We start from the raw sequence: 45454 nt of genomic DNA on the forward strand, positions 1-45454 counted from the left end.
TGACCAGGTCTACCACCACTACGCATTGCTACGGCCCAAGGCCGCGATCAGTGGCCCGGCGTTTGCCGAGTTGCTCAAGGGCCTGCGCGACAGTGGCGAGTTGCTGAAGATCTTCGAACCGTACCGCATTGATGTGCTGCCGGTAGCGGATGCGCCCTGATCCCGGTAACGGCGCTTAAATTTTTGCTGTTGGCTCACGTCACTTCGTCTAACTGTCGACGATTACCGTGAGCCCCTTCCATGCCTAATCCCAATGATTTGTCAGTCCTGCCACTTCCGGCAGGGCCCACCCTGAACGCAGACGAAAGCGATAGCCGCCTGACCCTGACCCTTGCAGGCCAGCCGTTGGTGCGCCTGCGCCTGGAGCGCGGCGATGCACTGGACGTGTATCTGCAAAACCCCGCTGAGGTTCCTTCGGTGCAAGCCTTGTGGGCGGCGTGTTACTGGCTGTTTGCCCGGGAACCCGAGCGCCAGCAACTGACCTGGCACCTGGAGCACACCCCTGACGAGGCCCTGCGCAGCGGCCTGCTGCTGGCCACCGACGTGGTGGGGCAGTTGCGTTGCGAGCGCACCCTGTTCTGGCAATTGCCGCAGCCGTGGTTGGGCCAGCCGTTGAATGATGCCTATCCGCAACAGATGATTATCAGCAACGGCAAGCGCCATCCGGTGCGTGCGCCCAAGCCGCGCGGTGAAGTCTATCGACGTTTCGATGCACGCCTGGGTGCGTGGATCTCACTGCGCACGCTGGAGATCGATGTCGACCTGGCTCGCTTCAATCGCTGGCAGAACAGCGCGCGTGTCGCCAACTTCTGGCAGGAAAGCGGCAGCCTGGAGCAGCATCGCGACTACTTGACGAAGCTGGACGCCGACCCGCATACCCTGACGCTGATCGGCTGTCTCGACGATGAGCCCTTTGCCTATTTTGAGGCGTATTGGGCCAAGGAAGACCGCATCGCGCCGTTCTATGATGCGGACGATTACGACCGGGGTATCCATATGCTGGTGGGGGAGGAGCATCATCGTGGGCCGCACAAGGTTGCCAGCTGGCTGTCGGCGCTGGTGCACTACCTGTTCCTCGACGACCCGCGCACCCAGCGCGTGGTGGCGGAACCGCGAGCCGACAATGCGAAGATGATCGGGCATATGCAGAACCAGTGTTTCCACTGCGAGAAGGAATTCGATTTCCCCCACAAGCGTGCGGCGCTGATGATCCTGGGGCGGGAGCGGTTTTTTGAGCGGTGTGGGTTGGTCTGAGCGCTACAGGGCAACGAATATCAAATGTGAGAGCGGGCTTGCTCGCGAAGGCGGTTTGTCAGTCAATTGATTCGTTGGCTGATACACCGCCTTCGCGAGCAAGCCCGCTCCCACACGCGTGGTGTTCAGACGCGTCGGGCAAAGGTATCGCTATGCGTCCCCGAAACCTTACGGCAGTGCACCAACGCATCGCGGATCATGAAGTTGACCAGGGTCGGCGACACGCCCAGTTCCTTGGCAATGTCCTTCTGCGGCACGCCATGCAGGCGGTACATCTCGAACGCGTAGCGCGTGCGCTGGGGCAACTCGGTCAGGGCGTCGGCGATGTTTTCCAGGGTGGAAAAATTGATATGCGAGGTTTCGGGTGAAGCGCCATGAATAACCACATTCAAGCCTTCCTCTTCCGTCCCGGAGTATTTCAGTTCCAGGGCCTGTTTACGGTAGTGGTCGATAGCCAGGTTGCGCACGATCTGGAACAGATAGCTCAGTTGCGCCTTGAACGATGAGGTGATCTGCGGTGCCGATTGCAGTCTGAAGTAGGCGTCCTGCACCACGTCTTCGGCGCGGGAACGGCAGCCGGTAATGCGCGCCGCGATCTTGACCAGGATCAGTCGATTATCGACAAACGCCTGGAGTAACGGTGAATCGCACCTGCTTGTGGATACTTGTTCCGTCATGGAAATCACCTTGCTGCAATAAGGTTTTAGTGGAGGGCATCCCTGCTGAGGCCTCCTACATATCGGGCAACAAATTATTCTTAATGATAATGATTGTCAAATGAGAAGTAGGATTAATCTTATTCCGAAATATAAATTGTGAGGTGCTTCTCTTTGTGTGTGGGCCTGGGCCTGCTGACTAATTATTTTGTCGGGCCATCCGTTCTCATTGGTGACAGGCCAGCCAGCACGCCGGCCAAGGATTTGCACCCGGAGGAGGACGACATGCGTTTGTATCGCGAGAACCCAGCGTTCCAGGCAAGGGTGGTCTGAGATGAGCACATCGACCCGCAGGCACCATGGTGCTGCGCGACGAGCGGCCCTGGCGACCGGCTGAACACGTCGCCACGCGCCCACGCCCTCTATCCCCGATTTCCCCGTAAGCCGATTTCAGGCAGGAACCCCTCATGATGGACGCCTTCGAACTTCCCCGCACTCTGGTCCAGTCCCTCCAGCGCCGTGCCGCGCAGACCCCGGACCAAGTGGCCCTGCGCTTTCTGGCCGAGTCTGCCGACGACACCGTAGTGCTCAGCTACCGTGACCTGGACCTGCGCGCCCGCACCATCGCCGCCGCCCTGCAGGCCTCGGCCGGGCTGGGCGAGCGTGCGGTGCTGCTGTTCCCCAGCGGCCCGGATTATGTCGCGGCGTTTTTTGGCTGCCTGTACGCCGGGGTCATCGCGGTACCGGCCTATCCGCCGGAGTCGACCCGTCGCCATCACCAGGAGCGGTTGCTGTCGATCATTGCCGATGCCGAGCCAAGGCTGTTGCTGACCAGTAGCGGTTTGCGCGACTCGCTGGGGCAGATCCAGGAGGCGCCACCCTTGCTCTGCGTGGATGAGTTGCACAGTGACATTGCCGCAGGCTGGGTCGCACCAAACCTGCAAGATGACGACATCGCCTTCCTGCAATACACCTCCGGTTCCACCGCCTTACCAAAGGGCGTGCAAGTCACCCACGGCAACCTGGTGGCCAACGAACTGCTGATCCGCCGTGGCTTTGGCATCGACCTCAACCCCGATGACGTGATTGTCAGCTGGCTGCCGCTGTACCACGACATGGGCCTGATTGGCGGCCTGCTGCAACCGATCTTCAGTGGCGTGCCGTGCGTGCTGATGTCGCCGGGGTACTTCCTCGGCCGGCCCTTGCGCTGGCTGGAAGCGATCAGCCAATACCGCGGGACCATCAGCGGTGGCCCGGACTTCGCCTACCGCCTGTGCAGTGAGCGGGTCAGCGACTCGGCCCTTGCGCGCCTCGACCTGAGTCATTGGCGCGTGGCTTATTCCGGCTCCGAGCCGATCCGCCTGGACACCCTGGAGCGTTTCGCCGAGAAATTCGCCGGCTGTGGCTTTACCCCGAACAACTTCTTTGCCTCCTACGGGCTGGCCGAGGCGACTTTGTTTGTCGCCGGCGGCACCCGTGGCCAGGGCATACCGGCCTTGCGTGTGGACGAACAGGCGCTGGCCGCCAACCGGGCGGAGCCGGGGCAGGGCAGTGCGATCATGAGCTGCGGCACCCGCCAGCCCGAGCATGGGGTGCTGATCGTCGAGCCCCATACCCTGGCTGAACTGGCCGACAACTGCGTCGGCGAAATCTGGGCCACCGGCCCGAGCATTGCCCACGGCTACTGGCGCAACCCCGAAGCCACGGCCAAGACCTTCGTGCAGCATGCCGGTCGCACCTGGCTGCGCACTGGAGACCTGGGCTTTATGCGCGACGGCGAGGTGTTTATCACCGGGCGCCTCAAGGACCTGCTGATCGTGCGTGGCCATAACCTGTACCCGCAGGACATCGAGCAAACCGTCGAGCGCGAAGTGGAAGTGGTGCGCAAGGGCCGTGTCGCGGCGTTTGCGGTGAATGACCAGGGCCTGGAAGGGATTGGCATTGCCGCAGAGATCAGCCGCAGCGTGCAGAAGATCCTGCCGCCCGAAGCCCTGATCAAGGCCATCCGCCAGGCGGTGGCCGAGGCCTATCAAGAGGCGCCGTGCGTGGTGGTGCTGCTTAACCCCGGCGCGCTGCCGAAAACCTCCAGTGGCAAGGTCCAGCGTTCGGCCTGCCGCACTCGCCTGGCCGATGGCAGCCTCGACAGCTACGCGCAGTTCCCCGACCTGCAGGTGCAGGCGGGTGATGAGGCCTTGGTGTCAGGGCTGCAACAGCAGATCGCCGCGATCTGGTGTGAGCAGTTGCAGGTGGAACAGGTGGCTGGTGATGATCACTTCTTCTTGCTCGGCGGCAACTCCATCAGTGCCACCCAGGTGGTTGCCCGCCTGCGCGAGGTCCTGGGTCTGGAGCTCAATCTGCGCCTGTTGTTCGAGGCCCCGGTGCTGGCTGATTTTGCCGCCAGCGTCGGGCAATTGCAGCAGGACGGTGGTGTGGCCCAGGGCGCAATCAGCACCTTGTCACGCCAGCAGGATATGCCGCAATCCCTGGCGCAGAACCGCCTGTGGATCACCTGGCAGTTGGACCGACAGAGCAGCGCCTACACCATCCCCGGTGCATTGCGCCTGCGCGGCGAGCTGGATGAAGACGCGCTGCATGCAAGCTTCGCGCAACTGATCCAGCGCCACGAAGCGCTGCGTACGCGTTTTTATGAGCGCGACGGCCAGGGCATGCAGTGTGTCGATGCCCAGCGCGAGTTTGCCGTGCAAGTCATCGACCTGCGCGACTTGCCCGTGGCCGAGCGCGAAGCCCGCGCCGCACAGGTCCGCGAGGACGAGGCACGCACCCAGTTCGACCTGGAGCAGGGCCCGCTGCTGTGGGTCACGCTAGTTCGCCTGGACGATGAGGATCACCAGTTGCTGGTGACGATGCACCACATCATCGCTGACGGCTGGTCGCTGAATGTATTGATCGATGAATTCTCGCGCCTCTACGCCGCCGCGTCCCAAGGCCAGGCCATCGAGTTACCAGCCCTGGCCGTGCAGTACGCCGACTACGGCAGTTGGCAGCGCCAATGGCTGGCCGAAGGCGAAGGCCAGCGCCAATTGGCCTACTGGCAGCAGCAACTGGGTGACGAACATCCCACCCTGAGCCTGGCCACCGATCACCCGCGTTCGACCCAGCAACGGCACAGCGCTTCGCGCTACAGCGTGCGTCTGGATGCGGATCTCGGCGCAGCCATCCGCCAGACTGCCCAGGCCCACCAGGCCACGCCATTCGTACTGTTACTGGCGGCATTCCAGAGCCTGTTGCACCGCTACAGCGGCCAGCGCGATATCCGCATCGGCGTGCCCAACGCCAACCGTGGGCGTCACGAAACCCAGGGCCTGATCGGCTTCTTTATCAACACCTTGGTGCTGCGCGCCGAGGTGGATGCGCGCCTGCCGTTCAGCGAGCTGCTGGCGGCGACCCGCCTGACGGCCACCGAGGCCCAGGCCCATCAGGACTTGCCGTTCGAGCAACTGCTGGAAGCTTTCCCGCAGGCGCGCGAACAGGGCCTGTTCCAGGTCATGTTCAACCACCAGCAGCGCGACCTTAGCGCCTTGCGCCGCCTGCCGGGCCTGCTCGCTGAGGAGTTGCCATGGCATAGCCGCGAAGCCAAGTTCGACCTGCAACTGCACAGCGAAGAAGACCGCAATGGGCGCCTGAACCTGTCATTCGACTACGCCGACGAACTGTTCGACGCCAGTACTATCCAGCGTCTGGCCGCGCATTTGGTCAGCCTGTTGCAGGCCGTCTGCGCGCAACCACAGCAGGCTCTGGGCGATATCCCGCTGCTGAGCGCCAACGAGCATGCCCAGCAACGCACCTGGAGCGAGGCACCGTGCGCACCGGCGCAGCGCCTGGTGCCGGAGCAGCTCAACCAGCATAACGACGAGCGCACCGCCCTGGTCTGGCAGGACGCCAGCCTGACCTTTGCCCAACTGCACACCCAGGCCAACCGCCTGGCCCATTACCTGCGTGACAAAGGTGTCGGCCCGGACGTGTGCGTGGCGATTGCTGCCGAGCGTTCGCCACAACTGCTGGTCGGCTTGCTGGCAATTCTCAAGGCCGGTGGCGCCTACGTGCCGCTGGACCCGGACTACCCGGCCGACCGCCTGGCCTACATGCTGGCCGACAGCGGCGTGCAATTGCTGCTGACCCAGACCTCTCTGTTGGCGCAGTTGCCAGCGCCTGAGGGCGTGTCGGTAATCGCCATGGACAGCCTCAAGCTCGACAGCTGGCCGACCCAGGCGCCGGGCCTGCACCTCAATGGCGACAACCTCGCCTATGTGATCTACACCTCGGGTTCCACCGGCCAGCCCAAGGGCGTGGGCAACACCCATGGCGCCCTGGCGGAGCGTTTGCAATGGATGCAGGCCACCTACTCGTTGGATGAAAGCGATGTGCTGATGCAAAAGGCACCGATCAGTTTCGACGTGTCGGTGTGGGAATGCTTCTGGCCGCTGATCACCGGTTGCCGCCTGGTACTGGCCGGCCCCGGCGAGCATCGTGACCCTCATCGCATTGCGCAGTTGGTGCAGGAACATGGGGTCACCACCCTGCATTTTGTGCCGCCACTGTTGCAGCTGTTTGTCGATGAGCCGCTGGCGGCCGAGTGCAGCAGCCTGCGCCGGGTGTTCTCCGGTGGCGAAGCGTTGCCCGCCGAGTTGCGCAATCGGGTCCTGGCGCAACTGCCAGCGGTGCAATTGCACAACCGCTATGGCCCGACCGAAACTGCGATCAACGTCACTCATTGGCACTGTCAGCGCGCAGATGGAGAGCGCTCACCGATTGGCCGGCCGCTGGGCAACGTGATTTGCAGGGTGCTGGACGAGCAACTCAACCTGTTGCCGGCAGGTGTGCCGGGCGAGCTGTGCATCGGCGGGATTGGCCTGGCGCGTGGTTATCTGGGGCGTGCAGGGCTGACGGCCGAGCGCTTTGTCGCCGACCCACTGGGCGCGGCGGGCGCACGCCTGTACCGCACCGGCGACCGCGTGCGCTGGGCTGCCGATGGCGTGCTGGAGTACCTCGGGCGCCTGGACCAGCAGGTCAAGCTGCGCGGCTTTCGCGTCGAGCCGGAAGAAATCGAGGCGCGGCTGTTGGCCCAAGACGGCATTGCCCAGGCGGTGGTGCTGATCCGCGACACCGCTGGCGGTGCGCAGTTGATCGGTTACTACACCGCCAGCGGCGAGCAGGCTGAGCAGGACGTGAAAGCCGCCCTGGCCGCCGAGTTGCCGGAGTACATGGTGCCGGCGCAACTGATACAACTCGATGTCATGCCGCTGAGCCCCAGCGGCAAGGTGGATCGTCGTGCCTTGCCGGAACCGGTGTGGCAGGTGCGTGAGCATGTGGAGCCGCACACCGCGCTGGAACAGCAAATCGCCGGGATCTGGCGCACGGTGTTGGGTGTGCCGCGTATCGGTCTGCGCGACGATTTCTTCGCCCTTGGCGGCCACTCGCTGCTGGCCACGCAAATCATCTCCCGCACACGCCAGGCCTGTGATGTGGAGCTACCGCTGCGCACCTTGTTCGAAGCCAGCGAGTTGGGGGATTTTGCCGAGCAGGTCCGCGAGATCCAGGCCAGCGGCCGGCGTAACCAGCAGACCGCGATTGGCAAGGTCGATCGCCGCCAGCCGGTGCCACTGTCCTATTCCCAGCAGCGCATGTGGTTCCTCTGGCAAATGGAGCCGGACAGCCCGGCCTATAACGTGGGTGGCATGGCACGCTTGCGCGGGGTGCTGGATGTGGGGCGTTTCGAGGCGGCGTTGCAAGCCTTGATCATGCGTCATGAAACCTTGCGGACCACGTTCCCGAGTATCGATGGCGTGGCCCAGCAGAAAGTCGCCGCGCAAAGCAGCGTGCGCATGAGCTGGCAGGATTTTTCGGCCCTGAACGAGGCCGAGCGCCAACTGCGTCTGCAGCAACTGGCCGACCAGGAAGCCCACAGCCCGTTCAACCTGGAAACCGGGCCGTTGCTGCGCGCCTGCCTGGTCAAGGCTGGTGACCAGGAGCATTACCTGGTGCTGACCCTGCACCATATCGTCACCGAAGGCTGGGCCATGGACATCTTTGCCCGTGAACTCAGCGCGCTGTATGAAGCCTTTATCGATGAGCGTGAGTCGCCGCTCGAACCCCTGCCGGTGCAGTACCTGGACTACAGCGTGTGGCAACGCCAATGGCTGGAGGCCGGCGAGCGCCAGCGCCAGCTCGACTACTGGACCGCGCAACTGGGCAATGAGCATCCACTGCTGGAATTGCCCAGCGATCGGCCACGCCCGGCGGTGCAAAGTCACCAGGGCGAGCTGTACCGTTTTGACCTCAGTGACGACCTTGCCGCGAGGGTTCGCGCGTTCAATGCCGAGCATGGCCTGACCCTGTTCATGACCATGACCGCGACCCTGGCGACGCTGCTCTACCGCTACAGCGGCCAGACCGACCTGCGTATCGGCGCGCCAGTGGCCAACCGTATTCGCCCGGAAAGCGAAGGGTTGATCGGTGCCTTCCTCAACACCCAGGTATTGCGTTGCCAGCTCGATGGGCAGATGCGTGTCGGCGAGCTGTTTGAGCACGTGCGCCACACCGTGATCGAGGGTCAGTCCCATCAGGACCTGCCGTTCGATCATCTGGTGGAAGCCCTGCAACCACCGCGCAGTGCCGCGTATAACCCGCTGTTCCAGGTGATGTGCAACGTGCAGCGCTGGGAGTTCCAGCAAAGCCGACAGCTGGCCGCAATGACCGTCGAATACCTGGCCAACGATGCGCGTGCTACCAAGTTCGACCTCAACCTGGAAGTCACCGACCTCGACCATCGCCTGGGTTGCTGCCTGACCTACAGCACTGACCTGTTCGACGAGCCGCGCATTGCACGCATGGCGGCCCATTGGTGCAACCTGCTGGAGGCGCTGATCGCCGATCCGCAGCAGCGTTTGAGCGAGCTGGCGCTGCTGCAGATCGATGAGCAGCGTGCCCAGCAAGACAGCCTCGGGATCGAGGCCGGCGAGCACCGTCTCGACCAGTGCATCCATCATCTGTTCAGCCAGCAGGTCCAGGCCCGTGGCGATGCCCCGGCGCTGACCTTTGCCGGCCAGACCCTGAGCTACCGCGAGCTGGACAGCCGCGCCAATCGCCTGGCCTGGATGCTGCGTGAGCGTGGGGTTGGCCCGCAGGTGCGGGTCGGCCTGGCGCTGCCGCGCTCCCTGGAAATGGTCATCGGCCTGCTGGCGATTCTCAAGGCCGGTGGCGCCTATGTGCCGCTGGACCCGGAATATCCGCTGGACCGCCTGCACTACATGATTGAAGACAGTGGTATCGGCCTGTTGCTCAGCGATGCGGCGATGTTCGATGCCTTGGGCGAACTGCCTGCCAGCGTCAGTGGCTGGTGCCTGGAAGATGACCTGCCGGTGCTCGCCAATTACCCGGCCAGCGACCTGCCGGCGATCAGCCTGGCGCAACATCAGGCGTACCTGATCTACACCTCCGGTTCTACCGGCAAGCCCAAGGGCGTGGTGGTGTCCCACGGTGAGATCGCCATGCATTGCCAGGCGGTGATCGGGCGGTTTGGCATGCGCCCTGACGATTGCGAACTGCATTTCTACTCGATCAACTTCGACGCCGCCACCGAGCGCCTGCTGGTGCCGCTGCTCAGCGGCGCGCAGGTGGTATTGCGCGCCCAGGGCCAATGGGATGCCGAAGAAATCTGCGGGCTGATCCGTGAGCACCGGATCACTATCCTCGGCTTTACCCCAAGCTATGGCAGCCAGTTGGCGCAATGGCTCGCCACGCAAAACCAGACCTTGCCGGTGCGCATGTGCATCACCGGCGGCGAAGCCCTGACCGGCGAGCATTTGGCGCGGATTCGCGCAGCATTCCAGCCGGCGCTGTTTTTCAACGCCTACGGGCCGACCGAAACCGTGGTCATGCCCCTGGCCAGCCTGGCCCCCGAAGTGCTGGAGGAGGGCGCTGGCAGCGTGCCGATCGGCAGCATCATCGGTGCGCGGGTTGCCTATATTCTGGATGCCGACCTGGCACTGGTACCCCAAGGTGCCACTGGCGAGTTGTACGTCGGCGGTGCGGGCCTGGCCCAGGGTTATCACCAGCGTCCGGGCATGACCGCCGAACGTTTTGTGGCTGACCCGTATGCCGATGGCGGGCGGCTCTATCGCACGGGCGATCTGGTGCGCCAGCGTGCCGATGGCTTGGTGGAGTACTTGGGGCGGATCGACCATCAGGTGAAAATCCGGGGTTTCCGCATCGAACTGGGCGAGATCGAAACCCGCCTGCTTGAGCATGAGGCGGTCCGTGAGGCCGTAGTCCTGGCCCTGGACGCGCCGAGTGGCAAGCAACTGGCGGCGTATCTGGTCAGCGATGCCAGCGATCACACAGCCTTGCGCGAGGCGCTCAAGACGCACCTGAAGGCGCAATTGCCAGACTACATGGTGCCCACGCACCTGATGGTGCTGGACAGCATGCCGCTGACCGCCAACGGCAAGCTCGACCGCCGTGCCCTGCCGCAACCGGACCCTGAAGCCAACCGCCAGCAGTACGTGGCGCCGAGCAATGAGCTGGAACTGAGCCTCGCCGCGATCTGGTGTGCGGTGCTCAACGTGCAGCAGGTCGGATTGCACGATAATTTCTTCGAGCTGGGCGGCGATTCGATCCTGTCGATCCAGGTGGTCAGCCGGGCGCGGCAGGCGGGGATTCACTTCAGCCCGCGCGACCTGTTCCAGCACCAGACCGTGCAGGCTCTGGCAGCGGTGGCCACGCGCAGTGAGCTGATCACTGCCGAGCAGGGTGTATTGACGGGGCCCTCGGGGATGACGCCGATCCAGCACTGGTTCTTCGACAGCGACATCCCGGCGCGCCAGCACTGGAACCAGGCCTTGTTGCTGGCGCCGGTGCAGGCTCTGGACCCGCATCGCCTTGAACAGGCGCTGTTGGCCGTGCTGGAGCACCACGACGCCTTGCGCCTGAGCTTCACCCAGCGCGACGCGCAATGGCATGCCGAGCATCTGGCGGTGCCGGAAGGCGGGGTGTTGTGGCTGGCCCAGGTGACGGATATGCAGCAGTGCGAGGCGCTGTTCGCCGATGCCCAGCGCAGCCTTGACCTGGAACACGGCCCGCTGCTGCGCGCCTTGCTGGTGGACGGGCCGATTGGCCAGCAACGCTTGCTGATCGCGATCCATCACCTGGTAGTGGACGGCGTGTCCTGGCGTGTATTGCTCGAAGACCTGCAAAACGTCTATCGCCAATTGAGCGACGGCCAGGCCGTCAGCCTGCCGGCCAAGACCAGTGCGTTACGCGACTGGGCCGCGCGTTTGCAGGCCTATGCCAGCAGCGAATCCCTGCGTGAAGAACTGAGCCTATGGCAGCAACAGTTGGCCGGCCCGGCGGTTGAACTGCCGGTGGACCGCGCGCATGGCAGCCTGCGCAATCGCGACGCCGAGACCGTCAGCGTGCGCCTGGATGCCGAGCACACCCGCCAATTGCTGCAGCAGGCGCCGAGTGCCTACCGCACCCAGGTCAACGACCTGTTGCTGACCGCACTGGCCCGCGTGCTGTGCCGCTGGAGCGGGCACGAGTCGACGCTGATCCAATTGGAAGGCCACGGCCGCGAAACCCTGTTCGATGAAATCGACCTGACCCGCAGTGTCGGTTGGTTCACCAGCGCGTACCCGCTGCGCCTGACCCCGCTGCAGATCGAAGACGCCAGTGGCCAGGGCGCGTCGATCAAGGCGATCAAGGAGCAACTGCGGGCGGTGCCCCACAAGGGCCTGGGTTATGGCGTGCTGCGCTACCTGGCTGACAGCACCTGTCGCCAGGCCATGGCCGCGTTGCCGAGCGCTTCGATTACCTTCAATTACCTGGGGCAGTTCGACCAGAGTTTTGATAGCCAGGCGCTGTTCCATCCATTGGAAGCGTCTGCCGGGCCGGCCCATGATCCGGATGCGCCGCTGCCCAACGCCTTGAGTGTGGACAGCCAGGTGTACGGCGGCGAGTTGGTACTGCGCTGGACCTTCAGCCGTGAGCGCCATGACCACCAGACCATCAGCGAACTGGCCGAGGCCTATCTGGGCGAGTTGCAGAGCCTGATCGCCCACTGCCTGAGCGATGATGCCGGCGGCCTGACGCCGTCCGATTTCCCGCTGGCGCACCTGACCCAGCCACAACTGGACGCGTTGCCAGTGCCGGCCAGCGCCATCGAAGACGTGTACCCGCTGACGCCGATGCAGGAGGGTTTGCTGTTGCATACCCTGCTGGAGCCGGGCACCGGTCTGTACTACATGCAGGACCGCTACCGCATCAACAGCGAGCTCAACCCCGAGCGCTTTGCCCTGGCCTGGAAAGCCGTGATTGCCCGGCATGAAGCCTTGCGGGCGTCGTTCTGCTGGAACGTGGGCGAAGACATGTTGCAGGTGATCCATAAGCCCGGCAGCACGCCCATCGAGTATCTGGACTGGAGTACTGTCCCTGAAACCGAGCAGGAGCCACGCCTGCAAGCGTTGCTGAAAAATGAGCGCGAAGCCGGTTTTGATCTGCTCAACCAGGCGCCGTTCCACCTGCGCCTGATCCGCGTCGGCGAAGCCCGCTACTGGTTCATGATGAGCAACCACCACATTCTGATCGATGCCTGGTGCCGCTCGTTGTTGATGAATGACTTCTTCGATATCTACATGGCATTGGGTGAAGGCCGCGAGGCGCAGTTGGCAGCGCCGCCACGTTATCGCGACTACATTGCCTGGCTGCAACGCCAGAACCTGGCCGAGGCGCGGCAGTGGTGGCAGCAGAACCTGCAAGGCTTTGAGCGCACCACGCCCATTCCGAGCGACCGGCCATTGATGCGCGAACACGCCGGCCATAGTGGCGGCATGGTGGTGGGTGATTGCTACACCCGTCTGGATGTACGCGACGGCGCGCAATTGCGCGAGCTGGCCCAGGCTCATCAGTTGACCGTGAATACCTTCGCCCAGGCGGCATGGGCCTTGGTGCTGCGGCGCTTGAGCGGTGAGCGTGACGTGCTGTTCGGCGTCACCGTGGCCGGGCGCCCGGTGGACATGCCGCAGATGCAGCGCACGGTCGGCCTGTTTATCAACAGCATCGCCCTGCGGGTCAAGTTGCCCGAGGACGATCAGCCGTGCAGCGTGCGCCAGTGGCTGAGCGCGTTGCTCGACAGCAATATGCAACTGCGCGAATACGAGTACCTGCCGCTGGTGACGATCCAGGAACACAGCGAACTGCCCAAGGGCCAGCCGCTGTTCGACAGCCTGTTTGTATTTGAAAACGCCCCGGTGGAAGTCTCGGTGCTGGACCGTGCGCAAAGCCTGAATGCCACCTCGGACTCGGGCCGCACCCACACCAACTTCCCGCTGACAGCCGTGTGCTACCCGGGCGATGACCTGGGGCTGCACCTGTCCTACGACCAGCGTTATTTCGATGAAACCACCGTGCAAGGCATGCTCGCTGAGTTCAAGCGCTTGCTGCTGGCGCTGGTGCAGGGCTTCCATGGCGATATGGCCGACCTGCCGCTGATTGGCGAGCAGGAGCGTGAATTCCTGGTGGACGGCTGTAACCAGAGCGCCCATGACTACCCGCTGGAGCGCAGCTACGTCGCACTGTTCGAGGAGCAAGTGGCACAGCATCCGCAGCGCATTGCCGCCAGTTGCCTGGACCAGCAATGGACTTATGCCGAGCTGAACCAGCACAGCAATCGCCTGGGCCATGCGCTGGTCGCGGCGGGTGTCGGCCTGGATCAGCCGGTGGCGCTGCTGGCCGAGCGTGGCCTGGATCTGCTGGGCATGATCATCGGCAGCTTCAAGGCTGGTGCCGGTTACCTGCCACTCGACCCGGGTCTGCCGACCCAGCGCCTGAGCCGTATCATCGACTTGAGCCGCACACCGTTGCTGGTGTGTACCGAGGCCTGCCGTGAACAGGCGCAGGCATTGCTCGAAGACTTTGCCTGCGGCGCGCGGCCGAAGTTGCTGGTGTGGGAAGAGCTGGCAGGTGAGCACACCAACCTGGGGATCTACAGTGCCCCGGACAACCTCGCCTATGTGATCTACACCTCCGGCTCCACCGGGCTACCCAAGGGCGTGATGGTCGAACAGCGCGGCATGCTCAACAACCAACTGAGCAAGGTGCCGTACCTGCAACTGAGCGAGCAGGATGTGATCGCCCAGACCGCGTCCCAGAGTTTCGATATTTCCGTGTGGCAGTTCCTCGCCGCACCGCTGTTCGGCGCGCGGGTGGACATCGTGCCCAATACCATCGCCCATGACCCGCAGGGTTTGCTGGCCCATGTCCAGGCCCAGGGCATCACGGTGCTGGAAAGCGTGCCGTCGCTGATCCAGGGCGTGCTCGCCCAGGACCGTATCAGCCTGGATGGCCTGCGCTGGATGCTGCCGACCGGCGAGGCAATGCCGCCGGAGTTGGCACACCAGTGGTTGTTACGTTACCCGGATATCGGCCTGGTCAATGCCTACGGCCCGGCGGAATGCTCGGATGACGTGGCGTTCTTCCGTGTCGACCTGGCCTCGACCCGTGGCACCTACTTGCCGATTGGTACCCCGACGGATAACAACCGCTTGTACCTGCTCGATGGTGCGCTGGAGCTGGTGCCGCAAGGTGCGGTCGGTGAGCTGTGCGTGGCCGGCACCGGAGTGGGGCGCGGTTATGTCAGCGATCCGCTGCGTACCGCCCAGGTGTTTGTGCCGGATCCGTTTGGTGCACCGGGGGAGCGCTTGTATCGCACCGGCGACCTGGCGCGTCGGCGCAGTGACGGCGTGCTGGAGTATGTCGGGCGTATCGATCATCAGGTGAAGATTCGCGGCTACCGCATCGAACTGGGTGAAATCGAGGCCCGCCTGCATGAGCAGCCCGAGGTGCGTGATGCTGCCGTCGGCGTGCAGGAAGGTGTCAACGGTAAGCACTTGGTCGGCTATCTGGTTGCCAGTGATGCCAGCCTCAACCCTGGCGAACGCCTAGACCGCATCAAGCAACGCCTGCGTGCCGAACTGCCGGAATATATGGTGCCACTGCACTGGCTGTGGCTCGACCGCCTGCCGTTGAACGCCAACGGCAAACTCGACCGCAAGGCCCTACCGGCCTTGGAGATCGGCCAGTTGCACAGCCAGGACTACCTGGCACCGCGCAACGAACTGGAGCAGACCCTGGCCACGATCTGGGCCGAGGTGCTGAAGGTTGACAAGGTTGGGGTGCTGGACAACTTCTTCGAACTGGGTGGGCATTCGTTGCTGGCCACGCAAATCGCCTCACGGGTGCAGAAAACCCTGCAGCGCGATGTGCCGCTGCGGGCGATGTTCGAATGCAGCACGGTAGAGGAATTGGCGGCGTACATCGACGGATTGGCGGCCAATGAAATCAGTGCGGGGACAGTGGATCGGCTGAGTGATCTGATGGCGGAACTGGAGGGGCTTTAAGCCGGAGAAAGGGCCGCCCGTGGCTGACACGGGCGGCACGCCGTTGGTCTGTTGTGCGCTTTTGCAGTGCCTGAACTGTCAACTCTGACAGTAGGCAAACTTCCCGTTTCAGGGGCTAGATACCAGCAGATTCAGGGCCTGTCACTCAGGCCCGCGGGTTATCTTTCCCAGGACAGGAGGTCTTCTCATGGTTAAAAAAACTACCGCCAATAGTTCGCAATCGGTGACTACCCAGCCACTTGCCGAAATCGCTGTCGAGTTACCCTATCCGCAGATCCAGTACGCCACCAATAACAGCATTTTGTACCCTATCGATGCCATTGACGGTACTGCCGCGACCATCGCTTTTTCGGGCATGGGCGCGACACCCATCACCCTGTATTGGGCCATCAAGGACCAGGACAAGCCTGTGTTTAAGCCCATTGTGCAGCCGGGCAGTACTAGCGGCAGTATCGACATCCACATTCCGTGGCAGTGGGTCAGTACCTGTATTGGGCATACCGTTTTGATCTGGTATACCGCGATGGTGGGGGGGCAGCTCAAGCAGTCGCTGGTGCTGGAGCTGGAGATCCAGGACATCCGCGAAACGGACCTTCGGGAGTCGCTGCCGGTATTTGCTCATGCGCGGCTGGAATGGAACACCCTGTGGCTGAACATGTACGAGTTTGAGGGTGATGAGATCATCCGCATCAAGGCCTGGCCGATGATCCAGGCTGGGCAGCGGTTGTTTGTGACCGTGGCCGGTGACCAGCATCAGGTGCCATATGCGTTCACCTGGGTGGCGTTTGACCATGTTGTGCAGGCCGAAGAGGCCAATCCGGAACATGTGTTCGAGTTCAGGCTCGCCCGCGGCTGGCTGGCGCGCCGCCAGGATTACTCGGCCCTGACCACCCACATGGGCGTGATTTGGGACGGTTCAGCACCGGTACTGCCAAACCCGGATGACCTGGTGCATGAAAACCCTTTGCCACTCAACGCCCAGGACTTTCACCTGCGGACCACCACGTTGTTGCGGGTGGATCCAGCACTGGAACTGCCGCCGCCCCATCTCAAGGAGTCGGTGGATTGCGGCACGGATGGCTGGCTGGTCAACCCGCTGAATACGGTGGACGGGGCGCATATTGTGATTGCCTACGAGGGCATGCACGCCGGGGATATTGTGTGTCCCTCCTTCACCGGTACGGCTGGCGCAGGATCGCCGGCGCTGGAATGCCGCACTGTGCAAGAAGGTGAAAGCAGCCTTGTGTTCCTGGTGCCACCTTCGCCTATCAGTGCCAACTTTGGGTTGCCGATTACCCTGGAATATCAGGTGTACTACAACGGCACCGGGCCCTGGCCATCGCCGGCACGGGTGGTGAAGGTACTTGACCTCAGTGGCCTGCCCACGCCTGCGGTGGAACAGGCCACGGGCAGCACGCTGGACCTCAATACCTTTGCCGGTGATGCCACCGCGACGGAGAGTGCGTGGCCTTATATTGCTTTGGATCAAGCCTGCTGGCTGTGGGTGACGGGAGTCTTGGAGAGTGGCAGCGCCTACAGTTTTGAAGTGCTGGAAGGTGAGCCGGTAACCGAGGAGTGGCTGGCCAGTGGCGTCAACACGCCACTACCGCGTGATGAGTTGCAGAAACTGGCGGATTGCCGTGACGTTGAAGTGCATTTCGCGGTGAATTTCAACGGCCAGTCCGATAAAGCCAGTGCCAAGGCGTTTCCACCGTTGGTACTGCATGTCGTGCAGGAGGATCTGGACCTTGATGCCCCGACAGTGCGTGAAGCTGTGGGCGAGCAACTGACGATCTGGAACGGCCGGGATGGTGTAACCGTACGGGTTGAGTACGAGCGCATCAGCCCCGATCACACGATCAATGTGCAGTGGCTCCGCCAGGATGGCGCGAGCCTGCCGCTGGAGCCCAAGACGGGTAACAGCGATCCAGGCTATGTCGATTTCGCCATACCTCGTGAAGCAGTGATTTATGGCGCGGGCAAAACGGTGCTGATTCATTACACCGTTACCAGCGCTTGCAAGCTGGCGTCTTCCAGGACCTTGCCTTTGCAAATCAGTGTGCCGGTACGTTTGCCAACGCCTGTGGTGCCACAGGCTACCAACAATATTCTGGATTTGAGCACCTTTGCAGGGAACGCGAGTATCACCGTAGAGCCTTGGTGGTTCATCTTGCCAGGTCAGAAGGTATGGTTGCGGGGTGTCGGGACAGGGGCAAATGGAGGCCCACGTATCCTCAGTGTCTATGTAGGGAAAGCGGTGGTGGCAGGGGAGGTGAGTGTAGGGTTGAAGGGCACCTTGCAGCGAGCTGAACTCGATATGTTGATGGACGGAAGTACTTTGACCTTTACCTGCAAGGTGACGACGGATGGCAGTGATCAGGAGAGGGACGCCGTTGTGTTACCGACTTTGGCTCTGGTGGTTCGTCTGTCGACAATAAATGATTCGGATAACTTTGACTCTTATCCTAATCAGGAGTTTTTACCTCCAGGAAGCCGCGTTGATACATGGCTAGTCGTGCTTGACTTGCCAAGTACCTCGACCTCGACGATCAGTATTCATGATGTTAGAACTGCTGGGGAGAATGTGCCAGGTATGGTCGGCGGTAGATCATTGGCTGTATTTTGTGGCGGTGGAAGTGGTCCGCAACTGGCTTATATGCGTTTTAAATGGAAGTGCACAAGAGTCAGGTTTGGTTATTCAAATATCGGCACGCATAGCGTTACATTTATTGCCTATGATCAGCAGAATAAGCCGTTGGGGCAGCGTGTTGTGCATTCAGGAACATGGGTTGAGTTTGAAGCACCCGTTGGAGGAACTATCACTCATGTTAGCGTGTTGAGCACCCAGCATGGCTCTATTGATTCATTAACTATATGGCATAGGGGGGAACGTGCTAATACGTAGTCTCAAGCAAATAAGTTGGCGTATGCGCAAATAAAATTTTAAAGGTTTGCGTAAGTAATAAAGTGCGCCGGCTGCGGCGGGCGCACTTGCTGTCTGTATCAGTGATGTGCTGATTTTTATTTGGGACCGAGGATTTTCCCCAACTTATCCGGCGATGGCGCCCCTTGCTGTTGCTGCAATTGCCCCTTGTCATCCAGATAGAAAATCGCCGGCGTGGCCGACAACTCCAACTCTTCCATCAACTTCATATTGGCATCGAGCTTGGCCTGGATCTCGGCAGGGATCTTGGCCAGCGCCTTGAGCTTGCTGGCTTTACCCGCCGACTCATGTTCTTGCAGGGCCTTGGCTGTGTCTTGGCTTGCCAGCAGCGCCGCCGATTTGCCCGGGCTGTCCTCGCGAATGATCCCGACCATGATGTGCCGCAACTGCACCTTGCCCGCTTTTACCCAAGGCCGCGCCTGTTCCCAGAACATGTTGCAGTACGGGCAATTGGGGTCGCTGAACAGGTACACGGTACGTGGCGCATTTTTATCGCCATCCTGGATCCAACTGCTCTGTTCCATCTTGGCCCAGATTTCCTTGGCCATCGGCGCGTAGACCAGTTTTTCCAGGGGCGCGGTGCTCAGGTCATTGCCTTTGGCGTCGTACAGATTGCCGGCGAGCACGTGCTGGCCGTCGGCGGTCAGGTACAGGGCCATGCCACGGTTCTGGTACTGCGCGGCATAGCCCTTGAGCCCACCCGGTGCGTCGAAGCTGCCGATGATCTTGGCGCCCTTGGCTTCGATCTGTTTGATCGGCGCCGGCCATTCTTCGGCATGGGCGAGGGTCGCTGCCAGGGTCAGGGGCAGCAGGGTTAGCAGGTGGCGGAGGCGGGGCATAGGGTTTTCCTTGTTGTGGCCGGCTGGGCGGCGGTCGAGTCCGTGGGGTCGAAAGATTCCATGGCGCGGGCCAGGCTGGCCTGGGACAGTTCGCCGAGGTGGCTGTTGATCAGGCGACCGTCGGCTTGGTAGAACAGCGTGGTGGGCAAGGCCATGGAGCCCACGGCCTGGCCGAGGCGGCCGCTGGCGTCGAACAGGACGTTGTCCAGGTTCAGGCCCTGGGTCGCCAGGTAGGTGCTGACGCTTTGCATGCTTTCGGCCTGGTTGACGAACAGGAAGGTCACATCAGGCCGTTGTTTCTGGGCGTTTTCCAGCACCGGCATTTCTCGTCGGCACGGCGGGCACCAGGTGGCCCACAGGTTGATCACCAACGGGCCGCCCTGGTAGTCGGCCAGTTGCACGGTTTCGCCATCGGCATTGCGCAAGGCGATGTCCGGCAGGCGCGTGCCTCGCTCGAAGATGTTCAGGGACAAACTGGCCAGTGCCCAGAAAGCCAGGCCGGTGATCACGCCTGCACTCAACGGCTTGCGCAGGGCCGGGCGACGCCAGCCCCACAGGACGGCGCCAAGCAGCAGGGCAATGACGCCAGGCCAGGCGAGAAAACCGCCGTCGCGCAGGTCGACGATTTGCAGTGGATCGTCACGGTAATAGGCCCAATACATCAGCACAAAGCTGATCCGCGCACTGAGCATGCCCAGCAGGAACAGGCTGAACAGCACTGACTCCGGGTTCTCGCCGCCGCGCTTGGCCACGCGCCAACCCACCAGTGTGGCGAGGATCAGCGCACTGATCAGCAGCAGGTGGTTCAAGGCGATGGCGAAGGTGCCGATGGTCAAGGTCAGCATCAGAGTGCATCCCGGGTCTGGGTCCAGCGTTGCAGGAAGGCTTGCGCATTCACTTCGCCGGTGATGCGTTGGGCGCGGCGCTCTTCACCGTCGGGGCCAATCCATACGAAGCTCGGTGGGCCGGGGACTTTGTAGCGGCCCAGCAGTTCACGGCTGGCGGCGTTGTCGGCAGTGACGTCCAGGCGCAACAGGCGCACGTTCTTCAGTGCATCCATCACTTCGGGTTTGCCGAATACCTGTTTTTCCATGATCTTGCACGACACACACCAGTCGGCGTAGTAGTCCAGCAGCACCCATTGGCCCTGGGCCTTGGCGCTGTCGAGCTGGGCTTGCAGGGCCAACGGGTCGTTGATCGTGGTGAAGGCATCATGGGCCGTCGGTGCGTTGGCGACTTGCGAGCCGCCGAAGACCTTGAGCGGCTGCCACAGATCATCGCTGCCACCGGCGGCACCGATGACCAGAATGGCACCCCACAGCCCCAGGACCAGGGAACCTGCGCCCAGTACCTTGGCGACCAGCCCGTATTCGCGGGCCAGGCTCCAGCCGCAGTAAGCCATGACCAGGGCCAGCACGCCCCACAGGCCAAGCCACAGGCTTTCGTCGACCACCGGGCGAATCATCAACACGGCGGTCGCAAGGAACAGGAAGCCGAAGACGCCCTTGAGCACATTCATCCAGTTGCCAGGCTTGGGCAGGAAGCGATTGCCCACGGTCACCAACAGCAGCAATGGCACACCGATACCGATGCCCATGGCAAACAGGATCAGGCCGCCGTGCAGGGCATTACCGCTTTGCGCGATGTACAGCAGGGCGCCGGCCAGGGGCGCGGTCATGCACGGGCCCACCAACAGGCCGGACAAGGCCCCGAGCACACCGGCGCCGAGCAGGCTGCCACCGCTTTGCTGGCGAGTGGCGTTGTCTAGGCGGTCGCGCAGGAAGGCCGGCAATTGCAGCTCGAAGAAACCGAACATCGGCAGGGCCAGGATCACAAACAGCGCGGCGAAGCTGCCGAGGATCCACGGCGTTTGCAGCAGTGCAGCCAGGTTGCTGCCCGCCAGCGCGGCCAGCACGCCGAGCGCGGCATACACCAGCGCCATGCACACCACATAGCTGGTGGCCATGGCAAAACCACGGCGTGGGCTGGCACCGCTGCCTACCACCAGGCCGGCGAGGATCGGCAGCATCGGCAGCGAACAAGGGGCAAATGCCAGCAACAGGCCGAGGCCGAAAAACACCAGCAGGCTCCAGCCCAGGCTGCGTTGTTGCAGGCCGCTGGCCAGGCTCTCATCCTGGGCCTCGGCGGTGGCGGCAACCGCCGGGTTGCCGCCCAGGTCAACGGTGAGCGATTGCGGTGGGTAGCACAGGCCGGCATCGGCGCAGCCCTGCCAGCCCAGCTTGACCTGGCCGGTGGCGCCGGCTGGCAGCTTCACTTCCAGGCCCTGGCGGTACACTTGTTGCTCGCCAAAGAACTCGTCGCTATGGGCTTCGCCCTGCGGCAGCACCGGCTGCTGGGCCAGGCCGTCGAACTTCATGCGTTGCTGGTACAGGTAATAACCATCGGCAATCTGCCAATACAGTTGGGTTTCACCCGAAGCCAGGCGCTCAGAGGTAAAGGTGAAGGCTTTGCCCACCGGAAGGAATTGGGCTTTGGTCTCGAAAGGATTGCTGCCAGGCGTGGCCTGGGCCAATCCGGTGAACACTATCAGCAGGAAGATAAACAGATGCCGCATGGTCAAGCCTTAGTTCGATGCAAGTGGGGCACACAATGTGTGGTGCTGATTAACCGATGATTAACCGGGCTATTCTAGAGTGTAGGGATTATCGGGGCGCGCATCTTTTCACGGCATAATGCGTACTTAATCCGTCCTCCTTTAAATCAACCTTTTTGCACAGGGTTCACCATGCACGTACTGGTCTGTGAAGACGATGACCTGATTGCCAGTGGCATTGTTGCCGGCCTCGGCGCCCAGGGCTTTACGGTCGAGCGCGTGGGCACGGCCGCAGCCGCCCGGGCGATGCTCAAGGCGGCGCAGTTCGACATCATGGTGCTGGACCTCGGCCTGCCGGATGAAGACGGCCTCAAACTGCTGCAGCAGCAGCGCAGTGCGGGCCTGGAAATCCCGGTGTTGATCCTCACTGCCCGGGATTCGGTGACCAACCGGGTCGACGGCCTGCAAGCCGGCGCCGACGATTACTTGCTCAAGCCCTTTGACCTGCGCGAGTTGGCCGCCCGCCTGCAAACCCTGTTGCGCCGGGTGGCCGGACGCAGCGTCGACCTGATCGAGCATGGCCGCTTGACCTACAGCCCCAGCAGCCGCGAAACCTTGTTGGGCGGCAAACCGGTAGACCTGTCCCGTCGCGAGCAAGCCCTGTTGCAGGCACTGCTGCACAACCGTGGCCGGGTGCTGTCCAGTGAGCAACTCAAGGACAGCGTCTATGGTTTCAACGATGAGCTGGAAAGCAATGCCCTGAACGTGCACATCCACCACCTGCGTCGCAAGTTGGGCAATGGCATCGTCGAAACGGTGCGCGGCCTGGGTTACCGCCTGGGCCCGGCGGACGCCGGAGAGGACGCCTCGTGACGAGCCTGCGCCTGCGCCTGACCTTCAAGCTGGGCGCCGCTTTTGTGCTGATCTGGGTGCTGGCGGCGGCCTGGATGCTCAACGACCTGCGTAACCAGATGATGTTTTCCCTGGACCAGCGGCTGGTGGCGTCGGCGCGCATGGTGGCCGGGCTGATGGAACAGATGCCGGGCCTGGCGAGCGTGGGCGAGGGCAAGCGCTTTGGCGCCGAACAACTGAATGTACCGGGCGGCATGGCGTGCCAGGTCAGTTCGTTGCGCGGTGAAATCCTCGCCCGCAGTCACACCACCCCGGACCAGGGGCTGGAGTCCCGGCAAAGCGGCTTTCGCGACCAGATCATTGACGGTGCTGCCTGGCGCAGTTTTACCCTGGCGCGGGGCGATTTGTTCATCACCACGGCAGACCGCCAGGTGGAGCGCGAGGCGCTGAACATGTCGATCCTGCTGGCGGCTTCGGTGCCGGTGGGCGTGGCCCTGCTGGGCTGCCTGTGCCTGTTGTGGCTGGGGATCGGCCAGAGCCTGGTGCCGCTCAATCGCATGCGCGATGCCTTGATGCGCCGCAGTGCTGATTCCCTTGAACCGTTGCAGATTCATCCGTTGCCCAGCGAACTCAAACCGCTGCTCGACACCCAGAACCAGCTGCTGCAACGCATCGCCAAGACCATCGAGCGTGAGCGTCGCCTGACCGGTGATGCGGCCCACGAATTGCGTAGCCCGCTCACGGCGATCAAGACCCATCTGCAAGTGGCGCGCATGACCGACGGTGCTGCCCGCGATCAATCCCTGGCCCATGCCGAGGAGGGCGCCGACCGCCTGCATCGCACCCTTGAGCAACTGCTGCTGCTGGCGCGGGTCGAAGGTAGCCTGTCGTTTGATGACGGCTTGCAGTCCAGTGCCGAACAAGTGGCACGCCTGGCGATCCAGGACGCCAACGCTGGGGATAATCGGCGGATCGACCTGATCCTGCCGGACAACCTGCCCCAGGACCCGGTGGAAATGCCCGTGGGCCTGGCGGTTGCCGCCTTGCGCAATCTGCTGGATAACGCCCTGCGCCACACCCCGCACGATACGCGGGTGGAATTGAGCGTGTTCACCCTGGGCAATCAAGTGGTGTTCCGCGTGCGTGACCACGGTGCGCCGATCTCCAGTGAAGACCTGCAACACCTGACCCAGCGTTTCTGGCGCAATGGCAACAGCGGCGGGTGTGGCCTGGGCCTGGCCATCGTGCAGGCGATTGTCCAGCGTTGTTCCTGTTCTTTGACTTTCGACAGCCAGGCTGATGGCCTGCGGGTCGACCTGGGCATGCCGTTACGGCGTTGATCCTTCCTGCATACACATAACTACCGCCATCCTCAGGCCCGACGCTTCAGGATGGCGTTAATTTTTGTGTTTGCAGGTTTGCCGGCTGAATGACTCAGCCTGTATTGAAAAGGACAGCACCTATGTTGGTCATCGACTCCACTTACCCCGCCAAAGACTTTAATCAGCGCAATGGCGAAGCCGTGCGCCAGTTGGTGGTGCATTACACCGCCGCGCCCTTTGCCTCCTCCCTGCGCACCCTGACCCAGCAGGGTGTCAGTGCCCATTACCTGTTGCCCGACCCCCGTGAGGCGGGTTATCGGGACGCCGGCTACGACGAGTTGAGGGTGTTCCAGTTGGTGGATGAACGCCAGCGTGCCTGGCATGCGGGAGCCAGTCATTGGGCGGGGCGCGATAACGTCAACAGCCATTCCATCGGCATCGAGATCGTCAACCTGGCCCGTGAGGATGCTGGTGTCTTTACCTTCCCGCCCTATGATCCGGAGCAAGTCGAGGTGTTGATCGCGCTGCTTCACGACATTTGCACCCGTCATCCGCAGATAGGCGCTACTGATATCGTCGGCCATTCGGATGTTGCGTTCTGGCGCAAAAGTGACCCTGGGCCACAGTTGCCCTGGCCCGCCTTGTTCGCGGCGGGTCTCGGCGCCTGGTTCGATGAGGCCGCCAAGAATGCCTTTGTGCGGCGTTTTCGCATGGGCTTGCCGCAGGAGGTGGAGGTCGAGCGGGCCTTCCAGCGCTACGGTTATGCTCCGGCGAAAAACCGCCAGGCGTTCCAGCAGCGGGTGCGTGCCTTCCAGATGCACTTTCGGCCCACCGATTATCGTGGGCAACTGGATATCGAGACCTGCGCGATTCTTTATGCGCTGAATGAAAAGTACACCAGTGCCGGCGAGTGACCGGTCATTTGCCGGTTTTTCATCGAGCCGGGTGTAAATCCTCGCGCCGCTGAAGCGTTTCCAGAACAGGAAATCCGTGCGCACGCCCTTTGGGGGCCAGACGTCAACGGGTTGGCAGTTTGGTCACCATCATCAGCGTATTGAGGGATCTTGAGATGTCAGTCGCTACCAGTCGCATTGAGGATTCGCTGGCGTCGGCCAGCCCGACTCCAGCAGAAATGCTTTACCAGTTCGATGAATCACCGCTGCTGGCCCGCCAGCGCCAGCAGGAATCTAATGCGCGCAGCTACCCCCGGCGCATCCCCCTGGCGCTCAAGCGGGCCAAGGGTATTTATGTCGAGGACGTTGAAGGCCGCAGCTTTATCGACTGTCTGGCCGGGGCCGGTACATTGGCGCTGGGGCATAACCACCCGGTGGTGATCGAGGCGATCCAGCAGGTGCTGCTGGACGAGTTGCCCCTGCATACCCTGGACTTGACCACGCCGGTCAAGGATCAGTTTGTGCAAGACCTGTTCGGCCTGTTGCCGACGGAGCTGGCCCGGGAAGCGAAGATCCAGTTTTGCGGCCCCACCGGCACCGATGCGGTGGAAGCCGCGCTGAAACTGGTGCGTACCGCTACAGGGCGTAGCACGGTGTTATCGTTCCAGGGCGGCTATCACGGCATGAGCCAGGGCGCGTTGAGCCTGATGGGCAGCCTGGGGCCGAAAAAGCCGTTGGGCGCCTTGCTGGCCAATGGCGTGCAATTTTTGCCATTCCCCTATGACTACCGCTGCCCGTTCGGCCTGGGGGGGGCAGAAGGGGTCAAGGTCAACCTGCATTACCTGGAAAACCTGCTCAATGACCCGGAGGCGGGCGTGTTGCTGCCGGCGGCGGTGATCGTCGAAGTGGTGCAGGGCGAGGGCGGCGTGATTCCGGCCGACCTCGACTGGCTGCGCGGCCTGCGGCGGATTACCGAGCAGGCGGGCGTGGCGCTGATTGTCGATGAGATCCAGAGCGGTTTCGGTCGCACCGGCAAGATGTTTGCCTTTGAACATGCCGGCATTGTTCCGGATGTGGTGGTGTTGTCCAAAGCCATTGGCGGCAGTTTACCGCTGGCAGTAGTGGTGTACCGCGAGTGGCTCGACACCTGGTTGCCGGGCGCCCATGCCGGCACCTTCCGTGGCAATCAGATGGCCATGGCGGCGGGTTCGGCAGTGATGCGCTATCTCAAGGAACACAAGGTTGCCGATCACGCGGCGGCCATGGGGGAGCGCCTGGCCGAACACCTGCGCATTCTGCAACGGGACTTCCCGCACCTGGGGGATATTCGCGGACGCGGTCTGATGCTCGGGGTGGAGTTGGTCAACCCGAGCGGCACGCCCGACGTCCAGGGCCACCCGCCGGTCCATCGGCAATTGGCGCCGCTGGTACAGCGCGAATGCCTCAAGCGCGGGTTGATCCTGGAATTGGGCGGGCGTCATGGCAGTGTGGTGCGTTTCCTGCCCCCTTTGGTCATCACCGCCGCAGAAATCGACCGGGTAGCAGAGATCTTCGGGCGGGCGTTGGCGGCGGCAGTGGCCAGCCTCTAATTTTCCTGCACCGCTATACGTTCCTACATACATCAGCCACGCGCAGTGCGTGGCAGCCTCTAAGTGACGGAGAACCGCAATGACCTCAGTATTTGACCGCGAAGACATCCTGTTCCAGGTAGTGGTCAACCATGAAGAACAGTATTCCATCTGGCCCGACTACAAGGCTGTACCAGAAGGCTGGCGCACCGTGGGTAAAAGCGGGATGAAGAAAGAGTGCCTGGCCTACATCGAAGAAGTGTGGACTGATATGCGCCCGCTGAGTCTGCGCCAGAAGATGGATGCGCAGGTAGTTGCTGGCTGAACGCAAACAAATGTGGGAGCGGGCTTGCCCGCGATGGCTGAGTGTCAGTCGATACATTAATTGACTGATACACCGTCATCGCGGGCAAGCCCGCTCCCACATAAGCTCGCACACACACACACATAGGTATTGCGTTGCTTTCAGGGCGCCAATGCCTTGATCACCTGATCCACATTCCCTTCCAACTCCGCCACCGGGTCTGCGCCGTCGGTGCTCAGCACCAGCAGCGTCGATCCCCCCGCGCTGATGGCGGCTTTCACCGCCTCAGCCGGTTGACGATGGTGCAGCACTAGTGCCACGTCGTTGTCCTTCAGGCTGGCCGTCAGTGTTTGCAACGCCTCGGCGGACCATTCGGTATCCGGCCGTGGGTCGGTGCTGAGCAACTCCAGGTTCAAGCCACTCACCAGATAAGCAAAATGATCGCTCAGGCTGACCACGCTCAGGTTATCGGCCTGGGCCAGGCGTGCCTCGCTGTCGGCAGTGAGCTTGAGCAGGCGTTGCTTGAGGCTGGCCAGGTTGCTGTCGATTTGTGCCTTGGCGCTAGGCGCCAGGCGGCTCAGGTCGGCAGCCATCACATCGGCCATGCGCCCCAGGTTGTTGCTCGATTGCCACGGCTGGCTGTTGAGACCATCGACGGTGCCCGGTTGCAGGGCCACGCCCGGCAAACCGCCGTCTACCGGGCGCGCGGCGTCCACTTCGACAATACGGATATTGCTGCGTCGGGCTACCGGGTACAGCGGGTCATCCGGCCACAGCGAGCGCAGGCCGATCGCGGCATCGGCGTCCAGCGCCAGGGTGTGCAAGGCCGGTGCGCCACGCCCAGTAAAGTACGAAGTCTGGCGCGAGCCCGGCAGGTTGGCCGGTGCCGCGCGTTCAAGCGTGACCTGGGTACCTTTGAGCAGGGTTTCGGCCAGGCCGTAGGTGACGGGCAAGGCCGCCAGGACCTTGACCGGTTTGGCCGATTGGGCGGCGGCCGGCAGTGGTTTGGCAGGGGCGGCTGTCAGCAGCGCAGGGCTGATCAGGCAAGCGATGGCCAGGGCCAGGGGGCGTAGAACAGGGCGCATTATCCGAGATTCCCTTTCAGGCTGGGGACCGTGCCGCGCGCAATGGCGGCCAGGGCGAAGGCGATGCCGGCGACCAGGATGATCGCGGCACCGGACGGGATGGGCAGGTCGAAGATGATCGGCAGCAGAATCCCGCACAGGGTGCTGACCGTGGCAATCACCACCGAGATCCAGAAGAAACCTTTGAGCGACTGGCTCAACAGGCGCGCCGCAGCGGCGGGAATCACCAGCAGGGCACCCACCAGGATCGCCCCGATGACCTTGACTGCCGCCACGGTGATCAGGGTCACGAGGATCACGAACAGGTAGTCCAGGGTCTTCACGGCCACACCACGCACGGCGGCCAGTTGTGGGTTGAAGCTGGCGAGCATGATGCGGTTGTACAGCGGCAGCGCCAGGGCCATCACCAGTGAGCCGACAATCGCCAGCACCAGCAGGTCATTGCCGTTGACGGTCAGCACCGAACCAAACAGCACGTTTTCCAGAATGTGCACGTTGATCTTGCCCGCGAGGATCAGCAGCAGGCTCGCGCCCAGCGCCAGGGACACCGAGAGGAACACGCCGATCAGCGTATCGGGGGCCAGGCCGGTGCGGTTGCGCAGGTAGTTGAGCAGGATGCCGAACAACAGGCAGTAACCGAACAGGCTGCCATAAGGCCCGGTGTAGGGTTCCCCCAGCAGAATGCCCACGGCCACGCCGGTGAGTGCGGCGTGGCCGACGGCTTCGGAGAAGAACGCAAAGCGCTTGACCACCACCAGCGTGCCCAGGCCACCCAGCACCGGGCCGATCAGCAGGCCGGCGAGCAGGGCGTTGACCACAAACCCATAGGCCAGGGCTTCCGGCAGATAGCCGGATGAAGCCCAGCCCTGGACCATCAAGCGAAAGGCTTCGTAGCTCATTGGGCTGTGCTCCGTGGATGGGTGGAAAACAGCGTCAGCAGGCGCTCCGGGGTCAGTGCTTGCTTGGGCGTGGCGTCGAACAGCACGCGGCGGTTCAGGCCGGTGACGCGGTCGGCCAGGCGACCGACGGCCTCCAGGTCGTGTTCGATCCACAGCACGGTGATCCCGGCCTGGCGCCAGTCGCTCAGCAGGCGTTCGAATACCTGGATCCCGGCTTCGTCGAGGGCCGACATCGGTTCATCGAGGACCAGCAGTTGCGGCGCCGGGATCAAGCCCTGGGCCAGCAACACACGCTGGCGCTCGCCGCCGGACAGCGCTCCCATGCGGCGTTTGCGCTTGTCTTGCATGCCCACGCGCTCCAGTGCCTCGCCAATCGCGCCGGCGTAATGCCGGGACAGCCCAAGAAATGCCGGGCGTCGCTGGCACATGGCGGCCATGAAGTCGTCGACGGTCATCGGCAAGCCGCGGTCGAACTCCAGGGCCTGGGGTACGTAGCCGATGGTGCCTGTGGCGCCGGGCCAGTGCAGGCTCAGTTGGCCCTGGTGCGGGGTCTGCCCCAGCAGGGTCTTGATCAACGAACTCTTACCGCCACCATTGGGGCCGACCAGGGCGTGGATACTGCCCGGTTGCACCTGGAAACTCACGTTGTCGAGGATCGCGGTACGGCCCAGGGTCAGCGAGACGTTGTCGAATTCGATCGTCGGGCCGATGCTGGCCACATTCAGGTGTTCAGCCGCCGTCATGCCCCCGACTCCTGGATGGCCCGGACCACGGTATTAAGGTTGCCGGTCATTTCCACTTCGTACTTCTCGGCGCTGTATTCACCGTAGGAAATATGCGACAGAGGGTACAGCTTGACCCCCGACTCACGCTGGATGGTGTCAACGTAAGAGGACGGGAAGTCCATCTCCGAGAAGATCACCTTCACGTCCAGTTCGCGCAGTTGGTCGATGGTCTTCTTCAGTTGGCTCGGGCTTGGCTCGATGCCATGGGCCGGTTCCACCACGGCGGTCACTTCCAGGCCGAACTCGCGCAGCAGGTAGTCGTAGGCGGCGTGCACCGTGGCCACGCGCAGGTCGGCGTTGGGCGCGCTGGTGAGCTTGGCCAGGGCATCGGCGCGCATCTGGCGCAGGCGCTTGCCATAGGCACGGGCGTTCTGGGTGTAGGTCTTGGCGTTGTCCGGGTCGAGCTTACCCAGCTCCCGGGCGATGTTGTTGACCTGGGCAATGGATGCGCTGATGGACAGGAAGGTGTGCGGGTTGACCACTTTGCCAGCGCCACGGGCCGCATTGCCGGTGGCGGCCAGCAGCGGCACGTTGGCGTTGGCCTCGATCACCGGGATGTCCGGGCGCTCGCTGGTGGCGATCATGCGGTCGGCGAAGTCATCATGGCCGACGCCATTGAGCACAATCACGTCCAGGCTGCCGATGCGCTTGATATCTTCGGCGCGCGGCTCGTAGGCATGGGGGTTGAAGCCGGCCGGAATCAGCGGCACCACCTCGGCCTTGTCGCCGACGATATTGGCTACATAGCTGTAGTAGGGGTGCAGGGTGATACCGATACGCAGGCGCTTGGCCGCCTCGGCATTGGCCAGGGGTGTCAGCAAGACGCTGAACAGGCCCACCAGCAGCAGGCGGAGCAAGGGAGATGACATAGACATGGGCAATCGATCTTCTCTCGGAAACAGCGTGAATTCAGTGGCGATGCTGGCGGGTGACACCAGCGTCGAATTGCGCAACGACCTGCTGCCAGCCAGCGGCGATCAGCCCCTGGTCGCTAAGGTCGGTCGGGGCGGCCAGGTTGGCGCTGCGGTTGAGCCAGATATCCGGCTCGGCACCGCTCACGCGCATCAGCAGCGAACCGCTGGTTTTGTTGGCCTGGCTCAAGCCCAGGTACGCCGAAGGCGCCAGCAACTGCCAGCGGTGGTCGCCACGGCTGACCGAACTGGCGTCCTGGGCGAACGGCGCGAAGCCTTCTTCGGCCAGTTGCGCGGGCGTTGGCAGGGCGCTCTGCTCCTGCTGGAGCAACTGGATTTCATCCAGGGTCACCCGCAGGTCGGCATAGATGCCTTGCTCGGCGGCGCTCAAGTCGCGACGGGCGTCCAACTGGTGGCTGGACACCGCCTCGACTGCCTGGGTTTCACCGTGCAGGGACACCACCGTGCCGGCGACGGCCAGGATGATCAGGCACAGCAGCAGGACATAGAGGGTTTCGTGGCCGGCGCCGGCAGGCCGGACGACCTGGGTGGTGCCTGGGGTTACGCTGCTCATTGGGCCTGGATATCCGCTTGGTCGATCTCGACAACGTGACCGGGACCTGCGTCAAACAGCACATAGAACTCGGCGGAAGGTTTCTTGAAGGTCAACGTAGAGTCTGCGCCCAGCTTACCGGGGACCAGGATGGTCTCGTCGTAGCCGATCACATCCAGGGTCACGCCGGGCGCGCCGCTGCCGTCGGAGAAACCGCCGGTGCACTGGATCTGCTCGCCGGGGATTTCCTTGCATTCGCACATCGGGTTGTGGGCCAGGGCTTGGGTGCTTGCGCCGGCGCAGAGGATCAGCACGGCGCAGGCGCGTGTCAGGCGAATCAAAGTCATGGTTTAACTCCTTGCTGGGTCAACCAGGCGACGGTGGCAGGCGAAGCCTGGCTCAAGGGAATGGAGGCCTGTTGCATGCTGCCGTCCCAGCCTTCCATGGTGATCCACAGTTCGGCGTCGGGCGATGTGCGTTCAGGAACCGGCAGGGCGGCGCCCATGCGGTATGGGGTGCCGAAGAAAATCACCCCGGCGGCGCGCAGGCTACGGGGTTTGCCGATACGCAGGTAAGTGGCCTTGACCTGCTTGACGCACTCTTTGCACAGCGCGGCATTGAAGGATTTCATCGGGCCTGCCGGGTCCGGGCGCGGGGCTTCGTTGCGCAGTTCGGCCAGTGTCAGGCTCCACGGGCCGACCTGCACCTCGCCCACTTCACGTTCGCCCAGGCCGCTGTCGCCGCGAAACAGTGCGGCATCGGCAAAGTATTTGGGCATGAAGCCCAGAGGCACCAGCAACAGCAGGACATTGATATGAAAACGCCATTTGTGCCAAAAGGCCCGCAGCGGCGAGGGTGGTTGCACGGTAGTGGCCTTGTTCATCGTATGCCCTCCGGGGTTTCAGTCTGCAGGGCTGGCGTGGCTTGAGAGTGCTCGGCCTGGCGTTGTGCCTTGTTGTTGCGTTTGAAAGCATGCAGCGTCGCCAGCGCGGTGCGTTTGCTCCAGATCAACAGCCCGCTGAGGACCATCATGCTCAGCAACAGGCCGAAAAACGCCCAGATCAGCTTGATCCACAGGCCGCCAAAGTCGCCGGTGTGCAGTGGGCGCATGGACTCGGTGACGAACTCCAGGGCCGAGCGGTCTGACAGCAGGTGCGAGGAGGCGATTTCACCGTTGTAGGGGTTGATCTCGGCGGTCTGGAACATCAGCGGGTACCAGCCACGTCCACCAATGCTCAGGTGGCTGTAGGCGGTACTTGGCAGGGTGATGAAGGTGGTTTCCAGCCCGGGAATACGCTCGGTGGCAATACGAATCGCTTCGTCGATGGGCATCATGGGGGCCGGTACGCCAGGGTCAGACATCGGCACCTTGTCCCGGCTGATCACCGGCACAATTGGCGCTGTGGAAATAGTGATCTGGTTATCCGACAGTGTCGCTTCGATCAGGAACCAGGTGCCGGTAATGGAGATGACGGCGATAAACCAGATCGACCAGATCCCGCTCAGGCGATGAAAGTCGCCCCAGAAGATCCGCGCGCCATGCTTGAAACGCAGGGTGGGTTTGAAAAAGCCTTTCCAGAAACGTTTGTAGACCACCAGGCCCGTGACCAGCGACGCCAGCATCGGCAAGCCGAGAAACGACACCAGATACCAGCCCCAGCTGTAGCCATTGGTGAAGGGCACCAGCCACCACCCATGCAAGGCGCGGGTGAACTGCTCGAAGTTGAACGATGGGCTGATGCCCTGGATCACTCCGGTGTAGGGGTTGACGTAGACCGTCACGGCGCGCCCGTCGGGGTAGGTGACCCGGGCCATCAGTGCAAAGTGGGACTCGTCGTGACGGATCAGGTCGGTGACGATCAGGTCCGGTTCGGCGCGGTTCATCGCCTTGATGATCTGGTCATAGCTCAATAGCTCGGTGTCATCAGCGGGCTTGTCGGCACGGATATCCGGGTTGGCCAGCCAGACGATTTCCTGGCTGACCACCGCCAGGGTCCCAGTGACGCAGACGATCAGCACAAAGAACCAGATGGGCAATGCCAGCCAGCTGTGGACGAGAAACCAGAGTTTGGAGCGTGACTTCTTCGACATGTCTATGGGGGTCTTGATCGGGAGGGGGCAGAGAAGGCCCGGGAAAGGCCCAGTCGTAGCTTTTGCTTACGCGACGGGCTGTATCTAAGTTAAGACGGATGAGAATCGCAAAACCCTAAGGCGAAAATGAAAGTAAATGTTTCAGATGTGCATTTGCCGGTAGTTCTGCCTGACGTGCACCAAACTGTAGGCGCTGGCTTGCCAGCGATAATCGTCAACGATAACGGGGGCATGCCTGATGCCCCGCGTTGTTCTCGGGTTTTTCGCCGGCAAGCCGGCTCCTACATGTGATCGGGTTCTCATGTTGCAACGTATAGCGGCTATGGGAACAGATCCTTGGCGCGCTGGCGAATCTGTTCCTCGGTCAATTCTTCTATATGGGTGGCGAGGAACCACACATGCCCGAACGGATCCTTCAACGTCCCGGAGCGGTCGCCGTAGAACTGATCCTTGGGTTCGGAAATTACCGTGGCGCCGGCTGCGATGGCTTGTTTGTACTGCGCGTCCACGTCTGTCACATAAAGGTGCAGGCCAACGCTGGTGGGATGGCTGCCAGGACTGCCGAAGGCCATTTCATCGCAGGGTGAGGCCAGCATGATTGGCGAATCACCAATGCGCAGCTCGGCATGGCCAACCTTACCGTCCGGCATGTCCAGGCGCATGATTTGAATGGCACCGAAGGCTTTTTTATAAAACTCGATCGCTTCAGCCGCCTTATCGATACCCAGGTAGGGCGTGATGCTGTGATAGCCCTCGGGAATGGGTTTGACGCTCATTTCGTTCTCCTTGAGGTTGTACAGGGGGCCGGTTTTTCCGGTCTGTTCACTATAGGCCAGGTCTTTCGTGGCCTCTGGGCACCCGACGACTGTCATGTTTGGCTTGGCGTGAGCGCTGCCCCCTGAATATTTGCACAACAGAGGCTTGACCTTGACTTAACTAGAGGTTTTACCCTGCGTGGCATCGGATCGCACGATTGCACCTACAGAGAGAGGGGATTGGTCATGCAGGTATCAGCGAAAAGTCATGGTTTTACCCAAATGATCGAGTTTCAGATCGAGCCCCGGCAGCAGTCCGCGCTGGTGTTGGCGCTGTCTGAGCAGACCGAGCGCCTGGCCCAAGGCCATGAGGGGTTTCTGAGCGCCAGTGTGCAGGTCAGCGAAGATGGGCGGCGGGTGCTCAACTACCTGCAGTGGCAGACCCGCGAAGATGGCGATACGGCGTTCAAGTGCCTGGAGCGTGAGGGCGAGGATTTTTGGACATTGATTCGTGCCCATCAGGCCACGGCCGTGACCTTTGGCTCATTCCAGGTGCTGCGCAGTATCGAGCGCAGCCAGGACAACGCCTTGGCGTGCAACCTATATAGATAGATGCAGCATGCGTTCACCTTGCAGGTTTCCCCCAGGGCGGCGCTTGTTCACCGCCAGTTCACCGATCTTGATCAGGCGCGTACGCGTGACATTGCGGCTCAGGCCCAGCAGGTTGGCGGTATGTACCTGGTTGTAGTGGCTGAAGCGGTAGGCGGCGCGCAGCAACGCGTCCTCGACTTTTTCATGCAAGGCGCCGGCCTGTTCGTCGAACAGCTTCTGGAAGGCGCGCTCCAACAAGGCTTCTGCGCTGTTGTCGATGCAGTGCTGGCTGTCGTCCTGGCGCTCGATGCGCATGTTCGACAGGCGCAGGTCATCGCGCTCGATTACGCCATTGCGGCAAATCAGCAGGGTGTGGTGAATGACGTTTTCCAGTTCACGAATATTGCCCGGCCAACTGTAACCCTTGAGCCTTTGCTCGGCCTCGGGGCTGATGGTGATGGGGCCGTAGCCCAGGCGCTGGCTGTAGGCGTCGATAAAGTGCCGGGTCAGGGGCAGGATATCGCCGGGGCGTTCGCGCAAGGGGCTCAGTTCCAGGCTGACCACGTCCAGGCGGTAATACAGGTCTTCACGGAAATGCCCGGCGTTGATGGCTTTTTCCAGTTGTACATTGGTCGCCGCCAGTACCCGCACGTCAATGGGAATGCTCTTGCGTGACCCCAGGCGCACCACTTCGCGCTCTTGCAGGACGCGCAGCAGCTTGACCTGGATGGCCATGGGCAGATCACCGATCTCATCGAGGAACAAGGTGCCGCCGTCGGCCTCTTCGAACCAGCCGGCCTTGGCACTGAGGGCGCCGGTGAACGCGCCTTTTTCATGACCGAACAACTCTGCCTCCACCAGCGATTCGGAAAACGCCCCGCAGTTCACCGCCACGAAGGGCCGGTTGCGCCGGGCGCTGAGGTTGTGGATGTGGCGGGCCACCAGCTCTTTACCAGTGCCGGTTTCGCCGATGATCAGCACGCTGGCTTCGCTGGGCGCCACTTGCTGGATATGCGCGAGCAGGGCCTGGGATTTCGGGTCCTCGAAGACTTGCGCGGTGGCGCGAATCGACGTGGCGAGGGCGGGCGAGGGCGGTAGGGTCAAAAGCTGCATGGGCACCTCTTAGGAATAGAACGTTGGCGTCGGCAGGGACTGGTTCAAGGCCCAGTCACCCAGTTCGTGGAGTTTGTAGTCCACCGGATCGTGCAGGCTTTGGGTGCGCAGGTTGCGCCAGTGGCGGTCCAGGCGCAGCGAGGCGTGGGTGGAGCGGGCGCCGGTGACTTCAAACAGGCGGCTGCACAGCTCCAGGCCGTTGCGGGTGGCGGCGACCTTGGCCGTGGCGATGGCAATCGCCAGTTGCCCGCGCTCGTCTTCACTCAAGGCAGGGCCCTTGGCCCAGGCCTGGTCCAGCAACTCGGCGGCCCGTTGTACCAGCAGGCGCACGCCTTCCAGCGCGACCCAGAACTCGCCGTAGTGGTTGAGCACATAAGGGTCCTGACGCACATCCTGGACGCTGGATTTATGCCAGGGCCGGGTTTCGGCGAGGGTGTAGTTGCGCGCCTCCTCAAACGCGCCTTCGGCAATGCCGAGGAACATATGGGTGAATGTCAGTTGGGCAATCAATGGACGCAGGCAGGCGAACGGCGTGCTAAGGGGGCCGGGGTCGAGCAACAGCTCTGACTCTTCGACCCGGACGCGTTCAAAGCTGGCGCTGCCACTGTCGGTCTGGCGCTGGCCGATACTGTTCCAATCGTTATGCACGGTAATGCCACTGCGCCCGCTGGGAATGGCGGCGATCAGCAGCTTGCCGCCGGCGCTTTCATCGACGGCCGAGGCGATCAGCATCTGCGAGTCGCTGGCGCCGGAGCAGAAGCTCTTTTTACCGGAAAACTCACGCCAGCCGCCGAAATCCTTGACCACCGTGCGCGTGTCCAGCGGGTTCAGGGCATTGCCCCAGAACCAGTGCTTGCGGGCGGTCTGTTCGAACCAGGGCTGCCATTGCTCCGGGCGGGAAAACAGGCGCACGGTGGCCAACATCAGATGATGGAAGCCGAAGACGTGGGCGATGGAACTGTCGACTTTGGCGAACTCGCGCACGATTTCCAGGGTTTCGCTCCAGCGTGCGCCAAGGCCGCCGTACTGGGTGGGAATGCTCAGGGCCAGCAGGCCACTGTGGCGCAGGGCGTCGCGCTCAGTCTTGGGCGTACCGCCGCGCTCGTCACGCTCCACGGCGCTGAGGGCGAATTCGGCGGCCAGCAGCTTGGCGGTCTGCAAGGGGGTTGGCAGGACGCTATGGGGTTTGGCTGTCACGCGGAGCTCCTCAAAAAACCTAATGCCTGACGCAATCACTGTGGGAGCGGCAAGCCAGCTCCCACATAAAGTTGATATCAGCGTTTTGGCAGTACATCGTTGGCAATCATTTCGCCGAACGGCCCGGTGAGGTTGGTGACGCCACGTCCGGCAAGGCTGGCGTAGGGTTCCGGCAGCAACGGGAACACCAGTTCGGCAAAGCGATAGGCTTCTTCCAGGTGCGGGTAGCCGGAAAAAATGAAGCTCTCGATACCGAGGTCGGCGTACTCCTTGATCCGCTCGGCCACTTGCTGCGGGTTGCCCACCAATGCAGTGCCAGCACCTCCGCGCACCAGGCCGACGCCGGCCCATAGGTTGGGGGCGATTTCCAGGTTGTCGCGCCGCCCATCGTGCAGGGCAGCCATGCGGCGCTGGCCTTCGGAGTCAAAGCGCGAGAAGGATTTTTGCGCGGCGGCGATGGTGTCGTCGCTGATGTGCTCGATCAACCTGGCGGCTGCTTTCCAGGCCTCGTCTTCGGTTTCGCGCACGATCACATGCAGGCGGATCCCGAACTTGACGGTACGGCCATGGCGGGCTGCGCGCTCGCGCACATCGGCGAGTTTTTCCGCGACAGCTGCCGGTGGTTCGCCCCAGGTCAGGTACACGTCCACCTGCTCGGCGGCGAGGTCATGGGCGGCATCGGATGACCCACCGAAGTACAGCGGCGGGTAGGGCTTCTGGACCGGCGGATAGAGGGCCTTGGCGTTTTGCACCTTCAGGTGTTTGCCTTCAAAGTCGACAGATTCGCCCTGCAATACCCGGCGCCAGATCTTGAGGAACTCATCGGTCACCTCATAACGTTCGCTGTGGTCGAGGAAGCTGCCGTCACCGCGGTTTTCATCGGGGTCGCCGCCGGTCACCACGTTGATCAGCAGGCGGCCGTTGGACAGGCGGTCGAGGGTGGCGGCCATGCGCGCGGACACGGTGGGCGAGATGATCCCCGGGCGGATTGCCACTAGGTAGCGCAGGCGCTCGGTCAAGGGCACCAGCGCCGAGGCAATGACCCAGGAGTCTTCGCAGGAGCGGCCTGTGGGAATCAGTACGCCGTGGTAGCCGAGGTTGTCGGCGGCCTGGGCCACTTGTTTCAGGTAGTTGAGGGTGACTGGGCGGGCGCCTTGGGTGGTACCGAGGAAATGGCCGTCGCCATGGGTCGGAAGAAACCAGAAAACATCCATGACAAGTCCTTGAGCGGTGTTCAACAGGGAGTGTTGCCGGATCAACAGTTGTATGGGCAACAGTTGCGGCGTTGGGGGACTGTTATAGAGCGTCTCTTTTATTCCGTAAACGAACTGATTTCTATATTTATATATCTTTAATGAATATGTGGAATTGGCTGATAGCGACTATCACAGAGGATGATTTTTCCCTGCGAAGGGCTGGGAGTAGCCTGTGTTCATTGCCTTGACAGCCCATTCGCAGGACCTTCGCCATGAACCATTCACTCTCTGTTGCCTTGTTGCTGATTGCCTCTTTCCTCGCCGGTTGTGCCGCTCAGCCTGGACCCGAACTGCGCCCGTATACCGCTGAGGAAACCAGGCAGTTGGCGATGGAGGGGCTTAACCGCCGTGGTTTGTCGTTTGACGAATACCAACACAAGAAAGCCGAACTGGCTGCCCAGCCACAGAAACCTTTTGGCTTTGATCGCCAAGGTGAAATGAATGCCGAACGCAGCGTAACGCTGCATGGCCGTCCCAGTTGAAACGATTGGCGGTGTCCCAGGGCCCGAGGTTCCGAGCAGGTACTTCGGGCTTTTTGTTTTCCATCCTTTTCATCGAGCCTGTTAAGCTCAATTTCAGGAGCGTTCCTACGCACTTTTAAATTCTTTAACGGCATCCGATCGGGTTAACCTGACAATCTCTGTACTGGTCGCTGCCCCTGGGACGCTGATCTCGGGAACATGCTCTGCGGGTCTTTAACGTCATGAATAAACGTCCTTTGTATTTCGACTACGCCGCCACCACACCGGTGGATGAGCGGGTCATCCAGGTCATGGTCGAGTGTCTGGGTTTCAACGCCAATTTCGGTAACCCTGCGTCCAGCTCCCACGCGTTTGGCCAACAGGCCCGGCACACGGTCGAGCAGGCGCGTCGGCAGGTAGCGGAGTTGGTCGGCGCCCAGCCCGAGCAGATCGTCTGGACCTCCGGTGCCACCGAGTCCAACAACCTTGCGCTCAAGGGCGTAGCCCAGGCGCGCGGCGTGGCCGGTGGTCATATGATCACCAGCCAGATCGAGCACAAGGCGACGCTGGACACCGCGCGCCAATTGCAGGACGCCGGAATTGCCGTGACCTACCTGGTGCCGGACGCCGACGGCCTGATCACCGTCGAGGCCGTCAGCCAGGCACTGCGTGAAGACACGTTCCTGGTGTCGTTGATGCTGGTCAACAATGAGCTGGGTACGCTCAATGACATCCCGGCCATCGGCGTGCGGGTGCGTGAGCATGGCGCGCTGTTGCATGTGGATGCGGCGCAAGGGGCGGGCAAGGTCGAGATTGACCTGGCGCGTTGGCCGGTCGACCTGATGTCGTTTTCTGCGCACAAGCTGTATGGCCCCAAAGGCATCGGCGCGTTGTATGTCGGGCCGCGAGCACAGCAGAACGTCACGGCGCAGATCCACGGTGGCGGTCATGAAGGCGGGCTGCGTTCCGGCACCCTGGCGACCCACCAGATCGCGGGCATGGGCAGCGCCTTTGCGTTGGCTGCGCACTCCTTTGCCGAAGAGTCGGCGGGCATTGTCGCCCTGCGCGAGCGTCTGCTTGAGCAAGTGCTGAGCATCCCCGGCGTGCGCCTGAATGGCAGCGCCACCCAGCGCATTCCCCACACCTTGAGCCTGACCTTCAGTGAAGGCGAGTTCAATTCGGCAGCCTTGAGCGCCGGCATTGCCTTTTCGGCAACCTCCGCCTGCAATTCGGCCAGCAATGCACCCTCCCATGTGCTGCTTGCCCTGGGGCATGATGCGCGCAGTGCCGGCCGCACCATTCGCCTGAGCCTGGGGCGGTTTACCACCGAGCAGGATATCGATCAGGCAGTGCAATTGATCAAGGCCGCGTTGGCCAGCGCACCGGCCTTCTGGGCAGTTTGAAACACATAACAATTATTAGTGGTTAGCAGGAGACAAGATGAGTACGCAGCCTTTGACCCATGGAACGGTTCCCCAGCGCCTGGCGCATACCCGCGAGTTGATGAAACGGGAGGGCATCGATGCCCTGCTGGTTCCATCCGCCGACCCGCACCTGTCCGAATACTTGCCGGGCTACTGGCAGGGGCGGCAGTGGTTGTCGGGGTTTCATGGGTCGGTAGGCACGTTGATCGTCACGCCTGATTTCGCCGGCGTCTGGGCTGACAGCCGTTACTGGGAGCAGGCGGCCAAGGAGCTCAGCGGTAGCGGCATTGAGTTGGTGAAGCTGCAACCGGGGCAGTCCGGCCCGCTGGAATGGCTGGGCGAACACACCCCGGAAGGCGGGGTATTGGCGGTGGATGGTGCGGTGATGGCCGTTGCGTCGGCCCGCACCCTGGGCGGCAAGTTGGCGGAGCGTGGTGCTCGCCTGCGTACTGACATCGATTTGTTGAGTGAAGTCTGGACCGACCGTCCGGCGCTGCCAAACCAGCCGATCTACCAGCACCTGCCGCCCCAGGCCACTGTCAGCCGAGGCGAAAAACTCGCTGCACTGCGCGCCGGCCTGAAGGACAAGGGTGCGGATTGGCATTTCATCGCCACCCTGGATGACATCGCCTGGCTGTTCAACCTGCGTGGTGCAGATGTTTCGTTCAACCCGGTGTTTGTGTCATTCGCCCTGATCAACCAGCAGCAGGCAACCCTGTTTGTTGCCCTCGGCAAGGTCGATGCCCCGTTGCGTGAAGTGCTGGAACAGGATGGCGTGACGCTGCGTGACTACAGTGAAGTGGCGGCGGCCCTGGGTGAAGTGCCGGACGGTGCCAGCCTGCAGGTCGACCCGGCGCGCGTGACCGCAGGGTTGCTGGATAACCTGGGCAGTGGCGTCAAGCTTGTGGAAGGCCTCAACCCGACCACGCTGGCCAAGTCCCGCAAAAGCCTGGCGGATGCCGAGCATATTCGCCGGGCGATGGAGCAGGATGGCGCGGCCCTGTGCGAGTTTTTCGCCTGGCTGGACTCGGCCCTGGGGCGCGAGCGCATTACCGAGCTGACGATTGACGAGCACTTGACGGCTGCGCGTACCCGGCGCCCGGATTATGTGTCGCTGAGCTTCAATACCATCGCCGCCTTCAATGGCAATGGCGCGATGCCGCATTACCATGCGACCGAAGAAGAGCATGCGGTGATCGAAGGTGATGGCCTGTTGTTGATTGATTCTGGCGGCCAATACCTGGGCGGCACCACCGATATCACGCGGATGGTGCCAATCGGCACGCCGAGCGAGGAACAAAAACGCGATTGCACTCGTGTGCTCAAGGGGGTGATTGCGCTGTCGCGTGCGCATTTCCCCAAGGGCATTCTCTCGCCCTTGCTGGACGCCATCGCCCGTGCGCCGATCTGGGCCGAGGGTGTGGATTACGGTCATGGCACCGGTCACGGGGTTGGCTACTTCCTCAATGTTCATGAAGGTCCGCAGGTGATTGCCTACCAGGCTGCGGCCGCACCGCAAACCGCGATGCAGCCGGGAATGATCACCTCCATTGAGCCGGGTACCTACCGCCCGGGTCGTTGGGGGGTGCGTATCGAGAACCTGGTGTTGAACCGCGAGGCGGGCAAGACCGAGTTCGGCGAATTCCTCAAGTTCGAAACCCTGACCCTGTGCCCGATCGATACCCGTTGCCTGGTGCCGTCATTGCTGACGACCGAGGAGCGCCAGTGGTTCAACGACTATCACGTTGAGGTGCGTCATCGCTTGAGCCCGTTGCTCAGTGGCGCTGCGTTGGAGTGGTTGCAGGTGCGTACGGCTGCCATCTAAGGGGCGGCCGCTCGCAGGCGCAGGCTTGCGAGCGGCTTGCAGGTCTTAGCTCAAGGCTTCGCGGACAAAATCCAGGCGATCCTGGCCGAAGAACAGCTGTTGACCGACAAACAGGCTAGGTGCACCAAACACGCCCCGGGCAATCGCCTCTTCGGTCTTGTGCTTGAGGGTGTCCTTTACTTCCTCATCCTGGGTCAATTCCAGTACCTGGGCAGGGTCGAAGCCGTGTTCGGCCAAGACCGCTGCTACCACTGCCAGATCCCCCAAGTTGCGTCCATCCACCCATAGCGCCCTGAACAGGCAGTCGATGAAGTCGATAAAACGTTCCGGCTGACGGAGTTGAATGCCGGTGACGGCGCGCATCAGTGTCAGGGTGTTGATGGGGAAGTGCGGGTTGAACTTGAGCGGCACGTCGTAACGCTTGGCGTAGCGTGCCAGGTCTTGCAGCATGTAGCGGCCCTTGGCCGCAATTGTGATGGGAGAGGCGTTTCCGGTGGCTTTGAAGATGCCGCCCAGGAGTATGGGCTGATACACCAATTGGCTGCCGGTTTCGGCACAGATTCCGGGCAGTTGGGTATAGGCCAGGTAGGTGGTGGGGCTGCCGAGGTCGAAGAAAAATTCCAGGGTTTTGCTCATGTCGGATGCTCGCTGCTTATTGTTATGTAGGCGTGCTTACCAGGTTTCGTTCCAGGGGCGCAGATCCAACTCGAAGGTCCAGGCATCCCGTGGCTGGCTGTGCAGGTACCAATAGTTGTCGGCAATATGTGCGGGATCAAGGATGCCATCCTGGTCCTTGAGCGCGTATTTGGTTGGGAAGTTGTCGCGGATGAAGTCCGTATCGATGGCGCCATCCACCACCACATGAGCCACATGGATGTTCATCGGGCCAAGCTCGCGCGCCATGCTTTGAGCGAGGGCGCGAATCCCATGTTTGGCCCCGGCGAAGGCAGCGAAGCCAGCGGCGCCGCGCAACCCGGCGGTGGCACCGGTAAACAGGATCGTCCCGCGTCGGCGGGTTGCCATGCGCTTTGCTACTTCCCGGGCATTCAGGAAGCCGGAGAAGCAGGCCATCTCCCATATCTTGAAATACTTGCGTGCGGTTTCTTCCAGAATGCTGCAAGGCACGTTGGCGCCGATGTTGAACACGAAAGCCTCAATCGGACCCCGCTCGCTCTCGATCTGCTCAATCAGCGCGATGACCTCGTCCTCCTTGCGCGCATCGCAGGCAAAACCGTGGGCCTCACCGCCTGCAGCCTGAATGCTGTCCACCAAGGGTTGTAGTTTGTCGGCACTGCGGCGAGTGACGCAGGCTACATAACCCTCACGGGCAAAGCGCTTGGCGATTGCGCCGCCTGTAGCATCACCTGCGCCGACGACCAGTACGATTTTCTTATTCTCAGTCATGGGGAAGTCCTTTGCTAAACGATCGTTAACTAAACGTACGTTATGCTACGATCTGGCAGGCGTCAAGGCACTGTATTCAGGGGGAGAGGCGATGCGCTATTCAGTCAGTCACAAGCAGCAAACCAGAGACAAGCTCCTGCAAAGCAGTGCGGCCCTGGCTAAAAAAGAAGGGTTTGTCAGTGTTGGCGTGGACGGCTTGATGAAGGCTATTGGCTTGAGCGGGGGGGGGTTCTATAGCCACTTTTCGTCCAAGGATGCGCTGTTCAGTTCAATCGTCGAGCGCGAGTTGAGCCAAAGCCTTGAGCGTCTGGGGGCGGGAGACGTGCAGAGTCGCGAGCGCCTGGGGCGGTGCCTGAAGATTTATTTGAGCATGGCCCACGTGGAGCAGGTGCAAGACGGCTGTGCTTTGCCAAGCATGGGGGCGGATATTGCTCGCGCTGATATAGCTGTACGCCAGCAGGCACAGGAGTGGATTTGTCGATTGCAGGCCAACTGGGCGCGGACTCTGGAGAGTGACAGCCTGGCCTGGGCCATTTTGTCCCAGTGCGTGGGCGCATTGGTGGTGGCCAGAATGATGGTCGACCCGCACGTTCAGGAGCAGGTGCTTTCATCGAGCTATAAAGAGCTCAGCCAGAGAATCGCCCAGCAATGACCACTTACTTGCAGAGCACGATCATGCTTCGGCTGGTATAGCCGGCAGGGTTGAGGCCAAAGGGGTAGTCACCCGGCTCTTCACTATTGTCGCCGGACTTGGCGATGACTCTGTAGCCCTTCTTGCCGCACGAGTTGGCTGCGCTGATATAGCACTGGTCCCAGGAGGAGGACAGGCCGGAGCAGTTGATATGCAGCCCTTTCTTTCCGCGTTTGACTTCTGTCTTGGTGGTTGCTGCACACCCTGCAAGGGCGATGACGACAAGCACTATCAAAATTCGCTTCATTACCATCCTTAATAGCCGCGCCGTTGGAATGCCCGATGCTGGCTTTGCTCGCTCTCAAGTGTAGCGTTCGTGGATGTCCCTATTTGAAAAATTCCATGACTGACACCGAGTTACAGCCTAAACATGGCCTAATTGAGCGGCAAATGCCAGAGCTTCGTTAAATCCTGTCTCAATCTGCCGCGACGATTGGCGTTGACTGGCTGCGCATAGTCAGCGTCGCGCCCACGGAGGCCAGGATAATGCAGGCGATAGCCAGCCATTGCGCCAGGGACAGGTATTCCTGGAGGAAAAACAACCCGCAAAGCGCGCCGAATGCGGGCTCGATACTCATCAGGGTGCCGAAGGTACGTGCGGGCAGTCGGGTCAGGGCGACCATCTCCAGGGTGTAGGGGAGGGCGGTGGAAAGAATCGCCACGCCGATGGCGATTGGAATCAGTGCGGGTGTCAGCAGGGCGCTACCGGCATGGACGATACCGATAGGCGCGACAAACAGTGCAGCAATCATCACACCGAGGGCGGCTGTCTGGACACCGTTGTCTGCGCCAGCCTTCTGCCCGAACAGAATATAGAGGGCCCAGCAAATACCCGCGCCCAATGCATAGGCGGCGCCGGTCAAGTCGATGCCTTGGCTGGCTTCGCCAACCGGTATCAATAGCAGCAGGCCGATGATGGCCAAGGCTATCCACAGGAAGTCGACGGCACGCCGCGAAGCATAGATGGCAACGGCCAGTGGGCCGGTGAACTCAAGGGCCACCGCAATCCCTAGGGGCACGGTGCGCAATGACATATAGAAGAGGAAGTTCATGCCGCCAAGCGCCATCCCGTAGACGATGACGGTGCGCAGCGACTTGGCGGTGAGTTTTGCACGCCAGGGACGAAGCAATAGCAGCATGATGATGCTGGCGAAAACCAGGCGCAGCGTAGTGGTGCCTTGGGCGCCTACGACAGGGAACATGCTTTTGGCCAGCGAGGCGCCCGACTGGATCGAGGCCATGGCAATGAGCAGCAGGCCGACAGGGAAAAGCGCGGAGCCCAGGCTGCGGGATGAGGTGGTCATTGGGGGTGTTTGTCCAGGGTCATATAAAGGCAGAAGCCGCTATGATGATCAACTGGTTCAGAATGGGCAATATATTGCTCAGTTTTGTGCGTCTTCTCTAATAGAACAGAGGGCTTTTGGGTATATCGATAGAAAAACTAAATTAACGGTTGACGGCGATTTATATCTGTCTATAATTCGCCCCACTTCCGGCGCAGTCGAAACGGAAAACTCCTTGGTAAACAGTGAGTTACGCAGTTTTCGGCAGCAGGTTGCTTCAGTTCATCGAAGCCAAAAGGAAGTTGAAAAAGAGGTGTTGACAGCAGCGTGTAACGCTGTAGAATTCGCCTCCCGCTGACGAGAGATCGAAGGCGCAAGTGGTTGAAGTTGTTAAGGATTCCTTGGAAACTTCTGAAAATAATCACTTGACAGCAAATGAGGCTGCTGTAGAATGCGCGCCTCGGTTGAGACGAAAGATCTTAACCAACCGCTCTTTAACAACTGAATCAAGCAATTCGTGTGGGTGCTTGTG

34 protein-coding genes (1 of these 34 running past the window's edge) are annotated in these 45454 nt (G+C 61.9%); 14 read left to right on the forward strand and 20 right to left on the reverse strand.

Features of this window, described 5'->3' with window-relative positions; all coding sequences use genetic code 11:
• Nucleotides 1-160, forward strand: the 3' portion of a protein-coding gene (locus FJD34_RS09270; protein WP_032862760.1) for a substrate-binding periplasmic protein. Its footprint begins 638 nt before the window's first position; only the last 160 of its 798 coding nucleotides appear in the window; its start codon lies off the left edge, out of view; it ends in the stop codon at nt 158-160.
• A gap of 80 nt (nt 161-240) precedes the next feature.
• Nucleotides 241-1254 carry a GNAT family N-acetyltransferase gene (locus tag FJD34_RS09275; RefSeq protein WP_032862759.1) on the forward strand — a complete coding sequence of 338 codons (1014 nt, stop codon included), beginning with the start codon at nt 241-243 and terminating at the stop codon, nt 1252-1254.
• Between the two features lie 125 nt (nt 1255-1379).
• Here the strand turns inward: FJD34_RS09275 and FJD34_RS09280 are convergent, their stop codons facing one another.
• On the reverse strand, nt 1380-1931 hold the full coding sequence (locus tag FJD34_RS09280) for an RNA polymerase factor sigma-70 (RefSeq protein WP_029298131.1): 552 nt from the start codon (nt 1929-1931) through the stop codon (nt 1380-1382).
• Between the two features lie 446 nt (nt 1932-2377).
• On the opposite strand from FJD34_RS09280, the gene FJD34_RS09285 reads away from it, so the two are divergent.
• On the forward strand, nt 2378-15322 hold the full coding sequence (locus tag FJD34_RS09285; RefSeq protein ID WP_090291506.1) for a non-ribosomal peptide synthetase: 12945 nt from the start codon (nt 2378-2380) through the stop codon (nt 15320-15322).
• 187 nt (nt 15323-15509) lie between these two features.
• A complete protein-coding gene (locus tag FJD34_RS09290; RefSeq protein ID WP_090291504.1) occupies nt 15510-18227 on the forward strand; it encodes a hypothetical protein in 2718 nt (905 codons plus the stop codon).
• 116 nt (nt 18228-18343) lie between these two features.
• On the opposite strand, the gene dsbG is transcribed toward FJD34_RS09290, so the two are convergent.
• The 3 genes from dsbG to dsbD are packed head-to-tail and all read right to left on the reverse strand — an operon-like array spanning nt 18344 to nt 21680.
• On the reverse strand, nt 18344-19105 hold the full coding sequence (gene dsbG, locus FJD34_RS09295; protein WP_032862757.1) for a thiol:disulfide interchange protein DsbG: 762 nt from the start codon (nt 19103-19105) through the stop codon (nt 18344-18346).
• Complete coding sequence (locus tag FJD34_RS09300; protein ID WP_032862756.1) at nt 19081-19950, reverse strand: TlpA disulfide reductase family protein; 870 nt, start codon at nt 19948-19950, stop codon at nt 19081-19083. The genes dsbG and FJD34_RS09300 overlap by 25 nt, the downstream gene beginning before the upstream one ends.
• The gene (dsbD, locus tag FJD34_RS09305) at nt 19950-21680 is read right to left on the reverse strand and encodes a protein-disulfide reductase DsbD (protein ID WP_090291501.1); all 1731 of its coding nucleotides are present in this window, start codon (nt 21678-21680) and stop codon (nt 19950-19952) included. The genes FJD34_RS09300 and dsbD overlap by 1 nt, the downstream gene beginning before the upstream one ends.
• Nucleotides 21681-21851: 171 nt before the next feature.
• Here dsbD and FJD34_RS09310 point away from each other — a divergent pair, with 171 nt between their 5' ends.
• The 5 genes from FJD34_RS09310 to FJD34_RS09330 all read left to right on the forward strand — a co-directional run bounded on the left by FJD34_RS09310 (nt 21852) and on the right by FJD34_RS09330 (nt 26619).
• Entirely contained in the window at nt 21852-22532 is a 681-nt protein-coding gene (locus FJD34_RS09310; protein ID WP_032862754.1) for a response regulator, read from the forward strand.
• Nucleotides 22529-23851 carry an ATP-binding protein gene (locus FJD34_RS09315; protein ID WP_032862753.1) on the forward strand — a complete coding sequence of 441 codons (1323 nt, stop codon included), beginning with the start codon at nt 22529-22531 and terminating at the stop codon, nt 23849-23851. Before FJD34_RS09310 ends, FJD34_RS09315 begins: the two co-directional genes overlap by 4 nt.
• A gap of 122 nt (nt 23852-23973) precedes the next feature.
• Nucleotides 23974-24747 carry an N-acetylmuramoyl-L-alanine amidase gene (locus tag FJD34_RS09320; RefSeq protein ID WP_090291499.1) on the forward strand — a complete coding sequence of 258 codons (774 nt, stop codon included), beginning with the start codon at nt 23974-23976 and terminating at the stop codon, nt 24745-24747.
• Between the two features lie 155 nt (nt 24748-24902).
• Nucleotides 24903-26315 carry an aspartate aminotransferase family protein gene (locus FJD34_RS09325; RefSeq protein ID WP_032862751.1) on the forward strand — a complete coding sequence of 471 codons (1413 nt, stop codon included), beginning with the start codon at nt 24903-24905 and terminating at the stop codon, nt 26313-26315.
• A 79-nt stretch (nt 26316-26394) separates the two neighbouring features.
• A complete protein-coding gene (locus FJD34_RS09330; RefSeq protein ID WP_032862749.1) occupies nt 26395-26619 on the forward strand; it encodes an MbtH family protein in 225 nt (74 codons plus the stop codon).
• A gap of 140 nt (nt 26620-26759) precedes the next feature.
• Here FJD34_RS09330 and FJD34_RS09335 read toward each other — a convergent pair whose 3' ends face one another.
• From FJD34_RS09335 to FJD34_RS09375, 9 genes are all read right to left on the reverse strand, one after another.
• The gene (locus FJD34_RS09335) at nt 26760-27683 is read right to left on the reverse strand and encodes a metal ABC transporter solute-binding protein, Zn/Mn family (RefSeq protein WP_090291496.1); all 924 of its coding nucleotides are present in this window, start codon (nt 27681-27683) and stop codon (nt 26760-26762) included.
• Nucleotides 27683-28582: a metal ABC transporter permease gene (locus FJD34_RS09340; RefSeq protein ID WP_029300631.1), complete on the reverse strand. Its 900-nt coding sequence runs from the start codon at nt 28580-28582 to the stop codon at nt 27683-27685. The genes FJD34_RS09335 and FJD34_RS09340 overlap by 1 nt, the downstream gene beginning before the upstream one ends.
• Nucleotides 28579-29325: a metal ABC transporter ATP-binding protein gene (locus tag FJD34_RS09345; protein WP_032862745.1), complete on the reverse strand. Its 747-nt coding sequence runs from the start codon at nt 29323-29325 to the stop codon at nt 28579-28581. The genes FJD34_RS09340 and FJD34_RS09345 overlap by 4 nt, the downstream gene beginning before the upstream one ends.
• Nucleotides 29322-30242 carry a metal ABC transporter substrate-binding protein gene (locus FJD34_RS09350; protein ID WP_032862743.1) on the reverse strand — a complete coding sequence of 307 codons (921 nt, stop codon included), beginning with the start codon at nt 30240-30242 and terminating at the stop codon, nt 29322-29324. The genes FJD34_RS09345 and FJD34_RS09350 overlap by 4 nt, the downstream gene beginning before the upstream one ends.
• Nucleotides 30243-30276: 34 nt before the next feature.
• Nucleotides 30277-30852, reverse strand: coding sequence for a DUF6162 family protein (locus FJD34_RS09355; protein WP_032862742.1), 576 nt, complete (start codon nt 30850-30852; stop codon nt 30277-30279).
• Entirely contained in the window at nt 30849-31178 is a 330-nt protein-coding gene (locus FJD34_RS09360; RefSeq protein ID WP_032862741.1) for a hypothetical protein, read from the reverse strand. The genes FJD34_RS09355 and FJD34_RS09360 overlap by 4 nt, the downstream gene beginning before the upstream one ends.
• Nucleotides 31175-31714 (reverse strand): hypothetical protein, encoded by a 540-nt coding sequence (locus tag FJD34_RS09365; RefSeq protein WP_032862740.1) that lies wholly within the window; start codon nt 31712-31714, stop codon nt 31175-31177. The genes FJD34_RS09360 and FJD34_RS09365 overlap by 4 nt, the downstream gene beginning before the upstream one ends.
• Nucleotides 31711-32922 carry a PepSY-associated TM helix domain-containing protein gene (locus FJD34_RS09370; protein ID WP_032862738.1) on the reverse strand — a complete coding sequence of 404 codons (1212 nt, stop codon included), beginning with the start codon at nt 32920-32922 and terminating at the stop codon, nt 31711-31713. The genes FJD34_RS09365 and FJD34_RS09370 overlap by 4 nt, the downstream gene beginning before the upstream one ends.
• Nucleotides 32923-33242: 320 nt before the next feature.
• Nucleotides 33243-33698, reverse strand: coding sequence for a VOC family protein (locus tag FJD34_RS09375; protein ID WP_032862736.1), 456 nt, complete (start codon nt 33696-33698; stop codon nt 33243-33245).
• A gap of 225 nt (nt 33699-33923) precedes the next feature.
• Here FJD34_RS09375 and FJD34_RS09380 point away from each other — a divergent pair, with 225 nt between their 5' ends.
• Complete coding sequence (locus FJD34_RS09380) at nt 33924-34289, forward strand: antibiotic biosynthesis monooxygenase (protein WP_032862734.1); 366 nt, start codon at nt 33924-33926, stop codon at nt 34287-34289.
• On the opposite strand, the gene FJD34_RS09385 is transcribed toward FJD34_RS09380, so the two are convergent.
• From FJD34_RS09385 to ssuD, 3 genes are all read right to left on the reverse strand, one after another.
• Entirely contained in the window at nt 34278-35381 is a 1104-nt protein-coding gene (locus FJD34_RS09385) for a sigma-54 interaction domain-containing protein (protein ID WP_065942564.1), read from the reverse strand. The genes FJD34_RS09380 and FJD34_RS09385 overlap by 12 nt on opposite strands.
• 9 nt (nt 35382-35390) lie before the next feature.
• Nucleotides 35391-36578, reverse strand: coding sequence for an acyl-CoA dehydrogenase family protein (locus FJD34_RS09390; protein ID WP_090291494.1), 1188 nt, complete (start codon nt 36576-36578; stop codon nt 35391-35393).
• 77 nt (nt 36579-36655) lie between these two features.
• Complete coding sequence (gene ssuD / locus FJD34_RS09395) at nt 36656-37792, reverse strand: FMNH2-dependent alkanesulfonate monooxygenase (RefSeq protein WP_032862731.1); 1137 nt, start codon at nt 37790-37792, stop codon at nt 36656-36658.
• 254 nt (nt 37793-38046) lie between these two features.
• On the opposite strand from ssuD, the gene FJD34_RS09400 reads away from it, so the two are divergent.
• The 3 genes from FJD34_RS09400 (at nt 38047) to FJD34_RS09410 (ending at nt 41544) form a co-directional block, all read left to right on the forward strand.
• Nucleotides 38047-38316, forward strand: coding sequence for a hypothetical protein (locus tag FJD34_RS09400; RefSeq protein WP_032862730.1), 270 nt, complete (start codon nt 38047-38049; stop codon nt 38314-38316).
• A 221-nt stretch (nt 38317-38537) separates the two neighbouring features.
• Complete coding sequence (locus FJD34_RS09405; protein ID WP_032862729.1) at nt 38538-39698, forward strand: cysteine desulfurase family protein; 1161 nt, start codon at nt 38538-38540, stop codon at nt 39696-39698.
• A 37-nt stretch (nt 39699-39735) separates the two neighbouring features.
• Complete coding sequence (locus tag FJD34_RS09410) at nt 39736-41544, forward strand: aminopeptidase P family protein (protein WP_090291492.1); 1809 nt, start codon at nt 39736-39738, stop codon at nt 41542-41544.
• 45 nt (nt 41545-41589) lie between these two features.
• Here the strand turns inward: FJD34_RS09410 and FJD34_RS09415 are convergent, their stop codons facing one another.
• Nucleotides 41590-42180 carry a 2-hydroxychromene-2-carboxylate isomerase gene (locus tag FJD34_RS09415; RefSeq protein WP_032862726.1) on the reverse strand — a complete coding sequence of 197 codons (591 nt, stop codon included), beginning with the start codon at nt 42178-42180 and terminating at the stop codon, nt 41590-41592.
• A gap of 36 nt (nt 42181-42216) precedes the next feature.
• Nucleotides 42217-42948: an SDR family oxidoreductase gene (locus FJD34_RS09420; protein ID WP_032862725.1), complete on the reverse strand. Its 732-nt coding sequence runs from the start codon at nt 42946-42948 to the stop codon at nt 42217-42219.
• 91 nt (nt 42949-43039) lie between these two features.
• Here FJD34_RS09420 and FJD34_RS09425 point away from each other — a divergent pair, with 91 nt between their 5' ends.
• Nucleotides 43040-43600 (forward strand): TetR/AcrR family transcriptional regulator, encoded by a 561-nt coding sequence (locus tag FJD34_RS09425; RefSeq protein WP_090291490.1) that lies wholly within the window; start codon nt 43040-43042, stop codon nt 43598-43600.
• A gap of 4 nt (nt 43601-43604) precedes the next feature.
• On the opposite strand, the gene FJD34_RS09430 is transcribed toward FJD34_RS09425, so the two are convergent.
• On the reverse strand, nt 43605-43886 hold the full coding sequence (locus FJD34_RS09430; RefSeq protein WP_032862722.1) for a hypothetical protein: 282 nt from the start codon (nt 43884-43886) through the stop codon (nt 43605-43607).
• A gap of 169 nt (nt 43887-44055) precedes the next feature.
• Entirely contained in the window at nt 44056-44943 is an 888-nt protein-coding gene (gene rhtA / locus FJD34_RS09435) for a threonine/homoserine exporter RhtA (RefSeq protein ID WP_032862721.1), read from the reverse strand.
• Nucleotides 44944-45454: the final 511 nt, after the last annotated feature.

This window comes from Pseudomonas brenneri, assembly GCF_007858285.1.
Classification (GTDB): Bacteria; Pseudomonadota; Gammaproteobacteria; order Pseudomonadales; family Pseudomonadaceae; genus Aquipseudomonas; species Aquipseudomonas brenneri.

Excerpts from the sequence above, each read along its gene's own strand:
- FJD34_RS09275 (WP_032862759.1), top strand. The coding sequence starts at position 241 with ATGCCTAATCCCAATGATTTGTCAGTCCTGCCACTTCCGGCAGGGCCC.
- FJD34_RS09280 (WP_029298131.1), bottom strand. The coding sequence starts at position 1,931 with ATGACGGAACAAGTATCCACAAGCAGGTGCGATTCACCGTTACTCCAG.
- FJD34_RS09285 (WP_090291506.1), top strand. The coding sequence starts at position 2,378 with ATGATGGACGCCTTCGAACTTCCCCGCACTCTGGTCCAGTCCCTCCAG.
- FJD34_RS09290 (WP_090291504.1), top strand. The coding sequence starts at position 15,510 with ATGGTTAAAAAAACTACCGCCAATAGTTCGCAATCGGTGACTACCCAG.
- dsbG (WP_032862757.1), bottom strand. The coding sequence starts at position 19,105 with ATGCCCCGCCTCCGCCACCTGCTAACCCTGCTGCCCCTGACCCTGGCA.
- FJD34_RS09300 (WP_032862756.1), bottom strand. The coding sequence starts at position 19,950 with ATGCTGACCTTGACCATCGGCACCTTCGCCATCGCCTTGAACCACCTG.
- dsbD (WP_090291501.1), bottom strand. The coding sequence starts at position 21,680 with ATGCGGCATCTGTTTATCTTCCTGCTGATAGTGTTCACCGGATTGGCC.
- FJD34_RS09310 (WP_032862754.1), top strand. The coding sequence starts at position 21,852 with ATGCACGTACTGGTCTGTGAAGACGATGACCTGATTGCCAGTGGCATT.
- FJD34_RS09320 (WP_090291499.1), top strand. The coding sequence starts at position 23,974 with ATGTTGGTCATCGACTCCACTTACCCCGCCAAAGACTTTAATCAGCGC.
- FJD34_RS09325 (WP_032862751.1), top strand. The coding sequence starts at position 24,903 with ATGTCAGTCGCTACCAGTCGCATTGAGGATTCGCTGGCGTCGGCCAGC.
- FJD34_RS09330 (WP_032862749.1), top strand. The coding sequence starts at position 26,395 with ATGACCTCAGTATTTGACCGCGAAGACATCCTGTTCCAGGTAGTGGTC.
- FJD34_RS09335 (WP_090291496.1), bottom strand. The coding sequence starts at position 27,683 with ATGCGCCCTGTTCTACGCCCCCTGGCCCTGGCCATCGCTTGCCTGATC.
- FJD34_RS09340 (WP_029300631.1), bottom strand. The coding sequence starts at position 28,582 with ATGAGCTACGAAGCCTTTCGCTTGATGGTCCAGGGCTGGGCTTCATCC.
- FJD34_RS09345 (WP_032862745.1), bottom strand. The coding sequence starts at position 29,325 with ATGACGGCGGCTGAACACCTGAATGTGGCCAGCATCGGCCCGACGATC.
- FJD34_RS09350 (WP_032862743.1), bottom strand. The coding sequence starts at position 30,242 with ATGTCTATGTCATCTCCCTTGCTCCGCCTGCTGCTGGTGGGCCTGTTC.
- FJD34_RS09355 (WP_032862742.1), bottom strand. The coding sequence starts at position 30,852 with ATGAGCAGCGTAACCCCAGGCACCACCCAGGTCGTCCGGCCTGCCGGC.
- FJD34_RS09360 (WP_032862741.1), bottom strand. The coding sequence starts at position 31,178 with ATGACTTTGATTCGCCTGACACGCGCCTGCGCCGTGCTGATCCTCTGC.
- FJD34_RS09365 (WP_032862740.1), bottom strand. The coding sequence starts at position 31,714 with ATGAACAAGGCCACTACCGTGCAACCACCCTCGCCGCTGCGGGCCTTT.
- FJD34_RS09370 (WP_032862738.1), bottom strand. The coding sequence starts at position 32,922 with ATGTCGAAGAAGTCACGCTCCAAACTCTGGTTTCTCGTCCACAGCTGG.
- FJD34_RS09375 (WP_032862736.1), bottom strand. The coding sequence starts at position 33,698 with ATGAGCGTCAAACCCATTCCCGAGGGCTATCACAGCATCACGCCCTAC.
- FJD34_RS09380 (WP_032862734.1), top strand. The coding sequence starts at position 33,924 with ATGCAGGTATCAGCGAAAAGTCATGGTTTTACCCAAATGATCGAGTTT.
- FJD34_RS09385 (WP_065942564.1), bottom strand. The coding sequence starts at position 35,381 with ATGCAGCTTTTGACCCTACCGCCCTCGCCCGCCCTCGCCACGTCGATT.
- ssuD (WP_032862731.1), bottom strand. The coding sequence starts at position 37,792 with ATGGATGTTTTCTGGTTTCTTCCGACCCATGGCGACGGCCATTTCCTC.
- FJD34_RS09400 (WP_032862730.1), top strand. The coding sequence starts at position 38,047 with ATGAACCATTCACTCTCTGTTGCCTTGTTGCTGATTGCCTCTTTCCTC.
- FJD34_RS09405 (WP_032862729.1), top strand. The coding sequence starts at position 38,538 with ATGAATAAACGTCCTTTGTATTTCGACTACGCCGCCACCACACCGGTG.
- FJD34_RS09410 (WP_090291492.1), top strand. The coding sequence starts at position 39,736 with ATGAGTACGCAGCCTTTGACCCATGGAACGGTTCCCCAGCGCCTGGCG.
- FJD34_RS09415 (WP_032862726.1), bottom strand. The coding sequence starts at position 42,180 with ATGAGCAAAACCCTGGAATTTTTCTTCGACCTCGGCAGCCCCACCACC.
- FJD34_RS09420 (WP_032862725.1), bottom strand. The coding sequence starts at position 42,948 with ATGACTGAGAATAAGAAAATCGTACTGGTCGTCGGCGCAGGTGATGCT.
- FJD34_RS09425 (WP_090291490.1), top strand. The coding sequence starts at position 43,040 with ATGCGCTATTCAGTCAGTCACAAGCAGCAAACCAGAGACAAGCTCCTG.
- FJD34_RS09430 (WP_032862722.1), bottom strand. The coding sequence starts at position 43,886 with ATGAAGCGAATTTTGATAGTGCTTGTCGTCATCGCCCTTGCAGGGTGT.
- rhtA (WP_032862721.1), bottom strand. The coding sequence starts at position 44,943 with ATGACCACCTCATCCCGCAGCCTGGGCTCCGCGCTTTTCCCTGTCGGC.